Source organism: Nitratireductor indicus C115 (genome assembly GCF_000300515.1).
In the GTDB taxonomy this organism is placed as follows: Bacteria; Pseudomonadota; Alphaproteobacteria; order Rhizobiales; family Rhizobiaceae; genus Nitratireductor; species Nitratireductor indicus.
Genome location: NZ_AMSI01000006.1, coordinates 57,672 through 115,342 on the forward strand (window position 1 = coordinate 57,672; position 57,671 = coordinate 115,342).

Below are 57,671 nucleotides of genomic sequence, written 5' to 3' on the forward strand. Positions count from 1 at the left end.
TCGTGATTGCCCAACACAAAAACCACAGGCTTGCCGCCAGAAAGCTGCGCCAGAAACTGGAATGCACGCCGGCAATCCCCCTGCCATACGTCGCCGGCGACAACCATCACGTCGAAATCTGGCCGCTGCGGCTGAAAGGCATTTGGATAGGGGATGGTTTCAAGATGAAGGTCGGACAAGACCCAAAGCCTAGGCACGTTCATCCCCCCTCCTTGAAGAAAGGCGGCCGATTTTAGGGTAATGCTCGAGGCGTTTGTGCTGGAATTCGCGAGGCATTCTGAAATCGTATGACATGCAACGGGATACTTGAAGCGCTCTTTGCTTAGCTAAGGGATAGGAACGCAGTCGCTTTGCTTTCAGCGCGAGTCCGATTGGATGGAGATCACGTTCATTGCCATCGGCCCGCGGAATGTGAAGGCGATGTTGAAATTGACTTCATCATAGAGCTGTATCGCCTCCCAATGGTCACGGGAGCTGTTGTACTCATGCGCGAAAATATCTCGTCCGTGCTGGTGGCTTGCTATGAACACGTACCCAACTTCCTGCTTGACGACTTGGCCCTTGAAGACCGTTGGAGCCCCACCCGGATCGGTCAAGCAGGCATTCGGCGTCCTTTTTGCCGAAGGGGAAATCGGAGCGTCCTGCAAGCTGTCAAATATGCTGTCGCTGCCAGCATAGTCGCCTGCAAGGAACAATTCTCGGCCATACCAAAGCTGAGCGTCATAGTTGTTATCCCCGTTCGAGAAGCCCGAACGGAAGTGCTGTATTGCGGAACGGCGCTCGGCAACATCGGACGATCGCGCCTGCAGCACGCCTAACTGAAAATGCGCCGTTTTCGCCGTTGGGTGCTCAGTGATGACCTTCTGCAGAATGGTCTTCGCGGAGGCAACATCGTCTCCTTCGAGATAGAGGTTTGCCAACCTGACAGCGATCCACTCTTGCCGCGGATTCGCCCTAAAGGCTTTTTCCAAGGCGATCTTTGCGTTAGGGTTGTCGCTTATGGCAGTCCGGTAGTTCGCCTCGGTGGTCAAGATGTACTCATCGTTCGGGAAGAGCCGCTGGCCAGTCGACAGTTCACTTTCAACTTCCTTCATGCGCTCCAGAAGGACGCGGTCCCGCCCGCTTGCTCCCTGCTCTTCCCGCAGCATGTCCTTCAGTTCGTCTATCAGAACGAGCAGCCTAGTGTTTACCTCGTAGGCATGTCGGCGGGAACCGGACCTAAGTCGGCTGAGTGAACGGCGGCGATACTCAGCCCGGAGAAGCGGGTTGGATTCATCCAGGGCCTTCTTCCGATAGAGAACCGCTATCGAGTGCTGAATGCTTGCATCGTGCCCTGCGATCTCCTCGGCCTTCCCTAGCAATTTCTCGGCGCGCGGCAGGTTGCCTCCGCCGTGGTTGATCTCGAAGATCGCTTCCTGCTGAAGTATATAGGGATCGTCCTGTCCCACCGCTTGCTGAGCGACTCTGTAGAGTGATCGGCCCATTTCCACTGACGGGAACGTGTCCGCCACGACGCGTCCGCGCGTCATTTGGTCAAACGCCTCTTTGTCCACGGAGAAGCTAATGTTCAGACCGCCTAGAATGCGCAGGATCTGGTTCAGCTTGTCTTCGTGGTTTGACAGCGTCTCCGAAAATACAATCTCTGCGACATGCGGGTGCCTAGCGCGGTACACGCGATCGCCGATGTATCGGTCATATTCACTGTAGACGATCTTTTCCAGCGGCTGGAATAGCTCTTTCTCAAACTCCTCAAAGTGGATGCCGGACACCCGGGCGATTAAGCCGGCACGTACCGGAACACCAAACCGGTTGAGGGTGCAAATGTCGAGATAGAGAAGTTTCGCCGCTTCGGGCGTTATGCGAGCATATTCGTCGACCACGATCTCTTCGAACGGTCGGCCGAGGGTGGCTTCGTGAAGTGCTACAAGAATCTGTCGTTGGGCCCGGTCCTTGAAGGCCCTCACCCGATCATCGGGCTTCATCTCCGCGAGCAGGCCGAGAGCTCGGTGCGTCCCCAGCTTCTCGAGGAGCTCGCCAATTTCAAGATCGGTGAGGTAGCGGACGGGGTAGGAATTCACAACGAACTCTTCAAGAGCCTCGCAACGCGTGTTCCATTCGTTATCGCGCTCCGCAGTTATGACGCTCAGCTGCACCTTCCTTGTCTGCATCTGCCTAAGGAAAAGTGATAGTTCCGAGGCACGAAGCGATGGACGATCGACAATCAGGAAGATGCGGCGATTCGTCAGTTCATGGATTTCCTGAAATCGGTCGGCACGGAGGGCACCCATGTCGGAAAGATAGAAGACCAATGCGTCATAGTCGGTCGCTGCGTCCCACGCCGTTCGCTTGAGAGCCGTGGTCTTGCCGTTGCCGGCCGCACCCTTAAGCACGAAGAGCTCGACGGGTTTTCTACTGGCCGTCTCTTCCTCCAGAACGGCGTCTACGAGAACAGTGTCCGAGACCTTGCGGCGGACGTCCAGCTTTGCCAAAACGCCTGCAAATCCACGGTCATAGCCCTTGTAGTAGTCGACCGGTTCAACCTGCTCAATAGGCATACCGGCCCTAACGTGCAGGATGTCAGTAGCAAGATACTGGACTGTCGCCTCACCGTAGGTGCGATCGGCTAGCACACGGAAACGATCGATCGATGGTGCGCCGGATTGTCTGAAGCTGGAAAGTCTGCGGCTGTTGGCGGGAATCTGCCGGTCCAGCTCCCGAAGAAAAGTCTCGAAGGTCGCCTTGATCGGGGTGATCCGGTTAGATTGCCAAAGACGTGCTTCGATATCTTCGAACTTTGGCGACACCACATAGTATTGCGGTCGCCTTTCGTTCGCGTTGAACAGGTCGAAGAGCACGGTCCGTATGTTCGGGTCGTCGATGGAGTAGCCGCAGAAGATTAGGGGAAATTCGTGCGCCATGCCCCGAAGCATGTCGAACAGGCGAGATCGATGCTGCGCAAAGGTGACGTACTGGTCCGAGGTTATGATTAACGGCGCTTCGGCGTCGTTCGAGTGATTCAAGCAACCGTGCAGCTTTAGGAACTTCAGCGGATTTTCGACCTTCTTCGCCTCCCGTTCCACAAGCTGGTCGTTCTTGATGAAAGGCACCAGCGTCTGCAGTGGCTTTTCCGTGGACTGGTATGCTCGGTCAATGATGAGATCGTAGTTGGTGGTCGCGACAGCGTGCCAATGAAACTCCGGAATCAGCAGGTGAAAATCGGCGGGTGAAAAATCGAGCAGGAGTTCCTTGAGATAGGCCTGCAATTGCAGTAGGCCCGCCTCCGAGACACAGAACTGCGCTACAGCCGCAAGCGACCGATCTTTGAGCCTGCCCCCCAGAAATTTGTCTGAAAGTAGGATCTTGAGATCGTCTCCCTTGGGAGCGGATCTTTGCGGATTTGGATGTTTAGCTCCTATGGAGGCGCCTGACCCGAGGAAAAGGATGGCATTGCCTTCGCGCACAGCATCTACGAGTGCGGCCGGTAGTTCTAGCGGCGTCTGAACCAAGATCCCCCCTTTGGTCTGCGCCATCGTAATCGGAACACCTTGTGCGCGACCTGTAGTATCCAACCTGCAGATTATGCCAGCATCGTTGTGCAGCCCTCAAACACACAACCACTTTTTCACAAAATTCAACTACCGAATACTCTGCTACGTACAGGCAGGTCACGCTGATTCAGGACATGGCTGTGAATTTATGCCCGGCCAGAATAGTCGCTGAACAAATCCTGCTGCCCATCATCGGCTGTCGAATAGGCGCCGAGAATCGCATCCAAGGCATTCTTATTAAGCGCTTCGGACAGGATTTCTCCGTTGAATTCGAGCACTCTGAGCACCCGAATATTCTTTGGAGCGTTTGCCTTCCCTTGGTAGGCCCACTGCACCCTGATCGTATCGATGATATGGATACTCAAACGCTCGGCCTTTACAAGCTGCCAGAAATGCTCGTCCTCTATCCGGAAGAACCGCTCCCGACCTTTCACATCCTTCCCTTTCCAGAACCGGTGCCGATCCTCCCGATCCCAGTTTGGCGACGTGACTTTCAGATCGACAATTCCCGTTGTCCACGGTTCATCATCCTCGTCCTCCGCTGGCGGAAGCGCGACCTGGAGGCGGGCAAAATCGGAACGGTCTATCGGAAAAACCGGCTCGTCCTCGAAACCCACAGCGCGAAGATCGCGGGTGTCTGCGCAAGCCTGATAAAACTCGTTTCGGGCTTCATAGACGTCCCGGAAGCGGATCGTGGTGATCCCGGCCTGTTCGAGATCAGATGTACCCCGCTGAAGGATTGATTTCGTTGCCTCCACGACAATCCGGGCGCTGGTCTGGCACTTGATCTCGTCGCTGGGCTGCTTTTCCGATTCCTCTTTATCATCCGGCGCTGAAAAACCGTCCCGGATCGACGCTCCGATGACTTCCGCCCAATGCGCAGGTGTCTGCTCCGTCAGACCCTTTATGAAGCCTTGTCCGACATCACTCTCGGTAAACGTCCAGACGGCAAGCCAGCCGCCAAAGATGTAGATGCCGATTTTGCTCTTGAAGGAACCGGCCTGCGGCGGGAGCACCAGGATTTCATATTTCAGCTTCCCGTCGAATACCTCCCTGTTGAGGGAAGCCACGATCGCAGCTGTCTGCTGTGCCGTGCGAACAAAGGTTGCCAAGGGTATTTCATGGCCGGGCAGATCAAAGTGGATCGGCAGGACCGCAACCGCGCCACCCGTCTCCTGTTCCGATCTTTCTGCCATTCTGCCCCCTTACAGCCCCGTTCAGGCGGCTTTTACCTGCCCCGCAGTCATGAGTTTCCGCCACTTCTCAAATTCATCGGGCAGAATTCCAATGAATGCACTGTCAGCCATGCATTCCGGATCATAGGTCAGGTCCAGCTGGCGGAGGACGAGCCCAAAGCGTCGGGCACTGCCTCGACCGTTGCCCGCAACGCCGGTGCGCGGGCGCGACTTCCCGTTATCAAAATACAGCTTGTTTGCCGCCTTGATGATGGGCCTGCTCCCAAGGACCTGCTGCCGGCCGCCAAACTGTTCGAGTATTTCCCCATGCACACTGAGGGGGTGCGCCGACTTACGCGGCGCAATCAGAAGAAAGCGCGACGCTTCACCGTGGTCTTTTACAAGCTGCCAGGGGGAGCGTACCAGGTGACGGTAATAGTGGCGGTAATCAGAGCTGAGTGCGTACAGATACTCCTGCTTCGGTGACCGGTTTCCACCGGCATCCGGCGGGCAAAGCCTGTCGAACCAATGCAGGGCGAGAGCACTCCACAGCCCTTTATCGCCGCTGATGGCGGCGGCGTCGAATTGCTTAAGCAGCGTATTCAGATAGACGCCGAACATGTACCGGTCATCGAACTGTCCGGTTCCGGGTTCAATATGGAAGTCAAGCGGCGCAGACGTTTCCGGACTCTCAAGAAGGTGATACGGTGGCGGTCCTTCTGCCCCGTCTCTGATGTAATCGGTGAACGCAGCGATCCCGGCTTCGTTAAGCTTTCTGAATTTCCCCGCCATTAATGTTCCTCCGCAGCAGTTCTGATCCTGTCCACCAGTGACAGGTTTTCACAAAACCGCATTGCAACGTCATCAATCCAGTTTTCTTTCGAAATCTCATCGGGAAGTTCGCGCGGATCGTCTGCCGCTCCGAGTTCGTTCCGGCAGTACTCGAGCCATTCTTCCTTCCATCCAGGTTCGTCGTCCTCCTCACCCGTGTCGGACACTCTGACAAGGTCCTTGAGGACGAAACGCAAAGCTGCCGGAAGTAAAAGTCCCTGCATCATAGGACTTTCCAAAAGCTTGTGTGAAAACCCCGGAATTCGCTTGTTCACAACAAGGACGGGGCGGTCTCCCTGCTCGATCTCAACCTTCCAGACATCGTGGCGAAGATCGCTGTAGAGTATCGGAAAGATACTGCGACGACCGTCGCTGTCGTCTTCACTTTTGGGTTTCAGACGTTCTGCCGACCCAAGCAGTTTTCCCGGCTCTGCATCATTATCGACCACCTTCAGCCGGAACAGAACGGAACCGCTCTTGTCCACTTCGCTTAGGACCAGTACATCCGGAACATTCAGCGCGTTTACAGTTCCGCAATCGAACCGCATTCCGGACGAGCGATGATACGCTTCAACAGCAACCGTCGCGTCTCCGGGGAAATTCTGATTGTCGAGTTTCAGTGAAACTTTCGCTTTCAACGGCTCGTCGGGTGCAGTTTCAAGCATACTGATCTCGATACATTCGCGCCCTATGCGCTTGCGGCCCGTTGAGTTAATGCGTCTCTTCGCCGTGCTCATTACAAGGCCCTCGCATCCACGATCAGATCACGCACGACATCAAAGCCGCTGGCTTTCAGATAAAAATCCGGCCCCGTGACATCAAAATAAAGGGTATTGGGCTTGGCAGCTTTGATTTCACCGCCAGTCCTTTCAAAAATAATCTGTTTTGATTTGCTCAGATCAAAATCGAACGGGCTGAATCTCTTGAAGGGATCAGCGCCGATCATGTCATACGCCATCCGAAGGCGTATCCGTCTTGGAAAGCTCCACTGTTGCGCTCCCGGTCCTGCAAGGATTTCAAAACCGCCATTGACCGGATTGATGCGGATTGCCGCTTCTCTTGGCGGAATCTCAGGTTTCGGCTTCTTGACGCGCTTTTTCTTTCCCTTTGAAGCCTGCGCTTTGTCGGCAAGAGAAAAGAAGTCGATCAGCGCATCCTCATCCTGGGTCTCTTTCTGGTCTGCGATCATGTTGTAGAGATCGCGCAATGACTGTCTGATCGCAGAAAGCGTTTTTCGCGGACTGTCCCAACGGGAGGTCAGCTTCTCCGCATTGGAATTCCACGCTGTGTGCGCCGGATTCTCCGCGTCACCAAGAAATTCCGCCACAATGTCATCGTGTGCAATCATGGCACCACGGGCAACGGCGCCGGTAAAATGCCGCTCGCCCGGCAGCGTGATGGGGCCTCTGGCAAACAGGGAGAAAGGCTCTTCACCTTCGGCCAGAGCCTTTATGAAGAGATCGATGTTTCCGGTTTGCGGCGCTTTGCCTTTGGGTTTCAGCACAACCGGCACGCGAAGATGGACGAGATTACCGGCTGAGAATGCGGCCTTCATCGCTTCAATCTGCTCGGGTGACAGATGATCGGGCAACAGCCGGGAGTCGCCAATCGTCCCCGACGCACCTGCCGCTGTTGTGGAACCCAGTGCGTCACTGATTTCCTTTACAAACGGGAACGGAACATGCGCACCCTTTTTCTCGACGCTGGCGGCGACATCCAGAAAAGTGGATGCGCTGATCAGCGTCTCGCCGACCTCAACTTCCAGCTTCCCTGCGAGAATCGGAAAGTAATAGTTGTTCACCACGCCGGAGAGGATGGTGTCCTCGGTGATGCCATCAATAAAATAGGGGATAATAATACTGAGGCCCGGCTGGCTGCTGCGTTCCACACCGAACAGCGTTCGGAAGGCTTCAACCGCATGGGGATCATTCACGGGCAGCTGGAAGTTGAGGCCGTTTCCCGATCGCCCCTCAAACCAGAAACCGTGCGCGGGATAGTAGACATTTCCGATTGAGTGATTTGCCAGCACGGCCTGTCCCATGACGGACGGGCTATTCTCTCCGGCACGAACGGTCGCCCCGAAGAAAGATCGAACGCGCGATGAAGAGGAATAGACAAGCTTACCCAGCCCCCACCTGCCGCCTTTCTGACCGGACTTTTCCGACTCCCCGACAGCGCGCCAGAAATTGTCGAAGTTATCCTTGTCAGGTTCTTCAAAGCTGCCGGTCAGCCCTTTCGTATTATAATCCTCGATTACCAGAACACGTATTGCGCCCTCTTCATAGTCGGGGCGCTTGATTCCGCATGCATCAAGGTGCGGCTGAAGACCGTTGAAGTATTTCGCAAGCTCGGCAGTTTCAATAGAGTTCAGCGTTTTCAGACTGAAGCGGACCTTGACGGAACCGGCTCCGTTACCCGCATCGGAAGAGTTTTGTATGACTTCCCTGACGAGCGCTTCAGCCAGACCGACATCATCGTTGTTGAACTGATCCCTCTGCGTTACGCCAATCCGGACGCTTGAGGGGTCCGCTTTGTTGAATTCCCAGTAACCCGCCATCGTTAGTCTTCCAATCTGAAATCAGTGTCCTTTCCGCCGGAGTCGCCAAGGAACCTGGCTTTTGCGGAATCCACTTCCTTTTGCAGTGCCCGAACGATCTTCCGGGCATCATCTTCGGAATACTCATAGGAGTTCTTGTTTGCCAGGTTGCCGATCAGCCGGATATCCTTGATCGCACGGTTGACGCGCGCCTCGGCCAGATCGATGAACTTTTTTCGTTTGTCGCGCATATACAGACTCCTTTTCGCCTCCATATCGTGCATATTTGCGATATGTGAGTCAATAAGAGGTTTGTACATTTATAAAATGTACGTGATATGTGTGCGATCTATGGGCGACCTTCCGGGCCAAGAAGCTGATTTTTAACGACATTCAGGACCACCTCCGGATCGGACTTGAGCTCACACTCCCACACGATCAGCACCCTCCACCCTGCGCGTTCCAGTTCGATCGTCTTCTGCCTGTCGCGCTCAACAGTGCGCCGGAATTTCTCCTGCCAGAACCCGGCTCGGGTTTTTGGTGTTGTCGCACCGGCACAACCTTCGTGCCGGTGCCAAAAGCAGCCGTGAACAAAGATGACGGTCCGGTGTTTCCGGAGGACGATATCCGGTTTTCCTGGCAGGCCTGATACGTGAAGACGGAACCGAAAACCCGCGCTGTGAAGCAGCCTTCGCAGGAGCAGTTCCGGCTGTGTGTCCTTGCCCCGGATTCGGGACATGTTCCAGCTTCTGTGCTCCTTTGATATCCGGTCGGTCACGCGGCTCCGTCTTTCATAGCGTCCAGGACCTCCGCGATAATCGCCGCAATCTGCCGCGCCAGATAAGGAGGCACGGCGTTACCGACCTGATGATACTGAGCAGTGCGCGGTCCCTGGAATTTGTAGTTATCCGGGAATGTCTGGAGGCGTGCCGCCTCCCTGACCGTTAGACTCCGGCACTGTGCGGGATCGTAATGAATGAAATAGTGCCCGTCCTTGGAAATGTGGGAGGTAATTGTTGTGGAGGGCTGCTCCGGCAACTGAACACGGAACCGGTCCGAAAACATCTTCCCCTCGCGTCCCAGTGCGACGTTGCCGTGTTCAGGCAGCAGGCTTTCCGGAAAATCCACAAGCTTGGGGCTTCTGCCGGTAATCGATGCAAACGATGATGCAAAAGCGTAACGGCGAAGGTCGGAAGCCATGTGGCCGCGCGATTCGTGGCCGTCCAGAAAATCGAGATGCGGATCATGAATGCTGTCGGCAACATCATGTCCCGCAGAAGGTTTGGCCGGATAGCGGGTTGACCGGCGATTAAGTTTTTGAAGCGGCCGCCCCAGATCAATGCTCATCATATCGATAAGATCACCGGCATATTCGTGACCGTTCAACTCCAGCCTGACGGCCGCCGGATCGATGCCGGCGATTTCGTTCCGCCATGCGGTCAGGGAATCCCCGCCCTTTGAAAGGCCGCTCCGGATTGCCGGGAGATTACCGATTGTCTGCCTGAGGGTCGGCGACTTGCGGGGCTTCAGCCTGCCGGGCACCACCCTGATGTCCTTGCGAACGCCGACAATGAACATGCGGTGCCGCGCCTGTGGCACTCCGTAGTCCTCGGCACGGACAAGAAACAGCCGTGGTTCGGCTTCCAGCCCCGGAAGTTCATCCTGGGACAGCGAATAAAGCCGATAGCCAAGACCATTTGACGTACTTCCCAGTGCCGCCTTGGGACTGGTGAGATCGGCAAGAATCCGGTTGATTACCAGTTCGCCCTTCACCTTTGCGGACAGAAGCCCTTTAACGTTCTCCATCACGAAAACCGGCGGTGCATGATCGATGATGATCTGAAGGTACTCCCGGTACAAAAAGTGCCGGATATCCTTCTCGAATTCAGGGTCACCCATCATCCGGGACCGCCCGACAAGCGAATAAGCCTGGCACGGCGGACCGCCGACGAGCGCCCATCTTGTTTCCGATTTCAGACGCTCGGAGATCAGCTTCCGGACGGTTTCGTGATTTTGCGGGCCGAGAGAGATCTGCAAAGCGGACCGGTCGGCATGTGCCCTGTTCTCCGGATAGAGATCGTAAAGTTCCTCAAGTGGGATTTCCCCCCGAAGGTAGCGGTAGTAGTCCTCCGGAAACTCTCCTCTTGGAAAGCTCCTGAGGAAGTGACGCAAATGCAGAGTTTGGAACGAGAAACGGTCCTGTTCAATCGAGGCTGCGCTTCTGAACCGCGGGTTGGCTTTGCCGTCGTCTAGAGAACAAAAACCTTCGCCGAGCCCGCCAGGACCAGCAAAGACATCGACAACCGGGTATGTTGCGGCGGTGTCAGTCATGGTTGTCGCCTGCATTCCGTTCCGGGGCTTCGGTGGACAGACGCTTATAGTCTTCAACACTCATGACTATGACAACCGGACGTCCGTGCTTTTCAATAGAGACCGGCTCCTGCCGAGCGGTATCAATAAGAAATCCGAAGCGGTTTTTCGCTTCGCGAGCCGACATTGACTTCATGCAGGTCTGATCCAAAAGAGCTATTATGGCTATTGTGTACTGGCAGACTGTCCGGCGCAACGTGTTCGAGAGATTCCATCCCCAACAAGATGGCGCGCATCCAACCCGTGCAGCGTCGGCCATGGGAGTATGGGACAGCAGGAATGCTCCCAACGGGCAGCGGAACGCCCTTTGGTCGATGGGGTGCGGGAGCGTTGAAGACTGCCTTGTGAGTGATCAAACGGCGTGCGACGCCGCCCCACTATTGATAGTCTTGTCGCATCATTAAATGTCCTGCAAGAGCTCGAAGTGTGAATTCGCGCTTGCCGAACGAACTTCTAAACAGGTGTCGAACCCGGCCGTTCCCGAGGGCACGAAAACCCTCGATCCGCTCCCCAGAATATCGGCGCGAGTGACTAATCGAGATAGGTCAACTATGCTGTCTCAAGGGCACGATAGTGTCCAAAAAGGCAAAATACCGTGGCAATCGACACCGGGAGGAGCTTCATGGAACATTCGCTCGAACCCTTCGCCGAACCCCGGAAACGCTTTCCGGCATTCGATCCCGCCGGCCGTGCGGGCGCGAGCTTCAAGCCTCAGCACTTCGAGGCGATTGCCAATGCCCCAACCTCAATCGGGTTTCTGGAGGTGCATGCGGAAAATTACATGGGTGCAGGCGGCACTCCGCACGCCCTTCTGGAATCGATGCGTGCGCTTCTGCCGATTTCCCTGCATGGCGTTTGCATGTCCATCGGCGGGCCCGATCCGCTGGACGAGGCTCATCTTTCGCGCTTCGCCGCCCTTGTCGAGCGCTATGAGCCCTTCACTGTGTCCGAACACCTCGCCTGGTCGACGCATGACGACATCTTCTTCAACGACCTTCTGCCCCTTCCCTATACGGGTGAAACGCTGACGCGGGTTTGCGAACATATCGAGCGCATGCAGGCAGCCATCCGCCGCCCGATCCTGCTCGAAAATCCGTCCACCTATGTGCTGTTTCGTGAATCCACCTGGAAGGAGACCGATTTCTTGCGCGAGATCGTGAAACGCACCGGCTGCGGTCTTCTTCTCGACGTCAACAACGTCTTTGTCTCCGCCACCAATCACGGCTACAGCGCCGGCGACTATCTTGCGCAATTTCCCCTCGAACATGTGGGCGAAATTCACCTCGCAGGCCATGACGAGCAGGAGGACGACGAAGGCGCGCCCCTGCTGATCGACAGCCATGATCGCCCCGTCTCCGATCCCGTCTGGCTGCTTTATGAAAAGGTCATTGCCGCGCGTGGCCCCGTAACCACGCTGATTGAGTGGGATGCGGACATTCCCGATTGGCCGGTTCTGCGTGCAGAAGCCGAGGCGGCGACACATATTCTGGATCGCTATCGTGCGCCCGAAGGGAGCGTGAAGCGCCATGTCCTTCAGTCCTGAACCCGGCAAGGCCACTTCAACCGTACCGGTGCCCTATGGCGATGCCTTCAGCGCCGCCGTGCTTTCTCCGGATCGGCCCGAACCCGCATCGGTAAGCGGGCCGCGCGGCAAGAGCGCCGTAAAGCGCTTCAACGTCTACAGGAACAATGTCACCCATGGGCTTGTCACCGCACTTGGCGAGATTTTTCCGGCGACGGCTGCCCTGGTCGGAGGTGAAAATTTCGCCGCCATCGCCCTGGCTTTCCTGCGCACCCATCCGCCCCGCTCTCCCCTGGTCTTCGAGTATGGGCATGACTTCGCGGATTTCCTGCAAAGCCTGGAGCCGCTTCGTCACCTCCCCTATCTCCCGGATGTGGCGCGCCTCGAACGGGCGTGGCTCGATGCCTATCACGCCGCTGACGTCGCTCCGCTGACCGCCGACACCCTTGCCTGCATACCGTCGGACAAACTTGCCGACACCCGTTTCACGCCGCATCCGGCGATGGTTCTTCTGGCCTCGCCCTATGCGATCCATTCCATCTTTATCGCCCACCGCCCCGGCCCGATGCCCGAACGGCTTCAGGCAGGCAGGCCCGAGGCCGTCCTCGTGACCCGTCCGGCCCTGACCGTAGAGCTTCATCTCGTGCAGGCACCGCAATGGTTCTTCTTCGAACAATTGGCGCGCGGCGAGACATTGGGCGACGCAGCAGCGGCAGTGCTCAACAAGCAGTCCGCAACGGACGCTCCCTTCGATCTTGCCTCGGCCATCGGCCTCATGATCACAAGCGGAGCGTTTTCCGGTTGCGCCATCCCATCGACAATAAAGGATTGACGCAGTGACCGGCTTCGTCTCAACACTTGTCAGGCTATACGCAACCGTTTTCGCAAGCCTCGAACGCGCGGTGGAAGGCTGGTTGCCCGGTCTTGCGGCACGCTTCAGCTTCCTTGCCGTCCTCTATTTCTATTTCCTGAATTCTGCGCTGACGAAGGTCGAACCCGGCATTGCCGGTTTTTTCCATATCGCGGACGGGGCCTATTATCAGATCGCGCTCCCGGCAGTCGAAGCGGCCGGCCGGGACGTCTCCCAAGTCGCATTCCTTCCCTGGGGTCTGATCGTCCGGACCGGCACCTATGCGGAATTCATCCTTCCGATCCTCGTGGTGCTCGGCCTGTTCACGCGCCTTGCCGCTCTTGGAATGATAGGCTTCGTTCTCGTCCAATCCTATGTGGACATTACCGTCCATCAGGTCGGCAAGGAGACGGCAGGAGCCTGGTTCGACCGGTTTTCCGACGGCCTCATCTTCGACCAGAGAACCCTTTGGGTATTCCTGCTGCTTTATCTCGCGGTGAAAGGGGCAGGCGCCCTCTCCCTCGACGCGGCACTCGCGCGTATTTGGACCGGTTCGCGCAAAAAGCCCCTTGCCCTGGCCTGAAGCAAAAGCGGCGCCACGAGGGGCGCCGCCATCATTGCAAAGAATCAGGAGGCTTATTGGGCCTTGGCCTCAATTTCCTTCTTGCCGGATTTATCCGTGGCAATCGGGATGCTGCGCGGCTTCATCTCCTCGGGGATGTTGCGCTTCAGATCGATATGCAGAAGGCCGTTTTCGAGATTGGCGCCAGTCACCTCCACATGGTCGGCGAGCTGGAAGCGGCGCTCGAAACTGCGCGCGGCAATGCCGCGATAGAGCAATTCGCCGTCGCCCTTTTCTTCCCCGTTCTTCTCACCCTTGATGGTCAGCACATTGCGATGCGCCTCAATGGAAATGTCGTCCTGGCCAAAGCCGGCGACAGCCATGGAGATGCGATAGGCATCATCGCCCGTGCGCTCAATATTATAAGGGGGATAGGTCTGCGCGTTCTCGGGCTGCCCGAGCGTGTCGAGCATGCTGAAAAGCCGGTCGAAACCAACGGTGGAACGATAGAGAGGCGAAAAATCGACGTGACGCATGGTCTGTTCTCCTTTGAGCAACAATTCGCGTTTGGCTCATTTCAGGAAACCCGCTTCGGGCGTTTCGCTTGAACCAGCAGCCCCGTTCTGGCGGCTGCAGAGTTCATATGGGTGCGTCAAAAATCCGGTTCAAGAGGCAGGGTTGAACGCGCGCGCTTCACCGATGAACGCACGATGAACGAACCGCTCGGGCAACGTTCAGATTGCCCCATCTATGGTGTGATCAACGTTTCGGCGGACCCTGCCCCGCCCCAGCCAACGCACCGGATGTAACGTCCCTTCCTCCGGTGCGCGAAAGCCGGAAGCGGCATGACGCCGCTTCCGGCCTTTCTTTACGGTACCCTGAACAGATGAAGTTGCAGCGTTTGCCTTGCCTTCGCCTCTGCCCCTCACTATCAATCTGCCGACCTTCAACCGACAATGCCGCCGAGGCCGCAGATCCGCGCATGGACGACCTTCTCGTCAACATCCCGGAAAACCCGGTTCCCGCGAACACGATTGCCGGCATGCTGGATGTGGGCGAAGGGTTGCGGCTGCGCTATGCCCGCACGGCTCCGCTCGAAGGCTCGACCAAAGGCACGATTGTCATTCTCCCCGGCCGCAATGAGTTCATCGAAAAATATTTCGAGACCATCGCGGATTTCACCCGCCGCGGATATGGCACCGCCATTCTCGACTGGCGCGGTCAGGGCGGCTCCACGCGGCTCCTGAAAAACCCCGACCGCGGCTATGTGGAGGATTTCCGCGACTACGCAGACGATCTCGATGTCTTTTTCCAGGACGTCGTTCTGCCCGACTGCCGCGGTCCCTATCACATCGTCGCGCATTCCATGGGCGCGCTGATTGCGCTGCGGGCGGCCCATGGCCTGGTCAACCGGGTGCGCCGCATGGTGCTGTGCGCTCCGCTCCTGGGCATCTACGCAAGCCCGGCAACAACCCGCTGGGTAAGGCGCTTTGCCGTCACGCTTCATGCGCTCGGCCTGGGACGCCTCTACATGCCCGGCCGGCGGCGCTCGCAAAAGGCACCACCCTTTTCAGACAACGCGCTGAGCACGGATGAAAAGCGCTTCGAGCGCAACCGCGCAACGGTTCTGGATAGCCCCGGCCTGTCCATAAACGGGCCAACGATTGCCTGGACACGCGCCATGTTCAAGGCAATCGAAGAGGTGGAGGAGCCGGCCTTCATGGCCCAGATCCACATTCCGACCCTGTTCCTTGCCGCAGGTTACGAACGAGTGGTCTCCACCCGAGCCATCGAGCGTTACGTGCGGCGGCTTCGCAGCGCCTCCATGCTCACCATCGATGGCGGGCGCCACGAACTGCTTCAGGAAAAGGACTTCTATCGCGAACAGGCCCTTGCCGCCATCTCCGCCTTCTTCGACGGCGACGGCAGCCAGCACTTCTGAACTTCTCGGCTCGTCCTCCCCCTGCAACGCCAGGAAACCCGCCCGGGCGCAAACCGCTGCCTGTTCAGCGTAGCAGCGCCATAGCCTTTTCATGCAGTCGCGGCGTTGCTGCGGCGATAACATCGCCGCCGCCCTCAGCACGACCGCCAGCCCAGGTGGTAATGACACCGCCCGCCTGCTCGACAATCGGAATGAGCGCCACGATATCATAGGGCTGCAGGCCGGATTCGATGACCAGATCGACCTGCCCGGCAGCCAGCATGGCATAGGCGTAGCAATCGGTACCGTAGCGCGGCAGGCAGACCGCAGCTTCCACCCGGTCATAGGCCGGACGGCGCAGCGGGTCGAAAAGCGACGGCGTCGTGGTGCAGAGCGTGGCGTCGGAAAGTTCGGTCGTATCGCGAGCCGCAAGCCGCCGGTTGCCGCCCGGACCTTCGTAATAGGTGCCCTCGCCCGTGGCAAAAAACAACTCCCCGGTGAAGGGTTGCGACATCATCCCGGCCTGCGCGCGTCCCCCGGCAGTCAGCCCCACCAGCGTGCCCCAGAGCGGAATGCCCGAGATGAAGGCCCGAGTCCCGTCGATGGGATCGATGATCCAGCGCCTTTCACTTGCCTCCCGTTCAAGGCCGAATTCCTCACCATGAATGCCATCGTCGGGATAATCCTCGACGATCAGCGCCCGGATTGCCCGTTCCGCCTCCCGGTCAGCCTCCGTGACGGGATCGAAACCGCCGGCGAGCTTGTTGTCGATCGACACCGGATGGCGGAACCGCGGCAGGGTTTCAGCGGCCGCAGCGGCCGCGACGCGGCGCAGAAAGGCCGGCGAAATCGTCATGTCTGTCTCCTGGAATAGAAGGCACCGGAAAACGGAGCGCGGGCCCCGGTGAAGCAGTGCTTCACATTGTTATGATGAATTGCCCGTTAACGCTTGACAATTGTGCAGCGCAACATAAACTTTCAATCGGGCAGTTTGTTCTGCCTAATGCCCTTTTGGGCGTTTCCTCCCTAGACTTTAGACCGCGTCGCGAAGCGATGCGGTCTTTTTTTATGCATCCGTTAGGTGCGATGCAGCATGCGCTATTCGGCAGCGAGCGGATATTCGGAGAAATACTGGTTCGCAACCAGCATCAGCTCATGGGAGAAGCTCGTCAGGTCTTCCATGAGAGCATAAAAGCCCTCCGTCTTTTCCAGCGTGCGCTCATTCATGTAAAGCCCACGATTGACCTCGATCTGCAGGGCGTGCAGCCCCTGCGCCGGACGGCCGTAATGTTCGGTGATGAAACCGCCCGCATAGGGCTTGTTGTGCACCACGCAATAGCCACGCGAGGCAAGAAGTCCGATGGCGCACTCGGTAAGAATGGGCGCTGCCGAAACCCCGAAGCGATCGCCAATGATGAAATCGGGACGTAACCCGCCCTCGCCCGAGCGGATTCCTGCTGGCATGGAATGGCAATCGATGAGAATGCCCACGCCGAAGGCGCAATGCGTGTCGATCAACAGGCGCTTGAGACAATCGTGATAGGGCATATAGATGCCCTCGATACGCGCCGTGGCTTCCGAAAGGGACAGCCGGCCTGAATAAATGTCGAGCCCCTCGCCCACCAGCTTGGGCACGGTACCCAGCCCCCCCGCCACGCGCGGAGAGCGGATATTCGCGTAAGGCGGTACCGGATCGCGGAACATGCGCGGGTCGAGTTCCCAGGGCTCGCGGTTCACGTCGAGATAGGCGCGCGGAAAATTGGCGATGAGCATGGGCGCACCGCAACCGATGGCGCCTGAAAACAGCTCATCCACATAGCAATCCTCGGAGCGGCGGATGGTGGCCGCATCGAGCCTGCTCATGGCGAGAAAACGTTCGGGATAATGGCGGCCGCTATGCGGCGAATTGAAAACGAATGGAAATTGCCGGTTAGCGGGTAAGACAACCTCAAACGCGGGAATTTGCGCGAAATCCGTCACGGCTTCCATGTCTGTTCGCGCTTCTTCGCTTTTTGTCATTGTCTGAGCCTGCCACCCATGCAATCGCCTGTCCAGCCTGCCTTGGGCCGGCGGGGTGCGGGATTCACTTGATATTTACCACGTGAGAATCATATAGCTAATCACTACGAAGCGGCTCGCGGGACGCCGCATTTGCACGATTCGGAAGACACGATGGCACGGATTCTCCTGGCGGAAGACGACGACGATATGCGGCGCTTTCTTGTGAAAGCGCTTGAGAGGGCGGGATATGACGTTGTCGATTTCGACAATGGCGCCGGCGCTTATGACCGTTTGCGGGAAGAGCCTTTCTCCCTGCTCTTAACCGACATTGTCATGCCTGAGATGGACGGCATCGAACTGGCGCGCCGCGCCACCGAGATCGATCCCGACCTCAAGGTGATGTTCATCACGGGTTTTGCTGCGGTCGCGCTCAACCCTGATTCCAACGCGCCCCGTGACGCCAAGGTTCTTTCCAAGCCGTTTCATCTGCGCGACCTCGTGAACGAGGTGGAAAAACTTCTGCAGGCGGCCTGAAGCGGGCCGAAATCTGCTTCTACGGTGGGGTTTTCCGGCCATGTTCCGGACCTTCGCGGGGGAAGCGAAAAAATCGCTTCCAACTCTATTGACGCCGCCAGCAAATATGTGGTGTATGCGCGCGTCGGATGGGCGTGTAGCTCAGCGGGAGAGCACTACGTTGACATCGTAGGGGTCACAGGTTCAATCCCTGTCACGCCCACCATCCACACCAAGAACTTAACATTGCTTGACATAGTTCCCGACAGGTTCAGTGAACCGGTCGAGGCCCGAAGCAGTCGCATGCTTCCCGGCGTTGCAGTCGCAACACCTTTCCACCTTCAACTACAAGGCCGGAACTATCCGCTTGAGCGACGTATAGCGTAGGCGACCGGCGATGATGAACACAGTCAATCAGATCATCTTCAGAAAATTCTGATCGGCCGCCGCTGCAATACAAGAATCTACGATCATGGAGCGATCAACCATTGCACATGCAACGATGGACCGCTCCAATACCCGTCTATGAGCTCTGAGAGTTACATCATCCCTGCAACCAGCAAGACGAGGCCGATCACCGCGCCGGTGGTGAACAGGGCCAGAGCGCAGAAGCCCATGATGTCCTTGGCACGCAACCCGGCGATGGCCAGGGCCGGCAACGCCCAGAACGGCTGTATCAGGTTGGTCCAGGCATCCCCCCAGGCGAAAGCCACAATCGTGGGGGCGGGATTGGCGCCGAGGGCGCGCGCAGCTTCGATTGCAATCGGCCCCTGAATGGCCCACTGCCCCCCGCCGGACGGCACGAGGATGTTCAGCAATCCCGCCGAGAGAAAGGTCAGGAACGGAAGAGTTGCCTCAGTCGCGATCTCGCTGAAATAGCGGACGAGATCGGCGGACATGCCGGAACTCGCCATCATGCCCATAATCCCGGCGTAGAATGGGAACTGGATCACCACGCCCGTAGCCCCGGAAACACCCTCTTTCAGCGCTTTCAGATAGGCGGAGAGCGACCCATGCAGGATCATCCCCGTGAAAATGAGGATGAAGATCACCGCGTTCAGATCCAGCCCGCCGTTTCGAAGGAAATAGACGCCAATGGTCGCCAGGCCCAGAATGCCGGTAAGGATGCCGAGCAGGCGCGAATTCTCCATCCGCGTTGCCGGCAGCCCGTCATCGGCTTCCACGCCGTCATCCTTTTCCAGAAGCGCCGACTGAGGAATCCCGACCGGCTCCGTGATGGATCGGCTGAGCAGATAGAAGGTCAAGATCAGCGTCAGTCCGACCAGAATGGACAACGTCAAATTCAGTGAAGAGAAGATGGTATCCGAAACCGGGATCAATCCGCCCGCTGCTTCCTGAAGAAAATTCCCCTCGGTCGCCATAAGCAGGGTCGCGGAACCGGACAGTCCGCCATGCCAGGCAATGAACGAGCTATAGGCAGCCGCGATCAGGAGGCGATAGTCCACACCCTTGACGTTGCGGGCCAGTTCTCTTGCAAGAACCGCGCCTGCCACGAGGCCGACGCCCCAGTTGATCCAGCAGGCCACAAGCGTGAAGCCGGTGACAAGCACGATGGCGCGGCCGGGCGTGGTCGCCAGTTTTGCAACTTGATCCACCAGCCGGCCGAAGGCCGGGCTGCGGGCAAGCGCGTAGCCGCCCACAAGAACCAGTATCATCTGCATTGCAAAGGCATGCAGCTTGAAGAAGCCCCCATACCAGACCTCCGTCATGCCGACCGGGCTGACGCCCTTCAGGACCATGCCGGCAATGAAGACCGCAAAGGTCAACACGACGGCAAGGATCAACGGATCCGGCATGTATCTTTCGAACAGCCGGACAAAACCACGATTTACGATGTTCATTTCAGTCCCCTCAATCATTTTTCTGTTGTTACGAAATCGGTTGGCTTCCCCTATCCATCCAGCACCAGATCGCTGGCAGGCACGGTGCTGCATGTCAGGCACAGTTCCGGGTTGGCGGGGAATTCGTCGCTGATCGGCTGGGTCTTGCCCTGAATGATCCTCACGGCACAGCTTTCGCACTGGCCGGCACGACAGCCGCTTGCCATCTCAAGTCCCGCCTTCTCCGCGAAATCAAGCAGCGTTCCAGCCCCCCTGCTCCATGTCAGGGTCTTGCCGCTGCGCCGGAACTCGACGGTGAACGGTCCCTCGGGCAGCTTGGCGGATTGCCCCGGCAACGGTGCTCCGAAGGTCTCACTATGAATAAGCTCTTCGGGATGGCCCGCCTTTTCCAGCATGGCCTCCACGGCGCGCATCATGGGCGGTGGGCCGCAATGATAAACCTCGGGCGTCGCACCCAGATCGTCGGGAAAGAGATCGGCCAGCTCGATACGTCCGATACGGTCGAAATCAGGTCCCTGGCGATCGCTTGGGGCCGGTGCGTCATAGAGCGATACCATGCTGAAACCCTTCAGCAGCTTGCCAAACGCCCTCAACCGGTCGCGATAGGCATGGCTATCGCCATTTCGATTGGCGTAGACCAGATGCACTCGTGCAGGCGAACCGCTGCTGGCAAGCGTCTCAAGATAGCAAAGGAATGGGGTGATCCCAATGCCGCCCGCCACCATGACGATGGGACGTGACGGCTCAAGCGGAAGTGTGAAACGACCTTTCGGTGCCTGCAACTCCACCTTGCTGCCCAAGTGCAGATGATCGTGAATGAGCGTCGAGGCCCGCCCCGGAGAGAGATCGCTGCGCCCGGTGGGTGCAGCCACCCTGCGCACCGTGATGATATAGCTGTTTCGGCTCTTATCGCGGGCGGAACCGACAAGGGAGTAACAGCGCGTCACGGGGACACCGCCTTCGGGCGCGGCGATCCGCAGCACGATATGCTGGCCGGGCGCGTAGTCGGGCAGATTGTCCCGGCCTTCCACCGCGAAGCCGACGCGCATGCAGTCCTCGGCAATCCGTTCGTGCTCGATCACCCGCGCGGGACGGAAACCGCGCCAGGCCTGCGCACCTTCCTCCAGCGGCCGCACCGCACAGCGGGTTGAACGATGCTGAAGCGCTCCGCTGACCGGATCGGCTTCGCTCAGGGAGATCAGTCGATTGAAGTTCGCCCCTTTATTCGAGAAGGGATCGTATCCAGGCAATCGCAGCTTGGAATTTGCCTGCCAGAAGCCGTAATCAGCCACCGCCGTGCCTGGATCAAGGCTCCGGTCGCAGGCAAGTTGCATGCGCACCTCTCCCGCTTCGGTGCAAAGACGCACGGTGTCGCCATGTTCGAGGTCGTACAACGCGGCAGCATCGGGATGCAGCCGCACCTGCGGTTGCGGCGCCCGTTTGCGCAATGACGGAATGGAACGGTATTGGCTATGGCAATAATAGGGGCTCTTGGCCGTCGTCAGAAGCAGCGGAAAATCGCGGTCGGGCCCGGGAATATCGCCCACGATGCGCGGCACTGGCGGTTGACCATGACGGCGCAGGAGATCCGAATAGACTTCGATCAACCCCGTGTCGGTAGCAAAGCCGCAATATCCTCCCTCGGTCTCTTCAGCGTATTTGCGATGTCTTTGCCTCTGCGGCAACGAAATGCCCTCGGGAGCAGCCCGCAATTGCGCGACGTTTAACCCGGCAGGCGCCAGCTGCCAGTTTCGTGCGGCATCCACATCGCCGCCGAAAAACGCATCGGCCATGCCAAGCCTTGTGGCCAGGGCGAAAACGATGTCTGTGTCCGAACGACTTTCCCCCGCCGATGGGACGACCGCCTGGCGCAATTGGACAAGGCTCTCCGCTTCCTGGCTGACCTCGAAGCCGACCCGCAGGGCTTCCCGCTCCCATGGGGTATTCGCCGGCAGGATGTAATCCGCAAATTGCGCTGTGGGCGTCATCAACCGGTCGCAATGTACGTGGAACTCAAGCTTCTCCAGCGCATCCACCGCCAGATCGGTTCCGGCCTGGGAGACCGCGAAGTTTGCGCCGAAAGACACGAGCCCTCGGACCTTGTAGGGGACGGCATCGAGGATCGCGCGATAGACGTCGAGCGCACGCACCCAGCCCATGGCTGCCGGACCGATGGGACGTTCGCCATAGCCGATGGCGCGGGAGGTGAACTCGGGCGTCAGCAACTCAGCCCCATTCGCGGGGTTCGTTGGAACTTTCGTGAAAGCCACATTGCCGCCTGGCGCGTCATGCCGGCCTTTGAGCGCGACCAGAAGAGCAATCGCTCGATCCGTCTGGGTTGCATGCCGATGCTGGCCCACCCCGGTCCAGCAATAATAGGCGACCGAACGCGAAGCGCTCAGAAGCTCCGCAGCCTTGTTCTGCGCCTCGGGCGCAACGCCGGTCATCCGGGCTACATGCTCCGGAGAATAAGCTTGCACCGCCTCGCAAAGATGGTCGAATGCCGGCCGGCATTCGATCCCGGCCACCACGAACCTGCCGCGCAGCAACAAGCCGGCAGCATCAGCATCGAAACTGCGTCGCCCCGCGTCGTAGAATACCGGCGCACCGTTCCAGGCGACATAGGCCCCGGTCCGGCCAGTTTCGCCAATATCCTCGGCCCGCAGGAACGCTCCTGAATCGGCCCTCACGAGAAGGGCCGCATTCGTCCAGCGGCGCACAAAAACCTCATCATAGCCCCGGCGCTCGATCAGCTGGCGCAGGAGCCCCATGGCAAGCGGCAGGTCGCTTCCAGGCCGCAGTTTCAACCAATGATCGGCGCCACGCGCATAGCCCGCAGCACGCGGATCGACTGCGATAATCCTCGCACCCCGCGCCTTGGCTGCGGCAATCTGGGTTGCCTGGTCGAGCCAGACGGCACTTGGGTTGAACCCCCAGAGAAGGATCGTCTCCGTATTCCTGTAGTCGGGATAAAGGATGCCGCTTCCCGTCGTGAAGGCATGGGCGAAATCCTTGTGCCAATTGCACAATTCCGTTCCGTAGATCGTGTTCGGGCTTCCGAAGCCACGGATGAAGCGCTCGACCCAGTCGATGGAATCGCTCATCGGCGTGCCGCTGGGCGTAGTCACCCCGAAGGCGACGGCCTCCGCCCCGGACTGGGCACGGATCGCCCCCAGTCTTCCGGCAATATCATCCAGCGCCTCGTCCCACCCGATGGGCTCCCAACCGGCATCCTCGCTGCCTTTGGGCTTTGTCCGGCGCAACGGGGTCAATATCCGCTCGGGATCGGCAACGATTTCCGGCGCGGCGCGGCCCTTTGTGCAGAGCGCGGAACCCGTGGGGTGCGAAGGCTCCGGATAAGCTGCCACAAGCCGCCCGCCGCTGACCTCGAAGCGTGCCCCGCATCGTGACCGGCACAAGGCACAGAAGCCCGTTTTCAGGAGCGATTGTTCGGAAGTGGACGTTGCTCGGATCATGGCGGGACGCTATGCACCGCCACACGAAATAACTAGTTTAAATACATAAACAGGGTTATTGATAAAATTTATGCTACCAACCGTCCGACAGCTGCAATATTTCATCGCCGCCGCGCGCAGCGGTCAGATATCCCGCGCCGCCAATGACATGAATGTCACGCAGTCCTCGATCACCATCGCGATCCGGGATCTCGAGGGCAGGCTGGGATACCGCTTGTTCCATCGCAAGTCGAAGGGCGTCGAACTGACCGCCGCAGGGCAGTTGTTCCTGCAGAACGCGACCGGAGTGCTGGCCGGGCTCGAAGACCTGATGACGCTGAGCGTGGAAGATGACCGACATATCGGCGGCGAGGTGCGGCTTGGCGTGACCGACACGGTTTCAGGCTACTACCTGCCTCGAATCTGGCGCGAGATTCGGCACAGGGCGCCCAGCCTGACGATGCATGTGACCGAATTACCAAGGCCGGAGGTTGAAACCGGCGTGCTCGAAGGGCGTTTCGACCTGGGCATCATTCTTATCTCCAACATAGGAAACAAGGAGGATTTCGAGCAAGAAACGCTGCTCGTCTCACAAAGGCAGCTCTGGATCGGCGCGGGACATCCGTTCGCGTCCCGGGAGACGCTCGCCTTCACGGATTTGGTGGATCAACCGTATTTCCTGCTTCAGACCGACGATCACGAGCACACGATGACGGCAGCCTGGGAGCAACACAGGTTCCAGCCGAACATCGTCTTCCGCAGCTATTCGATCGAAGCCATAAGAAGCCTCGTCGCAGCCGGCCACGGGATCACCGTTCTCTCCGACATGATATACCGCGCCTGGTCGCTCGAAGGTCAGCGGCTGCTGCGAAAGCCGATCTCCGACCATATCTCGACCATGAACACAGGTGTCATCTGGCCAAAATCACGCGAGATGAGCAAGGCGACAGCGTTGTTCCTGCGCATCCTGACGGGCGAAATAGCGGCACAACGTGATCAGGGCCGCCGCGGATTTCTCGCCGAATAGTTTCTCTCGGAGCAAAATCACCGGGCAGAGCGGCCGGAAACGACGCGGCTCGCATTCACCGGACACGACATCGCCCCATATCCCAGGCGCTTCACTTTGGCGTGGCCCCATGCACGCAAGGGCTTTCCGGCGCAGGACCTTACGATAATTTAATACTAGAGCAGATGAAAACACCGGGCGAAGCTGTCATAAAGATCATGACCTGAAACGTCCGACATACCGGCGAACAGGTACGCCCACAGCCATTGACCGACAGCCGGAGCGTATATGTCTTTCTGGAAGCAGGCGATCATCGCCTTGATCATACTCGCCGCGGCGGCATGCGCCTGGCTGTGGTTCTTTCCTGCCGGACAAGCGGTTCTTGCCCGCGCCGGCATTGTTAAGGAGCCGGCGGCAACCGCACAGAATGCCGCAACTGGCGGTGGCCAGCGCGGCGGCGGAAGGGGTGGTGCATCGTCCGGCCCCGTGGTCACACAGCCGGTAACCCTTGCCACCATCAATGATCGCCTGACTGCCATCGGCACAGGGCGGGCCCTGCGCTCCGTTTCGGTCAATCCGCTTGCCTCGGGCACTTTGACGGAAATCGTGGTCACCTCGGGCAGCGAGGTGAAGGCCGGGGACCTGATCGCAAAACTCGATTCCGATTCCGAGGAGATTGCGCTCGACCGGGCCGTCGTCGCCCTAGACGATGCCAATGCGACCCTGGAAAGGGTCAAGACGCTGCGCTCCTCCAACACGGTGAGCGTCGTTCAGCAAAACGAGGCCGAATTGGCTTTGCGCAATGCCGAGCTCGCCCGACGGGAGGCTCAACTGGCTCTCGAACGCCGTTCCATCGTGGCCCCCATCGACGGTCGCGTCGGCATCCTGCCCATCTCCGCCGGCAGCTATGTCACCACCAGCACCGAGATCGCCACCATAGACGACCGTTCGCGCATTCTGGTCGACTTCTGGATTCCCGAGCGCTATGCCGACCAGATTGAGATCGGCGCACCCTTTACCGCGACCTCGGTTGCCCGCGCTTCCTCCATTCACAAAGGCACGGTCAGCGCGCTCGACAATCGGATCGACCCTGACAGCCGCACATTGCGCGTCGAAGGACAGATCGAAAATCCCGACGACCGTTTGCGCGCCGGAATGGCCTTCAGCATCGACATGCGGTTTCCCGGTGAGACCTTTCCCTCGGTCGATCCCCTGTCCATCCAATGGAGTGCCGATGGCCCCTATGTCTGGATCGTCGAGGGCGGTGTCGCACGGCAGAAACCGGTTCACATCATCCAGCGCAACGCCGATAGCGTCCTTGTCGACGCCGAGTTCCCCACCGGCACCGAGGTGGTCACCCAGGGCATCCACAATGTTCGCGAAGGCGCTCCCGTCAGGGCAGCAGGCGCACCCGCGACATCGAGCGACGCCCGCGTCGTGAAGGTGGAAGGAACGGCCTCTTGACGAACTCCGTGAAAAACGCCGAAGCCGGCCTGACAGCGCTTTTCGTTCGCCGCCCCGTTCTTGCCTTCGTGTTCAACACGCTGATTGCCGTGGCGGGCCTCGCCGCGCTGTTCGGCATCGAAGTGCGCGAGCTTCCCGATGTGGATCGGCCGGTCATCACCATCTCGACCGACTTCACCGGCGCCGCCGCCGAGACGATGGACCGGGAGGTGACAGCGCCCATCGAAGGCGCAATCGCACGCGTCTCCGGCGTCTCGGCCATTTCCTCCACCTCATCCTTCGGGCGCAGCCGCGTCACGGTGGAGTTTTCCGAGGATGTCGATCTTGACACAGCGGCCTCCGATCTGCGCGACGCCGTGAGCCGCATTCAGAATAATCTGCCCGACGATGCCGATGCTCCGCGCATCGTGAAGGCAGATAGCAATGCGCAGGCCGTCATGCGGCTGGCGCTGACCTCGGACCGCATGTCGATCCAGGACATGACCGTGCTGGTCGATGAGGAAATCACCGATGCGCTCGCAGCCGTTCCCGGGGTCGCGGATGTTCAGGTCTATGGCGACCGCGCCAAGATTTTCCGGGTCGACATCGACCAGACCAAGCTCTCCAGCCTCGGCCTGAACGTGGCCGATGTCACACAGGCCCTCTCCTCCGTCGCCTTCGACACGCCGGCAGGCTCCCTGACGAGCAGCACGCAGGACCTCACCGTGCGGGCCACTGCGGCCGTCACGACACCCGCCGAGTTCGAGGCGATCTACCTCAAGAACCATGTGCGCCTCGGCGATGTGGCGACAGTAACGCTCGGCCCGGATATCGGCGAGAGCCAGCTTCGCTCCAACGGTCGCAACGGCATCGGCCTCGGCATCCTGCGCCAGGCCCAGTCGAACACGCTCGACATCTCGACCGGCGTGCGCAAGGCCGTGGAGGAAATCCGCCAGAACCTGCCCGAGGGCATGGATATCGAGGTCACGAGCGACGATGCCACCTTCATCAACGGCGCCATCCATGAGGTGGAGATAGCACTTGGTATCTCGGTGACCGTCGTTCTCCTTGTCATCTACATGTTCCTCGGCGACTTCCGCGCCACCCTCATTCCAGGTCTTGCCATTCCGGTGGCCCTGATCGGAACACTCGCCGCCATCTACCTGACGGGCTTTTCCATCAACATTCTCACCCTCTTGGCGCTCGTGCTCGCAACGGGCCTCGTGGTGGACGACGCCATCGTGGTGTTGGAAAATATCGTGCGCCGACGTAATCAGGGCATGGGCGCGCGCGCCGCCGCAGTGCTTGGCACACAGGAAGTGTTCTTCGCCGTGATCGCCACCACGGCAACGCTCGTTGCCGTCTTCGTCCCGATTTCCTTCCTGCCCGGACAGGCCGGCGGCCTGTTCAAGGAGTTCGGCTTCGTCCTGGCGATCTCCGTCTTTCTGTCTTCCCTCGTTGCCCTTTCGCTGTGTCCCATGCTCGCCTCCCGCATGCTGACGGCCCATGGAGGCGAAGAGCCCCACCGCAGCCACGGGGTTCTGGGCACGATCGGCAGTTTTTTTGCCGGCATCTACAAGCGCATGCTGCACGCCTGCCTCGATGCCCCCGCCATCGTCATCCTGGTGTCCGTGCTGTTCGCCGGTGCGGCATTCGCTTTGTTCGGCACCATCAAGTCGGAGGTCACCCCCACCGAGGACCGCTCGATTGCCTTCATGCGCATCAGCGCGCCGCAGGGTGTGAGCCTCGACTATTTTGCAGACCAGATGCGCCGCATTGAGGAACTGATCGAACCCATGCGCGAAAGCGGCGAGGTGCTCAGCACCTTCTCCATCGCCGGCCAGGGCGCGGTGAACAGCGGCTTCCTCGTGCTGCGCCTTGCCCCATGGGAGGAGCGCACCCGCAGCCAGCAGGAGATTGTGGCCGAACTGTCGCAGCGAACGAGCACGCTGCCGGGCGTGCGCGCCTTTGTGTTCCAGCCCAACAGCCTTGGCATTCGCGGCGCGGGCAACGGCCTTCAGTTCGCCGTCGCCGGAAACAACTATGCAACGTTGAACGATATTGCCGCCAGGATCGTGGCCGAGATGGAAAAGGACAGCCATTTCCGGCAGGCCCGCCTTTCGAGCGACACCACGCAACCCCAACTCGCCATCGCCATCAACCGCGAGCGCGCCTTTGACCTGGGCATCGGCATTGACGGTCTGGGCAATGCGATCCAGGCCATGCTCGACGGCCGCAAGGTCGGCTCTGTCTTCATCGACGACCGCAGCGTGGACGTGAAGCTGCTTTCCACAACCGACCCGGTGAACGATCCGACGGATCTTGAGAACATCTTCATTCGCGCCGGCGACGGGCGCTTTGTGCCGCTGTCATCCATCGCAACGCTCAAGGAGCAGGCAGTGCCGCCCTCGCTGTCGCGCGAACAGCAGCTGCGTTCCGTCGCCATCAGCTCCGCGCTCGCCCCCGGTGTGGCGCTGAGCGAGGCCTATGCACGAGCCCAGGAGATCGCGACGCCGCTGCTTGCGCCCGGGACGCGCATCATACCGCTCGCAGAAGCTGCGACACTGGGCGAAACCGCCAACTCCATGATGACGATCTTCGGCTTCGCCGTGGTGATCATCCTTCTTGTGCTTGCCGCCCAGTTCGAGAGCTTCGTTAGCGCTCTCATAATCATGGCGACGGTGCCTCTTGGCCTGGCCTGCGCGATCTTCGCCATGATCGCCACGGGCACCAGCCTGAACGTGTACAGCCAGATCGGCCTCGTGCTTCTTGTGGGCATCATGGCCAAGAACGGCATCCTGATCGTTGAATTTGCCAACCAGCTGCGCGACCGGGGCCTTGGCGTGCGCGAGGCCATCGAGCAGGCTTCACTCATCCGGTTGCGCCCCGTCGCCATGACCATGATCTGCACCGTGGTGGGCGGCGTGCCGCTGGTTCTGGCAAGCGGTGCGGGTGCGGAAGCGCGCATCGCGCTCGGCTGGATCATCGTCGGGGGCCTCGGGCTCGCCACCCTGTCGACGTTGTTTCTCACCCCCGTCGCCTATTTGCTTCTCGGCCGTTTCATGACGCCGAAAGCCGAAGAGGAGGCACGGCTGGAACGCGAGCTCGATCATGCGGCAGGCATGGAAGCAAAGCCGGAATAGACGAGAGCACAGAGCCTTCTCCAGAGCATTTTGCAGTCAGGTGGAATCACATGACGTCTGCATAAATGCAGAGAAACAAGAAGATAGATCGGTTCTGAGTTTCCGTGAAACGATGAACCGATCTAGGGAACCCAAGAAGGCTCCATCTTTTTGTCTTTCCGCACTTATGCGCACGTCAGCTGGCTGCAAGGCGCGTTAAAGAGAACAATTATCATCTGATAAGCGCGCAATGGGTGACAATGCGCGCTCAAGACGGTATCTCTGCCCGGCGCATCTTGGGGAATTGCCCCTGCCTAACACGCTGCAGCACGGAGTATCATGGTGAGTGCCGGGACGATCAGCATTGAAAAGGCGACCGAGCTCGTTGGCGAGGAAGTCGGCGTCTCAAAGTGGCGCGTCGTCTCGCAGGAAATGATCGATCAGTTTGCCGCGGCGACGGACGATCATCAGTTCATACACACCGATCCCGAGCGCGCTGCGCGCGAAACCCCCTATGGGGGCACGATCGCCCACGGTTTTCTCTCCCTCTCGCTTCTTTCCACCATGGTGTTCGAAGCGGTTCCGCTGCTTGAGGGCACCAGCATGGGCGTCAATTTCGGTTTCGAGCGAATCCGGTTTCTCGCACCGGTTCGTTGCGGCGCGCGCATCCGTGCGCGCTTCGTGCTCGCTGCATTGAATGTCCGCCCCTCGGGCATCGTGGAAGTGAATTACGACGTCAGCGTCGAGATCGAGAATTCACTCAAACCTGCCCTGACTGCTCAATGGCTGACCCTTGCCATGCCGGATCGCTCGCGCGACGGCTGAAGCTCACGCCAGTGCGCGAGCGATGCGAAGGATTGGACCATTCGGGCATCGATCTGGCTCGACAGCGTCTTCGTGAAACGCCCTAAACAATCCCGCAGGCTCTCACCAGCTTCAGAAGCCGCGGCAGCGATGGAGCTGTGTTCATCGCACACCATGTCTCCCTTTGCGTCCCGCCATAGCTCTCCTTGTGCCGGGCAAGCGACTGCGTCGGATAGACGAAGCGCTGGGCAAGCGGGTTGGTATAGATGAACCGAAAGGCCCGCCGTGTCAGCCAGTCCTTGCGGAACTCCTTGTCCTCGATGCGATGAAAGGGCATCAGCCCGAAATAGAGACGGGCAACCCCTTCTGCCTGGAAAGCCTCGATCGCCCTGCGCACGAGAAAATAGGCCGATAAGGGGTCGGCGTCGGGAAGCCAGCGGCGCGTTGCCGAGAGATATCCGACCAGCCTGCCATTTTCATAAAGAGGGTCGAAAAAGGCGAAAGCGATGGGTTTGTCGTGTTCGTCCACGATAAAGAACTTGCGCACCCCCTCCTCATCGGCAAGCTTTACCGGTCGCACGAGAAAGGCGAGTTCCCGGCGCTTGGTTGTGCGCGTCCTGCGCCATCCGACCGAGATTGCCTCAATTTCCGCCGGGTCGAATGCCGAAACCGGGCGCTCCACCACCCGGCACCCCAGGCGGGCAAAACGATTGGCGGCCGTGCGAAAACTGCGCCGCTGCGGCCCTTCGAAATCATAACCTGCAAGGTCAATGAAGCTTTCGACCCCAAGCGCGTTCACCGCAAAATCACGCGAGGCAAGCAGCTCGGCCATAGGCCGCGAAACCTGCCAGAAGGTCACGTCGCGCTTTTTCTCCACAAAGGAATCGAGAAGCGCCGGCCAATGGTCACGGGGCGCAAGCGGATCGGCAAGCGCATAGGCCGTCTTGCCGACCATCGTGTAGGCTATAAAGCCTCGCGCATCGCCAAAACGGCGAAGGCGTGGCTGATAAGCCACCGAATAGGCGAGAACGAAATTTCCGAAATTTTCGAGCAAGGCACTACGCTCGGAAGCGGCAATCACACCGCCTTCGGCAAAACCTTCATCGATAGGCGCACGCATCAGATAGGTCACGGCGATGAATCAATTCCTTGCGCCCCCGCATTCGAGGGATGACATGACCGCACCCGCCTGGCAAGGCATCGATTGACATTAAAGAAACCATATGGTTATTTAATCTCGATTTTGAGATTCACCGGTTTTAAGCATGGACGCGAAAACACCCTCCCCCAGCGCTGAGCCACAGGGCGCTGTCGGCCCTGAAACGGCCGATGAACGCCTGCTTTTCTGCCTGAAAACCAAAGGCGCGATGACAGCCCAGCGCCTCGCCTATTCCCTGGGGATTTCATCCGTGGCCGTGCGCAAGCAGCTGTCCCGTCTCGACGAGGCAGGCCTGGTCCAGTTCCAGGAAGAAATCCGCGGCCCGGGCCGACCGGAGCGCATATGGCGGCTTTCCGCCAAGGGGCACGGCCGCTTTCCCGATACGCACTCCCAGCTCACCCTCGAACTTATATCCTCGATCCGCAATATCTTCGGCGAAGAAGGCCTCAACCGCCTGATCGGCCAGCGCGAAAAGATCATGGAAACCTCCTATGGCAAGGCGCTGGCGCTTCAGGACGATCTGGAAGGCCGGGTCGCTGCGCTTGCTGCGTTGCGCGCCAGCGAGGGGTACATGGCCGAGATCGAAAAACTCGAAGATGGTGCCTTTCTACTGATCGAGAACCATTGCCCGATCTGCGCCGCCGCGCGCGCCTGCCAGGGCTTTTGCCGCTCTGAGCTCAATATTTTCCGCATGGTGCTGGGACCGCAAACGCAAGTGACCCGCACCGACCATATCCTTGCGGGCGCGCGCCGTTGCGCATACCGCATAGAAGCAGCACGGTCGGCCTGACGCCACAGGCGCCCCGCCCAAAGAGGTTCCAAAATGAATGAAACGAACACCGACGCCCGGCTCGGCAATGCCGGCTGGGCGGATATCCTGAAAACAGGCCAACTTGGTCAGTTTGCGCTTTTGAGCCTCGGCATCTGGCTGCATGCCGCCGACACGCTTTTGGTTGCCACCGCCATGCCCGCAGCGGTAGCAGAGATCGGCGGCGACCGGCTGGTAAGCTGGACATTGTCGCTTTACCTGCTGGGGTCGATCCTGTCGGGTGCTGCAGCCTCGCTGGTGGCAGCAAGCATGGGGTTGCGGCGCGCTTTCGTGCTCTCCGCGCTTGTCTACACGCTCGGCTGCGTGATCAGTGCGCTCGCCCCCGACATGATCTGGATGCTTGCCGGCCGCTTCGCCCAGGGCGTCGGCGGCGGCCTGTTGGTGGCCCTCACCTATGTGGCGATCCAGCGGCTCTTCCCCAAGGATATGTGGCCTCGTCTGCTCGCACTGATGTCGGCCATCTGGGGAGCTTCAGCCTTCTGCGGTCCCCTCATCGGCGGTCTCTTCGCCGATCTAGGCCTGTGGCGCTGGGGGTTTTGGGTCTTTGCCATCCAGGCGGTGCTTTTGGCGGTTCTCGTGCCTGCTTTCATGCGCCCCACCGGACGCGCGACCGTTTCGGGGCAGCGCTTCCCCATCGTCCGGCTGGCTCTCCTGTCGCTTGCTGTACTTTGTGTCGCCACTGCCGGCATCTATGTCGCGCCGCAGACGTCGGTGCCCCTGGTCGCCGCCGGAGCCCTTTTCTTCTATTTGTTTCTGCGCCGCGACGGCAGCCGCGCCAACGAGCGCATGTTCCCCTCCCACCCCTTCGACATCCGCACCGTCCTTGGCGCTGGCTTCATCGCCAATCTGGCGCTTGGCACGGCGGCCATGTCCTTCACCGTCTATGGTCCGTTTCTTCTCAACCGTATACATGACGTCTCCGCCCTGACGGCCGGTTACATCATCGCGGCAGAATCGGTCGCCTGGAGCTTTGCCGCCGTCGCCTTTGCCGGTGTCGGTCCGGTCGGCGAAAAGATGGTGATCCGCGCCGGCTCCGCCCTCATCGTCATCACCGTCGCCTGCATGGGCCCGGCCATGGCCATCGGCCCCGTCTGGGCCGTTCTTGTCCTGTCCATACTGCAAGGAACCGGCTTCGGTCTGTTCTGGGGGTTCCTGATTCGCCGCGTGGTAGCCTCCGCCCCCGAAGCGGAGCGCGACAGCGCCTCATCGGCAATGCCCACCACCCAGCAGATCGCCTTCGCCCTAGGTGCCGCGCTTTCAGGAATTGTGGCCAATATCGCGGGATTTGCCGAGACCAGCAGCCCCGAGGTCATGAAAAACGTCGCCCTCTGGTCGTTCGCAAGCTTCATCCCGTCGGCACTCCTCGGCGCTGCGGCAGCGTGGCGCGTGTCGAGCGCAGCGACCGCAAAGGTTTCGTAATAGCGAAACCTGCTCCTGACGGAATGCCGTCAGGAGCCGGGCTTTATGGTGCAGCATCTCAATATGCGGAACGCCATCGTGACCTACAGCGAAAACCTCTGGATTTTCTTCACCCTGCTCTTCGGAATCATCATCGTGCCGGGAATGGACATGGCCCTGGTGCTGGCCAATTCCCTCTCGAACGGGCGCTCCTCGGGCCTGGCCGCAACAGCTGGCGTCATGACAGGAGGGCTCCTTCACTCACTCTATGCGGCGCTGGGTGTTGGTGCCCTGCTGCACTTCTTTCCCGCACTCTTCAACATTCTGCTCATAGCCGGCGCCGTATATGTGGCCTGGATCGGTTACGCGCTCCTGCGCAGCTCGATCGTCATGAAGGATGCGGGTGCGGCCAGCGCAACCTCGCTGACGCGGGTCTTCGGCCAGGGCATTGTAACCTGCCTGCTCAACCCGAAGGCCTATCTCTTCATGCTTGCGATCTATCCGCAATTCGTGAAACCGGAATATGGTTCTGTCTGGATGCAGGCTCTGGTCATGGCCGCCATGATTGCGGCTGTACAAGCCGGTATCTATGGCTCATTGGCGCTTTTCGCCGGCCGCTCGCGTTACTGGCTGCAGAACAATCCGGGCATGACCGTCATCATCGGACGCAGTGCCGGGCTGTTGCTCATCGCAATTGCGGCACTCACCCTCTTTCGTGCTTTCTTCCAGGGATGAGATCGTCGCTCAACCCTTTTCCCTGTCGCTCTTTCGGCCGGGCGCACCTGCATGACTGGAGGAGGTGACGGAAACCGGATCGCTGGCGGGAAAAGTATCCTCCAGCCCTTCTTCCAGTTCCTCTTCCTCGTCCGCGGTCTTTGCAGCCTTCTTCGACGCGAACTCGTCCGGTGCGCCGGTGCGCGTGGTGCGCGTCACCGATACCGGATCACTGGCGGGGAATGTCCCCTCCAGCCCTTCCTCAAGGGCTTCTTCCTTGGACTTGGATGTTTTTGGGTCGGATTGCATGACGGAATTCCTTTTGAGGAGAACGTCGCGACCGCCGGACGGTTCCTTCACACATCACGAGCGGCCGCCTCCAGCAACATGAAAACATAGTCCGCGAACGAGCGCCAGCATTCCACCCGGAATGCATCCCGAGCCGTCCGCCACAAAACGGCCTCCGCTTTCCCGAGAACCGTGCGCGAGGCCGCTCCCACTGGAAACGCAGCAAGCGAAAGATCCTGCGGGCAACCGGCATTGAGCACATCGGCGCAACGCGGCCCCGACACGATCAGCCCCGTGTTGCGGTGCGAGATATCAACGGCGGCATGAAACGCCTTCACACGAGCGCAGGCAGCCGCAAGCGCTGCACCGCTTCCTTCGATCACCAGCCATTCATCCGGCCCGAGCCACAGGGCCGCGCGGCTTCCGACTGTCGCGCTGCTCTTAGGGTTCGTGGGAAGTTCCAGTCCCAGCGCCTTCGAAAGCGAAGCCAGCGATTTTTCAGGAGCGCGCAACGAAAGGCGCGATGCAGGCGCAGCAGGCATCACCGTCACCCCCTCACCTTCCACCATGCGGCCTTCCAGAATTTCATCGCGCGGGAGCATGTCAGCCATGAAGCCGCCCTCCTTCCTCGTCAAAGAAGACGGGCCGGCAAACCTCCACATTCACCGCACCGTCAGGCATCGGCACGAAGAGCCGCTCGCCAATGCGGCTTGCACCATCCTTGAGGAGCGCCAGCGCGATGGACCGCCCGCAATTCTCCGACCAATAGGCCGACGTCACATGCCCGATCATGGTCATGGGCACTGGCTCGTTCGGATCGGCCACGATCTGCGCCCCCTCCTCGAGCACGGTCCGTGGGTCGATGGTCTTCAGACCCACCAGCTGCTTGCGACCGCCGGCTGCGAGATCGGAGCGCATCAGGCCGCGCATGCCGACAAAATCAGTCTTGTTCTTGCCTATCGCCCAGGCGAGCCCCACGTCATGCGGCGTCACCGTACCATCGGTATCCTGGCCGACGATGATATAACCCTTCTCGGCGCGCAGCACGTGCATTGCCTCCGTGCCATAGGCGCAAGCACCCGTTTTCTGTGCTTCGGCAAAGATTTCCTCCCAGACTGCGCGTCCGAAATCTGCTGGCACATTGATCTCGAAGCCACGCTCGCCCGTGAACGACATCCGGAATATCCGGGCCGGCACCCCGCAGACCTTGCCCTCGCGGACCGACATATGCGGCATCGTCGCATCGGAAAGATCGACACCTTCGACCAAGGGCGCGATGATGTCGCGGCTCTTCGGCCCCTGCACGGCGATGACGGCCCATTGCTCGGTTGTCGAGGTGAGATAGACCCGCATTTGCGGGAATTCCGTCTGGAGGTAATCCTCCATGTGATGCAGCACGCGAGGCGCGCCGCCCGTGGTCGTCGTGACATGGAACCGGTCCTCGGCCAGCCGTCCGACCACCCCGTCATCGAAAATGAAACCGTCCTCGCGCAGCATGACGCCATATCGGCACCGCCCCACGGCGAGCTTCGACCACGGGTTGGTGTAGATCATCTCCAGAAAGGCGGCCGCATCCGGCCCCGTCACCTCGATCTTGCCAAGCGTGGAAGCGTCAAAAACGCCGGCGCTTTCGCGCACCGTGCGGCACTCGCGCGCCACCGCGCCATGCATGTCCTCGCCATCCTGCGGGAAATAGCGCGCGCGTTTCCATTGCCCCACATCTTCGAAGACCGCGCCCTGCATCTTGGCCCAGTCGTGGATCGGCGTGCGTCGTACCGGCTCGAACAAAGCACCGCGCGCATGCCCCGCCAGCGCGCCGAAAGTGACCGGCGTGTAGGGTGCTCGAAAGGTCGTGAGCCCCACTTCCGGGATCGGCTTTCGCAATATGCCGGCGGCAATGGCAAGCCCGTGCATGTTGGAGGTCTTGCCCTGGTCCGTCGCCATGCCGGTGGTGGTGAAGCGTTTTACATGCTCGATGGAACGCATGCCCTCGCGCACAGCCTGCGCGATGTCCTTCGCGGTAACGTCGTTCTGGAAGTCGACGAATGCCTTGGCGAAAGCGCCGGTGCCCGCATCCTCGGCCGGGCCGAGCGTCCCCTCCGACCAGGAAGCCCCCTCTGTAACCATCGGGACCGGTTTGCGCCGGCGCTTGCCGCTTGCCGCAGCCCCTGCACGAAATCCCTGCTCCACGGCTTCGGCAAGGCTGAGCGCGCCCGCGCATGCCCCTGCGGAAATACAGTCCTGCGGCCCCTCACCCGGCAGGAAGCGCTGGCTGTCGGCATCGAACACAAGCTTGCCGCGCGATTGCGAAAAGAGATGAACGGAGGGCGTCCAGCCCGAAGAGGTCAGGAGCGCATCGCAGGCAATGTCGCGAATGGCCGTTCCGCCGATACGCCGTGCCTTCAATGAAGAGATCCGCAGGCGCCCACTGGTGCCCGTAACCGCGTGACCCGTCAGGCATTCGATGCCGAGCGCAGTCGCCCGCTCGACAAAGTCCTCCGGCGGAGAAGGGCGGCTGTCGACGATTGCCGAAACATCGATCCCCGCGCCTTTCAGATCGAAGGCGGCCTGCCAGGCGCTGTCTTCTGCCGTATACACCCCGACACGGCGGCCGACGGCAACGCCATAATGATTGAGGTAGCACCGGGCGGCGGACGCCAGCATCACACCCGGCCGGTCGTTTCCGGGAAACACCATTGGCCGCTCGATTGCGCCTGTGGCGAGAACCACCCGCGCCGCCCGCACCTGCCAAAGGCGCTCGCGGGGCATGTCGGTTGGCGGTTCGGCCAGATGATCCGTACGCCGCTCGGAAAGCGCGACCATGTTCTGCGCGTAATAACCGAAAGCGGTGGTGCGTGTGAGAATGCGCACATTGGCGCGTTGCGCCAGTGTCTCCGTTGCCTCCTTTGCCCATTCCCAGGCGGATTTTCCGTCGACCAGCGCCGTCTTCTCGCCACGCAGCGCGCCTCCCGTCTCCGCCTGCTCGTCGGCCAGAATAACGCTCGCGCCTGCATCGCTTGCGGCAAGTGCTGCGGCAAGGCCGGCAGCGCCCCCGCCGACCACGAGCACATCGCAATGGGCGAAACGGTTCGAATAGCAGTCTGCATCTGCCCGGTCAGGCGCAACCCCAAGCCCCGCCGCACGACGGATAAAGGGTTCGTAAAACCGCTCCCACGCCGCTTTCGGCCACATGAAGGTCTTGTAGTAGAAACCTGCTGAGAAAAACGGCGAGGCAAGATCATTCACCGCTCCAACGTCGAAGGCGAGCGACGGCCACCGGTTCTGCGATATGGCGACAAGCCCGTCATAGACCTCCTGAACGGTCGCGCGGACATTGGGGGTCTGGCGCGACCGGTCACGCCTTATGCCCACCAGCGCATTGGGCTCTTCCGCCCCCGCCGAAACGATGCCGCGCGGGCGGTGATATTTGAACGAGCGCCCGACCAGATGCACACCGTTCGCCAGAAGGGCGGAGGCAAGCGTGTCTCCCTCGATGCCGCGATAGGATTGCCCGTCGAAGCTGAAGCGAACGCCCCGGGCGCCCTCGATGCGCCCTGCGCCTCTGATGCGGAAAGCTTCTGCCATCAGCGAACTCCCGCCTTGAAGGATCGGCGCAGGCCAGAGGGGGTATTCCACACCATCATACCCGGCCTCCCTCAATATCCGCCGGCGCCTTGTCGCCTGCCTTGTAGGTCACCAGGAACCTGTCGGACACCGTGTCGCGCGCCGCGTTGAAGAAGCGTCCGCAACCATGAATATGCCGCCAGCGCTCAAACACGATCCCCTTGGGATTGGCACGCAGGAACAGAAAGGCTTCGAAATCCTCATCGCCCACATCGGCGCCGACAGGCCGTGCCACATGCGCTTCACCGGCATGGCGAAATTCCAGCTCGGGCCGGGCCTCGCCGCAATAGGGGCAGTGGATCAAAAGCATGCTCGCCCTTTCCATAGTATTTTGCAGTCAGGTGTTTACACCTGACGTCCGCATAAATGCGGAAAAACAGATGGATAGAGCGTCCTTTGTACATCCGAATGGACACATGGCGCTCTAATGCGCAACGGCAGCCGCCGCTGCCTCATCGATCAGCCGACCGCTGCGAAACCGCTCAAGCGTGAACGGCGCATTGATCGGGTGCGGTTCGTCGCGCGCAATGGTGTGGGCAAAGACATGGGCCGAACCCGGCGTTGCCTTGAAGCCGCCGGTTCCCCATCCACAATTCACGTAGAGCCCCGGTACGGGCGTGCGTGCCAGGATCGGCGAACGGTCGGGCGTCACATCCACTATGCCGCCCCAGGACCGCAGCATCTTCATACGCGTGAACATGGGAAACATCTCACAGATCGCATCGAGCGTGTGCTGAATGACATGCAACCCACCCGTCTGCGAATAGGAGGTGTACTGGTCGGTGCCGGCCCCGATCACCAGCTCCCCCTTGTCCGATTGCGAGATATAGGCATGGACGGTGTTGGACATGACCACACAGGGAAAGACAGGCTTGACCGGCTCCGATACCAGCGCCTGCAACGGGTAGGATTCGAGCGGCATCCGCACCCCGGCCATCTGCATCAGCACGGATGTATGACCGGCGGCGACGACGCCGACCTTCTTCGCGTGAATTGTGCCGCGCGAGGTTTCGACACCGGTCACGGCGCCGTCCGCACCGCGCAGGATACCTGTCACCTCGCAATTCTGGATGATATCGATCCCGCGCGCCGAAGCCGCCCGCGCATAGCCCCAGGCAACCGCATCGTGCCGCGCCGTGCCGCCGCGCCTTTGCAGCGCGGCCCCAACGACCGGATAGCGCGCGGCGCGCGAAATATTGAGCGGCGGGCAATAGGCCTTCGCCTCTTCGGGCGTCAGCCATTCATTGTCGATACCGTTCAGGCGGTTGGCATGAATATGCCGCTTGAAAACCTGCACGTCGTGCACGTTGTGCGCCAGCATCATCACGCCGCGCGGGCTGTACATGACGTTGTAATTGAGATCCTGCGACAGCCCTTCCCAGAGCTTCAGCGCGTGCTCGTAGATGCCAGCACTTTCATCATAAAGGTAGTTCGAGCGAATGATGGTGGTGTTGCGCCCCGTATTGCCGCCGCCGAGCCATCCCTTCTCAAGCACCGCCACATTGGTAATGCCGTGCTCTTTGGCAAGGTAATAGGCCGTGCCCAACCCGTGCCCGCCCGCACCGACGATGATGACGTCATAGCTCTTTTTCGGCTCTGGCGAGGACCATTGTTCCGGCCATCCCCTGTGGCCTCTCATTGCCTCCCGCGCGATGGCGAAAACGGAATATCTGCGCATGAACCTTCCCGAAGACAGAACCCTGTGCAGCCGACACCGGCACCGAAGCCTAACCGATCGATCCGCAAATCAAAATCGATTTTCGACCGTTCCCATATGCGCTTTCGCGCCTTCTCAGCCTTGTCCTGTTTCGGGTGGTTGATAGCCCACGCTTCTGAAAATTTGCCGCAGCACAAACGATCCCAGAAACAGACAAGGGCAATCAATATGTTTTCACTCATCGGCAAGATCGCAATCGTGACCGGAGCAAGTTCGGGGATAGGTCGGGCCTCGGCCAAGCTGTTTGCAGCACAAGGGGCCAGGCTGGTCGTCACGGCCCGTCGCCTGGCCGTCCTGGAAGAACTGGTACAGGAAATTACCGCGGACGGCGGCGAAGCCGTCGCTCTTGCCGGAGACATCCGGGACGAAGCCCACAACGAAGCGCTCGTCGCTATGGCGGAAAGCCATTTTGGAGGCCTCGACATCGGGTTCAACAATGCGGGTCTCGTGGGCCCGCTGATGCCTCTTGAGAAAATATCGGCCACCGATTGGAACATGGTCCTGGAGACGAACCTGACCTCTGCTTTTTTTGCCGCACGCCATCAGATTCCCGCACTACGCCGCCGGGGGAGCGGCTCGCTCATCTTCACGTCGAGCTTCGTCGGTCACACCGCAGGCATGCCCGGAATGGCTGCCTATGCCGCCACCAAGGCAGGGCTTGTCGGAATGATGCAAGCGCTCGCAGCCGAACTCGGGCCTGAGGGCATACGCGTCAATGCACTCCTGCCCGGGGGAACGGACACCCCTGCCGCCACCTTCAGCACGCCGGAAGAACGCGCATTCATAGAGAACTTCCACGCCCTCAAGCGCATCGCCCGGCCTGACGAAATCGCCAATGCAGCACTTTACCTTGCATCCGATGCATCCAGCTTCACCACGGGCATCGCGCTTCTGGCCGATGGCGGCGTCTCCATCAACAAGACATAAGCCAGCCGGCGCACGGAATCTCGCCTCCGTGCGCCGATATTCGCCCGTTTTGCCTAGACAAAGCCCGCAGGCTCTGTTATGAGCCGCCGCTATTCGTGGTAAGAAATTGCTGCGGAAACCTTTGCCGATGCGCAAAGGAAGATGAATTCAACAGTATTGAGACCAACCTTCGACAGGAAGCCCACGTGCAGGTACTCGTCCGCGACAACAATGTTGACCAGGCGCTCCGCGCGCTCAAGAAGAAGATGCAGCGCGAAGGCATTTTTCGTGAGATGAAGATGCGTGGGCACTATGAGAAGCCCTCCGAAAAGCGCGCCCGCGAAAAGGCAGAGGCCGTGCGCCGCGCCCGCAAGCTGGCTCGCAAGCGCGCCCAGCGCGAAGGTCTCGTCGGCGGTCGTCCGGCAGCGCGCTGACCTGCGCCCATCTTTCGACGATTTCCGTCTATACTCAACGCGGCGTGATCGACTGATCGCGCCGCGTTTTGGCGTATCCGGCATTTTCAGCTAAAGGGGCATCAATGGCTTGGTTTGGTGATAAGGCTATGGCATTAGAAGCAATGACTTCGATCCAGACTTCGCCATCCCTTCGTTTCCGACGCGGCCTTGCGGCCTGCGCGCTCCTTGCTCTGGTGCCGCTTGCAGCCTGTCAGTCCAACAGCCCTGCGACGGATTTGAGCCGCATCGACACAGCCCAGGGTTCAGCCGAAAACATCGCTTCGCTGAGCGCCGTCATTCAGCGCACGCCGAACGAGCCGGAAGCCTACAACATGCGCGGCAGCGCCTATGGCCGGGCCGGACGCTATGCCGATGCGCTCAAGGATTTCGACAAGGCGATAGCGCTCAACCCGCGCTCACACAACGCCTATGCGAACCGCGCGCTGATCTATCGCTATATGGGACAGAACGACAAGGCGCTGGCCGACTACAATCAGGCGATCGCGCTCAACTCCAGCTACGACACCGCCTATATCGGCCGCGCGGAGATTTATCGCCTCTCCGGACGCAGCAGCGAGGCGCTGGCCGATCTGGAACGCGCCATCCAGCTCGATACGACAGACCCCCGCGCCTATTACCGCCGTGGCCTGCTTTACCAGGCGAGCGGCCAGCATCAATACGCCATTGAGGACTTCGCTACGGCCATCTCCCTGGCTCCTGAAGCGCCCTATGGCTATAATGGGCGCGGCCTTTCCTACCTCGCCCAGGGCGATGAGGAGAACGCCTTCTCCGATTTTAACACCGCCATTCGCCTCGACGGAAACATAGCGGAGAGCTGGGCAAACCAGGCCCTCGTCTATGAGAAACGCGGCGACAAGGCAAAGGCCGCAAAGTCCTATTCGCGCGCCCTCCAGCTGGACCCGGACTACGGTCCGGCCCGTGACGGCCTGGCACGCACCCGCGTCTGACGGCTTTCCGTCCGATACCTCAGGCTCCGAGAACCTTCGGGGCCGGTTGAATTCGTTTAGTCATCTTCAAGCCATAGCAAGACGCAGGCGGGTTCTTCAGAAAATTCTGGAACCTTGATGGAGCTCGGGGGTTATTGGCCCGAACCAAAAAGGAGTTCGGAAATGAAGAAAGCCATCCTTCTCGCCACCATGCTCGCCGCTTCCGCAGCAAGCCCCGCCTTCGCGGTGGAGCGTGTTGAGGTGGGCGTCCTCGATTGCGTGATCGAGGGCGGCGCCGGCGTGGTGATCGCTTCCTCAAAGGAACTGGCCTGCACCTTCAAGCCGGCTGATGACAGCCGCCCGCCGGAGACCTATGTCGGCGTGGTCAATAAATTCGGCCTTGATGTCGGCGTCACCGACCCCGCGGTGATGCAGTGGGCTGTGCTTGCTCCGACAGTCGACGCCTATGCGCCGGGCGCTTTGGCAGGCGATTTCATCGGCGCCAGTGCCGAAGCTTCCGCCGGAGCGGGCGCCGGGGCAAATCTTCTCGTCAGCAAGGCGAGTGACAGCCTCATGCTGCAGCCCGTAAGTGTGCAGGCTCAGACCGGCATCAACGTGGCGCTCGGCGTTACCGAATTCAGGCTGCGCTCGACGGCTCCCTGACCGTCGAACAGCAGGAAACTGACCTCCCTCCACGAAAAAGCCCGGCCTGGAGCCGGGCTTTTTTGTCTGAAGCGTTTGCGGAGCCCGGTGCGCCCAGACTCCGAGCCGATCAGTGGTCCATCGCCTTGACGATTTCCTCGGTCATCTTCTTGGCATCACCAAGCAGCATCATCGTGCCGTCCTTGTAGAACAGCGTGTTGTCGATGCCGGCATAGCCGGAGCCGAGCGAGCGCTTGACGAACAGGCAGGTGCGCGCCTTGTCCACGTCGAGGATCGGCATGCCGTAGATCGGAGAAGACTTGTCGTCGCGCGCCGAAGGATTGGTCACGTCATTGGCGCCGATCACATAGGCAACGTCGGCCTGAGCGAATTCGGAATTGATATCCTCAAGCTCGAACACTTCGTCGTAAGGCACCTGCGCCTCGGCGAGAAGCACGTTCATGTGGCCAGGCATGCGGCCCGCGACCGGATGGATCGCGTATTTCACCTCGACGCCGGCTTCCTTCAGCTTGTCGGCCATCTCGCGCAGCGCATGCTGCGCCTGGGCGACGGCCATGCCATAGCCCGGCACGATAATGACCTTCTGTGCGTTCATCATCAGATAGGCTGCATCGTCCGCCGAGCCCTGCTTGACGGTCCGCTCGATGCCATCGTCCGTCGCCGCTGCCGTCTCGCCGCCAAAGCCGCCGAGAATGACCGAGATGAAGGAGCGGTTCATGCCCTTGCACATGATGTAGGACAGGATGGCGCCCGAGGAGCCGACCAGAGCACCGGTGATGATGAGCGCCAGGTTGCCGAGCGTGAAGCCGATACCGGCTGCCGCCCAACCCGAATAGGAGTTCAGCATCGACACGACGACGGGCATGTCCGCACCGCCGATGGGCACGATGATGAGCACACCCAGCACCAGCGAGAGAAGCACGATCAGCCAGAAGATCGTGTGGCTCTGGGTTGTTACCAGAAGCACGATCAGCACCACGAGACCGATGGCAAGGCCGGCATTGACCACATGACGCATCGGCAGAAGGATCGGCTTGCCGGACATGCGGCCATCGAGCTTGAGAAACGCGATGACGGAACCGGTAAAGGTAATCGCGCCAATGGCCACGCCGAGCGACATCTCGACCAGCGCCTGCGCATGGATATCGCCGACAACGCCGATGCCGAAGCTCTCGGGCGCGTAAAGTGCTGCAGCCGCCACCATGACCGCCGCCAGGCCGACCAGCGAGTGGAAGGCGGCAACGAGCTGCGGCATGGCCGTCATGGCGATGCGCTTGGCAATGACCGCGCCTGCGCCGCCGCCAATGGCGAGGCCCGCCAGGATCAGCACGAAACCGTTGAACGACGGCGTCGCGTAGATCAGCGTGGTAACGATGGCGATGGCCATGCCGACCATGCCGTACAGATTGCCCTTACGGCTGGTGGTCGGGTGCGAAAGCCCCCGCAGCGCCATGATGAACAGGACGCCGGAAACGAGGTAGAGGAAGGATGCAAGATTGGCGCTCACGTCACTTGTCCTTCTTCTTGTACATGGCAAGCATGCGGCTGGTGACGAGGAAGCCGCCGAAGATGTTCACGGAGGCCAGCACCAGGGCGATGAAGCCAAAGCCGGTTGCAAGTCCCGATGCGGAAATGCCGACTGCCAGCAGCGCACCCACCACGATAACCGAGGAAATCGCGTTGGTGACGGACATCAGCGGCGTGTGCAGCGCAGGCGTCACCGACCACACCACGTAATAGCCGACAAAGATCGCAAGAACGAAAATCGCGAGGCGGAAGACGAAGGGGTCGATCGCACCGCCTGAAGCTCCATGCGCCAGGGCGCCGGCAGCGTCGGCGACTTCAGCCGCCTGCACGTTTTCAATGGCGGCGCGTACGCTCGCCACGGCGCTGTCGAGCTGGTCGAGCGCCTTTTCCATTACGGTTGGTTCCATCAGGATTCTCCCCCGGATTCGGATGCCGCCGGCTTGGCTTCAGAACTCTTGGAACTGGCGCTCGCAGCGGCCGGCTTCTTGGCAGCAGCAGCCGTCTTGGCCGCAGGCTTGCTTGTTGCCGGTTTCTTCGGCGCCGGCTTTTTTGCAGCCGGTTTTTTCGGCGCAGATTTCGCAGTCGCTGCCTTGGCCGCCGGCTTTGCGCTGTCAACGAAGTTCGGATGCACCACCTTTCCCTCATGGGTCAGCATGGTCGCCTTCACCAGCTCGTCATCCATATTGATGGCAAGCACCTTCTTCTCCTTGTCGACCATGGTCTCAAGGAAGGTGTAGAGGTTCTTGGCATAAAGCAGCGAGGCCGAAGCGGCGACGCGGCCCGGCACATTCAGGTGCCCGACGATCTTCACGCCATTTGCGGTCGTAACGACCTCACCGGCCTTCGCGCCTTCAACATTGCCGCCCCGCTCGACTGCCAGATCGATGATAACCGAGCCCGGCTTCATCGACTTGACCATGTCGGCGCTAACCAGCTTGGGTGCCGGACGACCGGGAATGAGCGCGGTGGTGATGACGATGTCCTGCTTGGCGATGTGATCGGCCACGAGAGCTGCCTGAGCCTTCTTCTCGTCATCCGTCAGTTCGCGGGCATAACCGCCTTCGCCGGAAGCATCCTTCAGCGCCTCGGTCATGATGAACTTTGCGCCAAGCGACTGAACCTGCTCGCCGGCTGCCGCACGAACGTCCGTCGCCGTCACGACAGCGCCGAGGCGACGAGCGGTTGCGATTGCCTGCAGACCCGCAACACCAGCGCCCATGACGAATACCTTGGCGGCGGGCACCGTGCCTGCCGCAGTCATCATCATCGGCAGCGCGCGGTCGAACTCCGCAGCCGCATCGATCACCGCCCGGTAACCGGCAAGGTTTGCCTGCGAAGACAGGATATCCATGGACTGCGCGCGGGTGATGCGCGGCATGAATTCCATGGCAAAGGCCGTGACGCCCGCATCGGCCATGGCAGCGACATCGCCCTCATTGCCGTAAGGATCCATCGTGGCAATGACGAGTGTGCCTTTTTTATAGGTTTTCAGCTCGGCTGCCGTAGGGCGGCGCAGCTTCAAGACGACATCAGCCTTGCCGGCATCGGCCGTTTTGCCGATTTTCGCGCCGGCTTTCTCGAATTCGCTGTCCACGATGCGCGAACGCGTGCCTGCTCCCGCTTCGACGACGACATCGAAGCCAAGACCCGCGAGCCGTTTGACCGTATCGGGAGAAGCGGCGACGCGCCCTTCCGTTACGTCAATTTCCTTAGGCACAAATATGCATTGTCCCACCGCGTTATCCTTTCGGTTGGATATTCCTCCCCCCGTTCCGGCATTCGCTGGAACGGCATCAAGCCGTGGGCGCGCCTCTAGCGCAGAAGCCAGGCGCCCACCGCCGAAATGAGAATGAAAAGAATGGTGCTGGAGATGAACCCGGCCGAAGTGAAGAAGCCGAAAGCCATGGCAATCAGAATGGCGATACTCAACAGGCTCACGTATTTCGTAAGGCCCAGGAAGAGGTTGTAGGTACGCTCGTGTTCGGCGTAATCCATCTCCGCGCCCGTTTCGGCCGGACCGGCCGGCAAGTTCTCAGCCATCGCAAAAACCCCATGGGAATGAAACTGGTGTTGGGGAATAGCGAAAAGATGACGCAAGAGCAATGGCAGGAGAGCCTGTTTTGCATGGCTTTCCTGCGATTTGGTCGCTTGGCCGCACCTTTTCCGGCCAAAAATGTAAGCGCTTACAAGGCTTAGGCGACCAACGCTGTGCAAATGATCTGCGGCTGAAAAATCACGACAGCCAGCGCTTGCGCCTCTTGTAGTGCTTCACATTGCGGAAGGAGCGGCGTCCCTCACCGCCGACACCGAGATAGAATTCCTTCACATCCTCGTTCTCGCGAAGCGCGCTCGCCTCGCCATCGAGCACAATACGACCGGATTCCAGAATGTATCCATATTTGGCGTAACGCAGGGCAACATTGGTGTTCTGTTCGGCAAGCAGGAAGGAAACGCCCTGCTCCTCGTTGAGCTTTCGCACGATCTCGAAGATTTCTTCGACAAGCTGCGGCGCCAGCCCCATGGAGGGTTCGTCCAGGAGGATCATTTTCGGACGCGACATCAGGGCCCTGCCGATAGCCGTCATCTGTTGCTCGCCGCCGGATGTGTAGCCCGCCTGCGAATTGCGCCGCACCTTGAGGCGCGGAAAATAATTATAGACCATCTCCAGGTCGTCTCGGATCGCCGCCTGCCCGTCACGCCTTGTAAAGGCACCGGTCAGCAGATTGTCCTCCACCGAAAGATGGCCGAAGCAGTGCCGCCCTTCCATCACCTGGATGCAGCCCCGCCGAACCAGATCGTTGGGCGAGAGGTTCTGGACCTCCGCTCCCTCGAAAACGATAGAGCCCTTCGTCACCTCCCCGCGCTCGGCATGAAGCAGGTTTGAGATCGCCTTCAGGGTCGTGGTCTTGCCGGCACCATTGGCCCCCAGCAGCGCCGTGATGCCGCCTCGCGGGACAGACAGGGAAACGCCCTTGAGAACCAGAATGACCCGGTCATAGATCACCTCGATATTGTTGACCTCAAGGATCGCTTCGGCGGGAGCGGGGGCCGGTGCGGCAGCAGTCATGGTCGAACCTCAGCCTTTTCGTGACGAAAACCCCGCCGCCCCCCGCCAGTGGGAGGGGCGGCGGAAAATCCTACATCTTGCACTCTTCGTTGACGGGCCAGGGAGCGTTGGCGTCGGCATATTCCTTGGCCTTTTCAAGCTCCAGCGGTTCGATCTCAGCCCGGTCGGGCTGCAGGAGATCGGAAGCCTTCACGAATTTCGCCCCATCCCATTCCAGTATCCAGCCGCCGCCATGACCCGTATGGTTGGAGCAGGAGGTGCTGAAGGGAACGAGCATGCCATCTGCACCCAGTTCCTTGAGACGCGCCTCATCGAGCTTGATGTTCTCCAGGCCCCAGCGCAATTGCTCGGGATTGGGAGCACGCACGTCGAAATGATCCTGCGCCACCTTGATGCCTTCCACGAGCATCAGCGAGATCATCAGGCCACGCTGATAGAAGACGGAATCGAATTCGCCCTCGCCCTGGTTGATCTGCGACTTGCCGGCATCGACCACATATTTCTTGATGTCCTGCATCAGGCCCGATTCCGAATTGGGCACGCTCCAGGAGATGGAACGGTAGCCCTTGCCGGCATCGCCGACGAGCTTCATGTCGCCGTCATGCCCGGACCACCATACGCCGACAAACTGGTTCATCGGATATTTGGTCTTCACGGCCTCGGTGATCGCGCCGGCATTCATGGCCCCCCAGCCCCACATGATCACGAAATCCGGCCGCTCGCGGCGGATTTGCAACCACTGCGCGGACTGGTTCTGCATCTCCGTCAACCCGACGGGAATCGGCACCAGCGTGAAACCATGCTTCTTGGCCATGGCCTCCAGAAGCGGCAGCGGCTCCTTGCCGAATGGGTGATCGAGGTGCAGGAAGGCGATCTTCTTGCCCTTGAGGCTGGCGAGATCGCCGCCGGAGATGTTCTGAAGGATCATCGATGCGCCATCCCAGTAGGAAGACGGCGGATTATAGGCCCACTGGAACACCTTTCCGTCCGACATGGGCGAGAAGCCATAGCCCGCTGCCAGGATCGGAATCTTGTCGACATTGGACTTCGGCAGAACCTGCAACGTGATGCCGGTGGACCATGGCTGCGTGACCACGGCCCGCGCCTTGGTCTTCTCGTAGCATTCCATGCCCTTTTCGGTGTTGTAGCCGGTCTCGCACTCGTCATATTGCAGCTTGACGCCGTTGAGGCCGCCATCACGCTCATTGAGCATCATGATGTAATCGCGCTGACCGTTCATCAGCGGCGTTCCGGTCGAGGCGAATGGCCCGGTACGATAGGCGAGGTTTGGAATGTAGATGCTGTCGTCCTGCGCGGCCACCGGCCCGGCGAGCCCAACGCCGAGCGCAAGAGCCGACGAAAGGATCGCAGTCTTGAACAATGCCTTCATGCTGTTTCCTCCACTTGTCCTGTTCTCCGAATGGATGGGGCGAACCGTCCCCGTTTTTCAAGCGCCCCTCCCCGCCGCTAGTGCGGGAAAGGCCACAGAATCAGTTTCTCCCGGATCACCGCCCAGAAACGCGCCAGGCCATGCGGCTCGACGATGAGAAAGGCAATGATCAGCGCTCCGATGATCATGATGTTCAAATGCTCCACGGTCGCCGAGCTCAGCGGCAGCCCGAAGGCTTCCGGCACCGAACTGATGACCACAGGCAACGCCACGATCAGGATCGCGCCCAGAAAATTGCCGAGCACGGATCCCAGTCCGCCGATTATGGCGATGAACAACACACGGAACGACAGCGGGATATCGAAAAGATTGGCCTCCGCCGCCCCCCGCCACAGAAAGACGAAAAGCGCCCCCGCAATCCCCACCACATAGGATGACACGAAAAAGGCGAGCAGCTTCGTCTTCATCAGGTTGATGCCCACCAGCTCGGCTGCGATATCCATATCGCGCACGGCTTTCCACATGCGGCCGATCCGCCCGCGCGTGATGTTGATGATGAAGAAGGTCAACAGACACACGATGCACAGGACGAAGTAGTACTGCACGATGGCCGGAGCCCGCGGACCAGCGACCGTGATGCCGAAGAAGTCGATATTCGGCACCTGGATCGCCCCGGATGCATTGTAGTTGTAGAGCCACGCCCATTTCTGGAAGAGCCAGACCAGGAAGAACTGCGCTGCAAGCGTTGCGATCGCGAGATAGAACCCCTTGATGCGCAAAGACGGCAATCCGAAGATGACGCCGACCGTCGCCGAAAAGAAGCCGGACAGGGCCAGCGCTACCACGATGTTCATCTCGGGAAAGATCGAGATCAGCTTGTAGCAGGCATAGGCGCCTACTCCCATGAACGCGCCGGTTCCGAGCGAAAGCTGCCCGGCATAACCGGTAAGGACGTTCAGTCCGAGCGCCGCCAGCGAATAGATCAGCACGGGGATGAGCAGCGCCCGAAAGGCGAACTCGCTCGCCGTCAGCGGGAAAACGACAAAGGCGAGGATCAGGACGATACCGAGCAGGACCGCATCCTGGCGCACGGGAAAGAGCGCGTGGTCCGCCTGATAGGTGGTCTTGAACTGGCCTGCGGTGCGATAGAACATGGATTACACCCGCTCGATGATTTTTTCGCCGAAGAGCCCCTGCGGGCGGAAAAGCAGCACCAGCAACGCCAGCATATAGGCGAACCAGGCTTCCGTGTTGCCGCCCAAAAGCGGCTGGCCCCAATAGATTTCGAAGACTTTTTCGAGAATGCCGATGGCAAGCCCGCCGATGATGGCGCCCATCACGCTTTCCAGCCCGCCGAGCATCAGAACGGGCAGCGCCTTGAAGGCAATCACCTCAAGGGCGAAGGAAACGCCCGCCCGTGCGCCCCAGACGATCCCCGTGGCAAGGGCGATGACCCCGGCGATGAACCAGACGATCACCCAGATCGTGGACAGCGATATGCCGACCGAAAGTGCAGCCTGATGATCGTCTCCCAACGCGCGAATGGCGCGTCCGATCTTCGACTTGTTGAGGAAATAAAGCAGTGCCGCCACCAGGATCACCGCACCGATCACCGCCGTCAGGTCCTTCTGCTCGATGGAAACGAAACCGCCGAACGGCTCGAACTCGAAACTGCCGGTCGGAATCATCAGCTGCTCGGTGATCATCACCTTGTTCTCGCCGCCGAAAATCAGTTCGCCGAAGCCGATCAGGAACATGGTGATTCCGATCGTGGCCATGAACAGAATGATGTCGGGCTGGTTCACGAGCGGCCGCAGCACCACGCGCTCGATGCTGACCGCGAGCACGAACATCACCGCCAGCGTCAACGGCAGGGCGAGATAGGCGGGGATGCCCCGCTCATGCAGCCCGACCAGCGTCAGCGCGGCAAACACCACCATGATGCCCTGGGCGAAATTGAAGATGCGCGAAGATTTGTAGATAAGCACGAAACCGAGCGCGATGAGCGCATAGAGCACGCCCCCGACCAGCCCTTCCCAGAGAACCTGGATCAGGAAGTCCGGAGCCGCCGCCATGTCGGCAAAGGGCTTCACAAGGACATTGTTCAAGAATTCCATCGTCTACCTGCTCCCTTTGCCGCGTCGGCGGCCGCGCATCTCATCGTGTGGCCTGCCTAAGCCATTCCCCATAGCTTCCAGGTTTCCTTAGTGCGGCACGCCCAGATAGGCGTCGATCACATCCTGGTTGTTCTTCACTTCATCGGGCGGCCCGTCGGCGATCTTCTTGCCGTAATCGAGTACGACCACCCGGTCGGAAAGGTCCATCACCACACCCATGTCGTGCTCGATCAGCGCAATCGTCGTCCCGCGCTGCTGGTTCACGTCGAGGATGAAACGGCTCATATCCTCTTTTTCCTCGAGGTTCATGCCCGCCATCGGCTCGTCGAGGAGCAGCAGGCTCGGCTCCATGGCAAGCGCACGGCCAAGCTCGACCCTTTTTTGCAGACCATAGGGCAGCTTGCCGACCGGTGTGCGGCGAATATGCTGAATCTCCAGAAAGTCGATGATCTCCTCGACCTTCTCGCGATGCTCGATTTCCTCTTTCAGCGCCGGGCCGCGCCACAGCATCTGCCAGCCGATATTGCGCTTCATCATTACCGAGCGCCCGGCCATGATGTTGTCGAGCGTCGACATGCCCTTGAACAGCGCCACATTCTGGAAGGTGCGCGCAATGCCCTGCCCCACCGCCTCGTGCGGTTTCATGGAGCAGCGCTCCTTGCGGCGGAAGATGATGGTGCCCACCTGCGGCGTATAAAAACCATTGATGACATTGAGCATCGAGGTCTTGCCGGCGCCGTTCGGGCCGATGATGGCGCGAATCTCGCCTTTCAGAACATTGAGCGAGATATCGGTAATCGCCTTCACGCCGCCGAACGAAAGAGAAACATTGCGCACGTCGAGCAACACGTCGCCCCGTGCGATACCGTCATCGGGCGCGACCAGCTGGCTGTGATCGGGGCGCGGGTTCATTCGGCTGCCTCCCTGATTGCCTGCGACGGCGCTTCATGCACCACGGCGTCGGCAATCCTGACCGTTGCGCGGATCACCCCTTTGCGCCCATCCTCATAGGTCACCTCAGTCTCCACGAATTTCTCCGCCGATCCGTCGTAAAGCGCCTCGATCAGTTCGCCATAACGCTCGGCGATGAAATTCCGCCGCACCTTCTGGGTGCGCGTCAGCTCACCATCGTCCGCATCGAGTTCCTTGTGCAGGATCAGGAACCGCCTGATCTGCGAGGCGGCCATCAGGGGCTCGCGCGCCAAGCGCCTGTTGGCCTCGTTCACATGCGCGGCAATCGTCTCATAGACACGCGGGTGGCCGGCCAGTTCCTGATAGGACGCGTAGGCGATGTTGTTGCGTTCGGCCCAGTTCCCAACCGCCGCCAGATCGATATTGACGAACGCTCCGCAGAACTCGCGGCCATGGCCGAAGGCCACCGCCTCCTTGATCTCGGGGAAGAATTTGAGTGTGTTCTCGATATATTTGGGAGCGAACAGATCGCCCGAGGCGAGTTTGCCGACATCCTTCGCCCGGTCGATGATCTTGAGCTGCCCATCGGCATCGAAGAAGCCCGCATCGCCCGTATGCACCCAGCCATCGGGCGTCTTGGTGTCGCGCGTGGCCTCCTCGTTCTTGTAATATCCGACAAAAACACCGGGCGAGCGGTACATCACCTCTCCCGTTTCCGCGATGCGGATTTCCACCTCCGGCGAAGGCAAACCGACCGTATCCGGCCGGATCTTTCCATCGGCCTGCGCGGTTATGTAGACGGTCGCTTCCGTCTGGCCGTAGAGCTGCTTCAGGTTAAGGCCCAGCGAGCGGTAGAAACTGAACAGCTCAGGGCCGATCGCCTCGCCCGCCGTATACCCCACACGCATGCGCGAAAAGCCCATGCGGTTCTTGAGCGGACCGTAGACCATGAATTCGCCGAGCGCATATTTCACCCGGTCCCGCAGCCCCACCTGCTCGCGATTCAAAATGCGCTCGCCCACTTTCGCCGCATGCGCCAGAAAATAGTCGAACATGCCCTTCTTGAGCCGTCCCGCATCCTCCATCCGTACCATGATCGAGGTGAGCATGGTCTCGAACACGCGCGGCGGAGCAAAGAAATAGGTCGGCGCGATCTCACGGCGATCTTCATTCACCGTTTCAGCGCTTTCCGGACAGGCCACGCAAAAGCCTGCCGTGTAGGATTGCGCATAGGAGAAAAGGTGATCGCCCACCCAGGCGAGCGGCAGATAGGCAATGGTCGTTTCGTTTTCGTCGAGATTGTCGAAGGCGTTGCCATTGAGCGCCGACCGCACGAAATTGTCATGCGACAGCATCACCCCCTTCGGACGCCCGGTGGTGCCGGATGTGTAGAGGATGACCGATATCTCATCCCCCTTGCCGCGCGCGATCTCCTGATGCCAGGCATCGAGCACACCGTCCTCCACTGCAAGCCGCTGGCGACCAGCCTCACGGACCGCCGAATAGGCATGCAGATGCGTGTGATCGTAGTCCTTCAGGCCACGCGGTTCATCATAGATGATATCGGTAAGGATCGGCACTTCCGGTGAAACCGAAAGCACCTTGTCCACCTGCTCCTGGTCCTCGACCAGCGCAAAGCGCGCTTCGGCGTGATTGAGGACATAGGCCATTTCCTCCGCCACGGCATCGGCATAGAGCGGCACGGGGATTGCGCCCAGCGACTGGATCGCCGCAAACGACCAATAGAGCCTCGGTCGGTTGGCCCCGATGACAGCGACTTTGTCGCCGCGCCTGAGACCGAGTGTCTGAAGACCGAGCGCAAGAGCACGAACTTCCTCGAGCTGTTCTTCCCAGGTCCAGCTCTGCCAGATGCCGTAATCCTTGAAGCGCATCGCGGGCCGGCCGCGGAAACGCTCTGCGTTGAGCAGCAGATATTTGGCAAGTGTATCCGTCGACGCGTGGTTTTGCGCCAAGCCATTTCCTCCCGTGCTCGGCGGTATTCCGCCGTTATCCGTACTTCCTCCCCGAAGTGCGGATTGTTGATTGGATCGAGGTTTTCACGAAAATCAGCCGCAATCAACTCGTCCCTTGACAGACACGCAGGCAGTTTGTCTTTATAGTGGAGCGGTAGAGTATTTTGGCGAGGCTGTTGCGACTAAAGTCGCGTTTGCCCCAAAACATGGCGTCCCAGCCAAGACCAAAGTATCAGCGCGATCTCCCACCAATTCTTCTTCCTGAGCAAAACGCGGCTTCTTGCGCAGCCAGGGCGATGACTGTGAGACCAAAGTCTGAAACGCAGTTCCTTCAATCATCGCATGCTGCATTCAGGCAGGGTCACCAGCCATTCCGGAAATACGATTCGGGGTACGAAGTGGCGCGAGCGTTATGAGCCGTAACGGCTCAGTGCTTCGGCATCGACGATCATGATCCGGCCATGCTCGGCGCGCAGGAGGCCCTTCTCCTCGAGCACCCGCAGGCTGCGATTGACCACCTGCCGCGAGACCCCCGCCAGAAGGCCAAGCTCCTCCTGGCTGATCTCGATCTCATTGCCAGCCAGCGGATAAAGAGCCCGATTGAAGAACCAGGAGAGGTTGCGCGCCACCCGCGCCGTCGGGTCGAGAATCCGGTCATACTCGATGGTGGCGATGAACTGCCCCATGCGTTCATTCAATTGCCTGACGAGAAAGCGATTGAAGCCGGTGCTGTTATCGAACAGCCACATGAAGGTGCTGCGAGACAGCATGACGAGCCGCGTATCGCGAATGGCGACCACGTCATATTTGCGACGCTCGTTCTTCAGAACGGACCCTTCGCCGAACCACCCCCCGTCGGTCACACCGGCAAAGGTCATCGCCTTGCCTGCCGCCGAGATCGCACTGATCTTGATAAGCCCGTCCACAACACCGGTCCAGTAATCGAGCCGGTCGCCGCGATGGCAGATATAGCTTCCCTTGGTGAAAACACGTTCCGCCAGCCCGCGCCGAGCGCGCTCAAGCTCATCAGGCTTGAGTTCGCCAGCCCAGACAATGCTGTCGACAATGTCGTTGCGCGCACTCATGGGAAATGGATACCCCGGCGAAAGACGAGCGACAAGAAGCTATGACCCGTCTCATCGCATAACCGCTGCGGAACGTAGGCAGGTCCAGAGGCGTATCTGGTCGGAGCTAGGCCGCGTTGTTCAGATATTTCGCGGTGGGAAGAACCGTCAGTGACAGTGCCTCCCCCTCTGCGGGCCGTTCAAACAGCAAGCGTTGCTCTGCCCGGGTAGACCGAAAGAACGGGAACCGCTCCACGATAGGCCCGAATTCCTTGGCGCAAACGCCGCCGAACAGCATGAGCGGAATACTGATCGGCGGATAGGCCCGCTCCTCGCTCATCTGCCTTGCGCCGAATATCCTGCGATAGAAGGCCGTATGTTCCTGACGGATCAGGCAGGCGCAATAAGTTGAGTGGAAATACTCGTAAGCAAGGATCACGGGCCGCAGCGTCACATAGGGCAACGCCCTGTATTCACGGGCAAGCTCGGGATCGGCGGCAAGCATGCTGGGATTGATGCAGCTCTCGCCCCGCTCGATCAGCGGCAGCATGACGTCTCCGAACCCTTTTATGACAGGGCCGAAGGGAACTTCCTTGTCGATCTGGTGCAGCCGCACCGTGCTGACCAGACTGCCATCGATATAGACGCCGAAATTATAGCAATTGGGAAGGTCGTCCAGCTCATCCTTGGTGATCTGCCGGGTGGATTCGGGCACAAAGCCATGCGCGCGGTAGGACCTGTAACGCAGGTTGTAGATTTCCTCGCGGTCCTCACCTGTGTCGCAGCGGCGGTATTCCGTGCGTTCGAGCAAGCGCAGAACACCATCCACGAAACTCGTGGACTTCTTGTCCTCATCCGCACCGCCAACAGTATTCCGCTGGCCGGAATCTAATCCAACCGCACCTCGCCGCGCTTCCATTTCCGCATCTGCCCCACCTTACTACCTCGTACAAATGTTAGCCTAGCTAAGCATCTGTCTTTGTAAAGCTGAGATTGCGACGGATCTTGTTTAGATTTTGTTAAGGTTAACGGCGCGCCTTATTTCTCGGCATATTCCCTGACGTAAGCTGAGACAAATTGTCGTCAGAAAGAAGCGCGGCTGCGAGCGCTTTCAATGCTCGTGACCAGCGGCTGTTTCATCTCCGCCATGGTCTCGATACCCGATGCCGTGAGGGCCGGACCGAAGAGGAAGCCTTGCAGAAGATCGGGCTTCACCGCGCTTTCAAGCAGGGTGAGCTGGTCGAAGCGCTCCACACCTTCAACCGTCACGTCGAGGCCGAGCTTGCGCGAAAGATCGACAACGCCCTGGAGAAGGTGCAGCGAGCGCTCCCCTTCCTTGAGATTAGCCACGAAACTGCCGTCGATCTTGATCTTGTCGAGCGGAAGCGTGTGCAGGTAGCTCAGCGAGGAATAGCCCGTACCGAAGTCGTCGAGGGCGATGCTCACGCCCAGTTCCTTGAGCGCCTTGATATAGGTTACGGTCGCTGCCGTATCGTGCAGCAGAGCCGTTTCCGTCACCTCCACTTCGAGGCGGGAAGCGGAGATGCCCGCACCCTCGATAGCCGAGCGCACGCGTGCCACCACATCGATCGAGCGGAAGTCTTTGGCCGACAGATTGACGGACACGCCGATCTGCTCCGGCCACTTGGCGCACTCCTTGCAGGCCGCATCAAGAACGATTGCACTGATTTCCGAGATCAGCCCCATCTCCTCGGCAAGCGGAATGAAGATGGCGGGCGAGACCAGCCCGAGCTCGGGATGATCCCAGCGGCAGAGGGCCTCACAGCTTGCGATCCGCATCGTGCGCGCATCGACGATGGGCTGATAGACCACGCGCAGATTGCGCGCTTCGATGGCGCTGCGCAAATCTGCCTTCATCACCTGCCGATTGCGGAAGGCGACATCCATTTCCTTCTCGAACAGACGCCAGCAGTTCTTGCCGAGTTCCTTTGCCTTGTAGAGTGCGAGATCAGCTTTCACGATCATGGAATCGACATCGCTGCCCCGTGCGCTGACAACGACCGCACCGCCACTTGCCTGCAGGCGCATCGCGTGGCCGGCCACGTCCACCTCACCCTGAAGGGATGCGAATATCTCGTCGAGCAGAACGCTGAACTGGGCTTCGTTATCGACCTGATTGAAGAAAATCATGAACTCATCGCCGCCGAAGCGGCTGATCTGGACATTGCTGCTGGCAAACACCGATAGCCGTTCAGCCATCGCATAGATGAGCCCGTCACCGACGGGATGTCCGAGAGTGTCGTTGACGCTCTTGAAATCGTCGAGGTCGAGAACCGCAAGGCCGCAAAGGCGATCCTGATCGCCTGCGGCCATCGTCTCGCTGACCTTCTCATGGAAATAGGCCCTGTTCGGCAGGCTGGTGAGGCTATCGTATCGGGCCATGAAGCGGATCTTCTCCTCCGCCTCGACCCGGCTCGTCACCTCCTCGAAGGTCAAAACCCCCACCTCGCCATGCCCCTCGCGGGCCGCAAATTCGAAATGGCGGCCATTGGCCATGCTCAGCAGCACCTTGCGGTCGCGTCCCTCGCGCAGGGCCTTCGAGAGATTTTCCTCCGCATAGGCATAGTCGCGCTCGGAAAGAAGCCCGCTTGCCACGCCACGCATCAAGAGCGATTTCAGCGTCCGGCCCAGCATCTGGTCGGAAGACTTGAAGCCCAGCATTTCGGCGGCCTGCCCATTGCTGACCACCACGCGCTCATCCTTGTTCAGCATCAACAGGCCGTGCGGCATGGTGTTGAGGGCCCGGTCGAACCGCTGCGCCAGGCGCGTGGAACGCTTCTCCTCGCTGATCGCGGTGAACAGAACAGTTCGCACCAGCTCGGCCATCTTCATCACCACGAGCATGAACGGCGCGATGAAGGTGCCAAGGATGAAATGATAAATGTCGCCCTTGAGCATAAGCCCGAGCGCGATGGGAAAGACGATGGTCAGCGTGAGCACCGAAATCATCTTGCGCGAGCCGTAATTGCGCCCCGCGATCGTGATCGTGCCGCACAGGATGGAGGAAACGGCTGCAAGCTCGGCAAAGCTGTCTTCGCCAAGCACAATGGTGGCGAAGCCGAACGAGCCGACGATCAACCCGTGCAGGCTCCCCCACCATAAATACCGTCGTTCCCAGACGAGCGCAGATTCCGCATCGTGGATTTCCGCGTGATCGACGCTCATGATCTTGAAATAGCGCCACACGCCGGCCGCGAACATCGCAGGCCCGAGGAAAAGCTGAAAGGTCTGGCCGGTTTTGTAATAAAGCAGGAACGCAATCAGCGCGAAGCAAAGACCGCCCAGCGGCAAAACACCCACGTCCTGAAACAGGGACCGGATGTAGCCGACATAAACGTCTTCGGGAATGCTGTTCCTGTTGTTTTTCACCGCACCAGCC

50 protein-coding genes and 1 tRNA gene (1 of these 51 only partly in view) are annotated in these 57,671 nt (G+C 59.9%); 17 read left to right on the forward strand and 34 right to left on the reverse strand.

All coding sequences use genetic code 11. The annotated features are described in order from the left end of the window. From NA8A_RS10180 to NA8A_RS24645, 10 genes are all read right to left on the reverse strand, one after another. Positions 1-203: the 5' end (the start) of a metallophosphoesterase gene (locus tag NA8A_RS10180; RefSeq protein ID WP_009450361.1), read on the reverse strand. Its footprint begins 568 nt before the window's first position; only the first 203 of its 771 coding nucleotides appear in the window; the start codon lies at positions 201-203; its stop codon lies beyond the left edge, outside the window. 153 nt (positions 204-356) lie between these two features. Continuing rightward, positions 357-3,530, reverse strand: coding sequence for an SIR2 family NAD-dependent protein deacylase (locus NA8A_RS10185; protein WP_009450362.1), 3,174 nt, complete (start codon positions 3,528-3,530; stop codon positions 357-359). Positions 3,531-3,694: 164 nt separating this feature from the next. After that, positions 3,695-4,660 carry a hypothetical protein gene (locus NA8A_RS10190; RefSeq protein ID WP_157174140.1) on the reverse strand — a complete coding sequence of 322 codons (966 nt, stop codon included), beginning with the start codon at positions 4,658-4,660 and terminating at the stop codon, positions 3,695-3,697. Positions 4,661-4,765: 105 nt separating this feature from the next. Next, positions 4,766-5,515: a hypothetical protein gene (locus NA8A_RS10195; protein ID WP_009450364.1), complete on the reverse strand. Its 750-nt coding sequence runs from the start codon at positions 5,513-5,515 to the stop codon at positions 4,766-4,768. Continuing rightward, positions 5,515-6,291 carry a hypothetical protein gene (locus tag NA8A_RS10200; protein WP_009450365.1) on the reverse strand — a complete coding sequence of 259 codons (777 nt, stop codon included), beginning with the start codon at positions 6,289-6,291 and terminating at the stop codon, positions 5,515-5,517. The genes NA8A_RS10195 and NA8A_RS10200 overlap by 1 nt, the downstream gene beginning before the upstream one ends. Beyond that, a complete protein-coding gene (locus tag NA8A_RS10205) occupies positions 6,291-8,111 on the reverse strand; it encodes a hypothetical protein (RefSeq protein WP_009450366.1) in 1,821 nt (606 codons plus the stop codon). Before NA8A_RS10205 ends, NA8A_RS10200 begins: the two co-directional genes overlap by 1 nt. Before the next feature lie 2 nt (positions 8,112-8,113). Continuing rightward, on the reverse strand, positions 8,114-8,341 hold the full coding sequence (locus tag NA8A_RS10210; RefSeq protein WP_009450367.1) for a hypothetical protein: 228 nt from the start codon (positions 8,339-8,341) through the stop codon (positions 8,114-8,116). Positions 8,342-8,439: 98 nt separating this feature from the next. After that, complete coding sequence (locus tag NA8A_RS10215; RefSeq protein WP_009450368.1) at positions 8,440-8,868, reverse strand: very short patch repair endonuclease; 429 nt, start codon at positions 8,866-8,868, stop codon at positions 8,440-8,442. Then, entirely contained in the window at positions 8,865-10,421 is a 1,557-nt protein-coding gene (locus tag NA8A_RS10220) for a DNA cytosine methyltransferase (RefSeq protein WP_040672391.1), read from the reverse strand. Before NA8A_RS10220 ends, NA8A_RS10215 begins: the two co-directional genes overlap by 4 nt. Beyond that, positions 10,414-10,596, reverse strand: a complete 183-nt coding sequence (locus NA8A_RS24645; protein WP_009450370.1) for a type II toxin-antitoxin system Phd/YefM family antitoxin — start codon at positions 10,594-10,596, stop codon at positions 10,414-10,416. Before NA8A_RS24645 ends, NA8A_RS10220 begins: the two co-directional genes overlap by 8 nt. A gap of 486 nt (positions 10,597-11,082) precedes the next feature. Between NA8A_RS24645 and bufB the strand changes: the two genes are divergently transcribed. From bufB to NA8A_RS10235, 3 genes are read left to right on the forward strand one after another with little or no spacing between them, the layout of a single operon-like run. Then, entirely contained in the window at positions 11,083-12,003 is a 921-nt protein-coding gene (gene bufB / locus NA8A_RS10225; protein WP_009450371.1) for an MNIO family bufferin maturase, read from the forward strand. Beyond that, positions 11,987-12,814: an HvfC/BufC N-terminal domain-containing protein gene (locus NA8A_RS10230; protein WP_009450372.1), complete on the forward strand. Its 828-nt coding sequence runs from the start codon at positions 11,987-11,989 to the stop codon at positions 12,812-12,814. The genes bufB and NA8A_RS10230 overlap by 17 nt, the downstream gene beginning before the upstream one ends. A 4-nt stretch (positions 12,815-12,818) precedes the next feature. Next, complete coding sequence (locus tag NA8A_RS10235; RefSeq protein WP_009450373.1) at positions 12,819-13,415, forward strand: DoxX family protein; 597 nt, start codon at positions 12,819-12,821, stop codon at positions 13,413-13,415. A gap of 53 nt (positions 13,416-13,468) precedes the next feature. Here NA8A_RS10235 and NA8A_RS10240 read toward each other — a convergent pair whose 3' ends face one another. Continuing rightward, entirely contained in the window at positions 13,469-13,930 is a 462-nt protein-coding gene (locus tag NA8A_RS10240) for an Hsp20 family protein (RefSeq protein WP_009450374.1), read from the reverse strand. 446 nt (positions 13,931-14,376) lie between these two features. Between NA8A_RS10240 and NA8A_RS10245 the strand changes: the two genes are divergently transcribed. Further along, the gene (locus NA8A_RS10245) at positions 14,377-15,336 is read left to right on the forward strand and encodes an alpha/beta fold hydrolase (RefSeq protein ID WP_009450375.1); all 960 of its coding nucleotides are present in this window, start codon (positions 14,377-14,379) and stop codon (positions 15,334-15,336) included. Positions 15,337-15,400: 64 nt separating this feature from the next. On the opposite strand, the gene hisN is transcribed toward NA8A_RS10245, so the two are convergent. Together hisN and NA8A_RS10255 are read right to left on the reverse strand one after the other, a co-directional pair. After that, the gene (gene hisN, locus NA8A_RS10250) at positions 15,401-16,171 is read right to left on the reverse strand and encodes a histidinol-phosphatase (RefSeq protein ID WP_009450376.1); all 771 of its coding nucleotides are present in this window, start codon (positions 16,169-16,171) and stop codon (positions 15,401-15,403) included. 242 nt (positions 16,172-16,413) lie between these two features. After that, on the reverse strand, positions 16,414-17,304 hold the full coding sequence (locus NA8A_RS10255; RefSeq protein WP_009450377.1) for an N-formylglutamate amidohydrolase: 891 nt from the start codon (positions 17,302-17,304) through the stop codon (positions 16,414-16,416). 183 nt (positions 17,305-17,487) lie between these two features. On the opposite strand from NA8A_RS10255, the gene cpdR reads away from it, so the two are divergent. After that, the gene (gene cpdR / locus NA8A_RS10260) at positions 17,488-17,850 is read left to right on the forward strand and encodes a cell cycle two-component system response regulator CpdR (RefSeq protein ID WP_009450378.1); all 363 of its coding nucleotides are present in this window, start codon (positions 17,488-17,490) and stop codon (positions 17,848-17,850) included. A 130-nt stretch (positions 17,851-17,980) separates the two neighbouring features. Then, positions 17,981-18,055, forward strand: a tRNA-Val gene (locus tag NA8A_RS10265). A 313-nt stretch (positions 18,056-18,368) separates the two neighbouring features. Here NA8A_RS10265 and NA8A_RS10270 read toward each other — a convergent pair. Together NA8A_RS10270 and NA8A_RS10275 are read right to left on the reverse strand one after the other, a co-directional pair. Next, positions 18,369-19,691, reverse strand: a complete 1,323-nt coding sequence (locus NA8A_RS10270) for a short-chain fatty acid transporter (protein WP_009450379.1) — start codon at positions 19,689-19,691, stop codon at positions 18,369-18,371. Positions 19,692-19,741: 50 nt separating this feature from the next. Beyond that, positions 19,742-23,167: a molybdopterin-dependent oxidoreductase gene (locus NA8A_RS10275; RefSeq protein ID WP_009450380.1), complete on the reverse strand. Its 3,426-nt coding sequence runs from the start codon at positions 23,165-23,167 to the stop codon at positions 19,742-19,744. 70 nt (positions 23,168-23,237) lie between these two features. On the opposite strand from NA8A_RS10275, the gene NA8A_RS10280 reads away from it, so the two are divergent. The 4 genes from NA8A_RS10280 (at position 23,238) to NA8A_RS10295 (ending at position 29,542) form a co-directional block, all read left to right on the forward strand. Next, positions 23,238-24,173: a LysR family transcriptional regulator gene (locus tag NA8A_RS10280; RefSeq protein ID WP_009450381.1), complete on the forward strand. Its 936-nt coding sequence runs from the start codon at positions 23,238-23,240 to the stop codon at positions 24,171-24,173. Positions 24,174-24,440: 267 nt separating this feature from the next. Then, positions 24,441-25,616 carry an efflux RND transporter periplasmic adaptor subunit gene (locus NA8A_RS10285; RefSeq protein WP_009450382.1) on the forward strand — a complete coding sequence of 392 codons (1,176 nt, stop codon included), beginning with the start codon at positions 24,441-24,443 and terminating at the stop codon, positions 25,614-25,616. After that, a complete protein-coding gene (locus NA8A_RS10290; protein ID WP_009450383.1) occupies positions 25,613-28,738 on the forward strand; it encodes an efflux RND transporter permease subunit in 3,126 nt (1,041 codons plus the stop codon). Before NA8A_RS10285 ends, NA8A_RS10290 begins: the two co-directional genes overlap by 4 nt. 318 nt (positions 28,739-29,056) lie before the next feature. Next, positions 29,057-29,542, forward strand: coding sequence for a MaoC family dehydratase (locus NA8A_RS10295; RefSeq protein WP_009450384.1), 486 nt, complete (start codon positions 29,057-29,059; stop codon positions 29,540-29,542). Positions 29,543-29,624: 82 nt separating this feature from the next. Here NA8A_RS10295 and NA8A_RS10300 read toward each other — a convergent pair whose 3' ends face one another. Next, on the reverse strand, positions 29,625-30,653 hold the full coding sequence (locus NA8A_RS10300) for a DUF2156 domain-containing protein (RefSeq protein WP_009450385.1): 1,029 nt from the start codon (positions 30,651-30,653) through the stop codon (positions 29,625-29,627). A gap of 133 nt (positions 30,654-30,786) precedes the next feature. Here NA8A_RS10300 and NA8A_RS10305 point away from each other — a divergent pair, with 133 nt between their 5' ends. From NA8A_RS10305 to NA8A_RS10315, 3 genes are all read left to right on the forward strand, one after another. Further along, positions 30,787-31,470 carry a helix-turn-helix transcriptional regulator gene (locus tag NA8A_RS10305; RefSeq protein ID WP_009450386.1) on the forward strand — a complete coding sequence of 228 codons (684 nt, stop codon included), beginning with the start codon at positions 30,787-30,789 and terminating at the stop codon, positions 31,468-31,470. A 33-nt stretch (positions 31,471-31,503) separates the two neighbouring features. Beyond that, positions 31,504-32,928, forward strand: coding sequence for an MFS transporter (locus NA8A_RS10310; protein WP_009450387.1), 1,425 nt, complete (start codon positions 31,504-31,506; stop codon positions 32,926-32,928). Between the two features lie 78 nt (positions 32,929-33,006). Continuing rightward, positions 33,007-33,642: a LysE family translocator gene (locus tag NA8A_RS10315; RefSeq protein ID WP_040672395.1), complete on the forward strand. Its 636-nt coding sequence runs from the start codon at positions 33,007-33,009 to the stop codon at positions 33,640-33,642. Between the two features lie 9 nt (positions 33,643-33,651). Here NA8A_RS10315 and NA8A_RS10320 read toward each other — a convergent pair whose 3' ends face one another. The 5 genes from NA8A_RS10320 to NA8A_RS10340 form a co-directional block, all read right to left on the reverse strand. After that, positions 33,652-33,930: a hypothetical protein gene (locus NA8A_RS10320; RefSeq protein WP_051017992.1), complete on the reverse strand. Its 279-nt coding sequence runs from the start codon at positions 33,928-33,930 to the stop codon at positions 33,652-33,654. A gap of 47 nt (positions 33,931-33,977) precedes the next feature. Then, entirely contained in the window at positions 33,978-34,520 is a 543-nt protein-coding gene (locus NA8A_RS10325) for a sarcosine oxidase subunit gamma (RefSeq protein ID WP_009450390.1), read from the reverse strand. Next, entirely contained in the window at positions 34,513-37,494 is a 2,982-nt protein-coding gene (locus tag NA8A_RS10330) for a sarcosine oxidase subunit alpha (protein WP_009450391.1), read from the reverse strand. Before NA8A_RS10330 ends, NA8A_RS10325 begins: the two co-directional genes overlap by 8 nt. Positions 37,495-37,549: 55 nt before the next feature. Then, entirely contained in the window at positions 37,550-37,843 is a 294-nt protein-coding gene (locus NA8A_RS10335; RefSeq protein WP_009450392.1) for a sarcosine oxidase subunit delta, read from the reverse strand. A gap of 114 nt (positions 37,844-37,957) precedes the next feature. Then, positions 37,958-39,211: a sarcosine oxidase subunit beta gene (locus NA8A_RS10340; protein ID WP_009450394.1), complete on the reverse strand. Its 1,254-nt coding sequence runs from the start codon at positions 39,209-39,211 to the stop codon at positions 37,958-37,960. A 207-nt stretch (positions 39,212-39,418) separates the two neighbouring features. On the opposite strand from NA8A_RS10340, the gene NA8A_RS10345 reads away from it, so the two are divergent. The 4 genes from NA8A_RS10345 (at position 39,419) to NA8A_RS10360 (ending at position 42,221) form a co-directional block, all read left to right on the forward strand. Then, the gene (locus NA8A_RS10345; protein WP_009450395.1) at positions 39,419-40,177 is read left to right on the forward strand and encodes an SDR family oxidoreductase; all 759 of its coding nucleotides are present in this window, start codon (positions 39,419-39,421) and stop codon (positions 40,175-40,177) included. A 185-nt stretch (positions 40,178-40,362) separates the two neighbouring features. Continuing rightward, complete coding sequence (rpsU, locus tag NA8A_RS10350) at positions 40,363-40,590, forward strand: 30S ribosomal protein S21 (protein ID WP_009450397.1); 228 nt, start codon at positions 40,363-40,365, stop codon at positions 40,588-40,590. 128 nt (positions 40,591-40,718) lie between these two features. After that, positions 40,719-41,579, forward strand: coding sequence for a tetratricopeptide repeat protein (locus tag NA8A_RS10355; protein WP_040672337.1), 861 nt, complete (start codon positions 40,719-40,721; stop codon positions 41,577-41,579). A gap of 162 nt (positions 41,580-41,741) precedes the next feature. Beyond that, positions 41,742-42,221 carry a DUF992 domain-containing protein gene (locus tag NA8A_RS10360; RefSeq protein ID WP_009450399.1) on the forward strand — a complete coding sequence of 160 codons (480 nt, stop codon included), beginning with the start codon at positions 41,742-41,744 and terminating at the stop codon, positions 42,219-42,221. Between the two features lie 109 nt (positions 42,222-42,330). Here the strand turns inward: NA8A_RS10360 and NA8A_RS10365 are convergent, their stop codons facing one another. The 13 genes from NA8A_RS10365 to NA8A_RS10425 all read right to left on the reverse strand — a co-directional run bounded on the left by NA8A_RS10365 (position 42,331) and on the right by NA8A_RS10425 (position 57,661). Next, complete coding sequence (locus NA8A_RS10365) at positions 42,331-43,728, reverse strand: NAD(P)(+) transhydrogenase (Re/Si-specific) subunit beta (protein WP_009450400.1); 1,398 nt, start codon at positions 43,726-43,728, stop codon at positions 42,331-42,333. A 1-nt stretch (position 43,729) separates the two neighbouring features. Beyond that, complete coding sequence (locus tag NA8A_RS10370) at positions 43,730-44,155, reverse strand: NAD(P) transhydrogenase subunit alpha part 2 (RefSeq protein ID WP_009756452.1); 426 nt, start codon at positions 44,153-44,155, stop codon at positions 43,730-43,732. Further along, positions 44,155-45,483, reverse strand: a complete 1,329-nt coding sequence (locus NA8A_RS10375; protein ID WP_040672340.1) for a Re/Si-specific NAD(P)(+) transhydrogenase subunit alpha — start codon at positions 45,481-45,483, stop codon at positions 44,155-44,157. The genes NA8A_RS10370 and NA8A_RS10375 overlap by 1 nt, the downstream gene beginning before the upstream one ends. A 77-nt stretch (positions 45,484-45,560) precedes the next feature. Continuing rightward, the gene (locus NA8A_RS10380) at positions 45,561-45,788 is read right to left on the reverse strand and encodes an aa3-type cytochrome c oxidase subunit IV (protein WP_040672342.1); all 228 of its coding nucleotides are present in this window, start codon (positions 45,786-45,788) and stop codon (positions 45,561-45,563) included. A 193-nt stretch (positions 45,789-45,981) separates the two neighbouring features. Then, complete coding sequence (locus NA8A_RS10385) at positions 45,982-46,815, reverse strand: ABC transporter ATP-binding protein (protein WP_009756455.1); 834 nt, start codon at positions 46,813-46,815, stop codon at positions 45,982-45,984. A gap of 70 nt (positions 46,816-46,885) precedes the next feature. Next, the gene (locus NA8A_RS10390; protein ID WP_009756456.1) at positions 46,886-48,205 is read right to left on the reverse strand and encodes an ABC transporter substrate-binding protein; all 1,320 of its coding nucleotides are present in this window, start codon (positions 48,203-48,205) and stop codon (positions 46,886-46,888) included. A gap of 77 nt (positions 48,206-48,282) precedes the next feature. Beyond that, positions 48,283-49,359 carry a branched-chain amino acid ABC transporter permease gene (locus NA8A_RS10395; RefSeq protein ID WP_009756457.1) on the reverse strand — a complete coding sequence of 359 codons (1,077 nt, stop codon included), beginning with the start codon at positions 49,357-49,359 and terminating at the stop codon, positions 48,283-48,285. Positions 49,360-49,362: 3 nt separating this feature from the next. Further along, positions 49,363-50,322 (reverse strand): branched-chain amino acid ABC transporter permease, encoded by a 960-nt coding sequence (locus NA8A_RS10400; protein ID WP_009756458.1) that lies wholly within the window; start codon positions 50,320-50,322, stop codon positions 49,363-49,365. A gap of 87 nt (positions 50,323-50,409) precedes the next feature. Then, complete coding sequence (locus NA8A_RS10405; protein ID WP_009756459.1) at positions 50,410-51,234, reverse strand: ABC transporter ATP-binding protein; 825 nt, start codon at positions 51,232-51,234, stop codon at positions 50,410-50,412. Then, positions 51,231-53,207, reverse strand: a complete 1,977-nt coding sequence (locus NA8A_RS10410; protein ID WP_009756460.1) for an AMP-binding protein — start codon at positions 53,205-53,207, stop codon at positions 51,231-51,233. Before NA8A_RS10410 ends, NA8A_RS10405 begins: the two co-directional genes overlap by 4 nt. 410 nt (positions 53,208-53,617) lie before the next feature. Beyond that, positions 53,618-54,292, reverse strand: coding sequence for a Crp/Fnr family transcriptional regulator (locus NA8A_RS10415; RefSeq protein ID WP_009756461.1), 675 nt, complete (start codon positions 54,290-54,292; stop codon positions 53,618-53,620). A gap of 106 nt (positions 54,293-54,398) precedes the next feature. After that, the gene (locus NA8A_RS10420) at positions 54,399-55,190 is read right to left on the reverse strand and encodes an N-acyl amino acid synthase FeeM domain-containing protein (protein ID WP_009756462.1); all 792 of its coding nucleotides are present in this window, start codon (positions 55,188-55,190) and stop codon (positions 54,399-54,401) included. Between the two features lie 164 nt (positions 55,191-55,354). Further along, on the reverse strand, positions 55,355-57,661 hold the full coding sequence (locus tag NA8A_RS10425) for a putative bifunctional diguanylate cyclase/phosphodiesterase (RefSeq protein WP_009756463.1): 2,307 nt from the start codon (positions 57,659-57,661) through the stop codon (positions 55,355-55,357). Positions 57,662-57,671: the final 10 nt, after the last annotated feature.

Coding starts and splice junctions, on each gene's coding strand:
- NA8A_RS10280 (WP_009450381.1), top strand. CDS start 23,238: ATGCTACCAACCGTCCGACAGCTGCAATATTTCATCGCCGCCGCGCGC.
- NA8A_RS10330 (WP_009450391.1), bottom strand. CDS start 37,494: ATGGCAGAAGCTTTCCGCATCAGAGGCGCAGGGCGCATCGAGGGCGCC.
- NA8A_RS10360 (WP_009450399.1), top strand. CDS start 41,742: ATGAAGAAAGCCATCCTTCTCGCCACCATGCTCGCCGCTTCCGCAGCA.
- hisN (WP_009450376.1), bottom strand. CDS start 16,171: ATGACGATTTCGCCGGCCTTTCTGCGCCGCGTCGCGGCCGCTGCGGCC.
- NA8A_RS10420 (WP_009756462.1), bottom strand. CDS start 55,190: ATGGAAGCGCGGCGAGGTGCGGTTGGATTAGATTCCGGCCAGCGGAAT.
- NA8A_RS10230 (WP_009450372.1), top strand. CDS start 11,987: ATGTCCTTCAGTCCTGAACCCGGCAAGGCCACTTCAACCGTACCGGTG.
- NA8A_RS10240 (WP_009450374.1), bottom strand. CDS start 13,930: ATGCGTCACGTCGATTTTTCGCCTCTCTATCGTTCCACCGTTGGTTTC.
- NA8A_RS10415 (WP_009756461.1), bottom strand. CDS start 54,292: ATGAGTGCGCGCAACGACATTGTCGACAGCATTGTCTGGGCTGGCGAA.
- NA8A_RS10370 (WP_009756452.1), bottom strand. CDS start 44,155: ATGGAACCAACCGTAATGGAAAAGGCGCTCGACCAGCTCGACAGCGCC.
- NA8A_RS10195 (WP_009450364.1), bottom strand. CDS start 5,515: ATGGCGGGGAAATTCAGAAAGCTTAACGAAGCCGGGATCGCTGCGTTC.
- NA8A_RS10210 (WP_009450367.1), bottom strand. CDS start 8,341: ATGCGCGACAAACGAAAAAAGTTCATCGATCTGGCCGAGGCGCGCGTC.
- NA8A_RS10305 (WP_009450386.1), top strand. CDS start 30,787: ATGGACGCGAAAACACCCTCCCCCAGCGCTGAGCCACAGGGCGCTGTC.
- NA8A_RS10380 (WP_040672342.1), bottom strand. CDS start 45,788: ATGGCTGAGAACTTGCCGGCCGGTCCGGCCGAAACGGGCGCGGAGATG.
- NA8A_RS10285 (WP_009450382.1), top strand. CDS start 24,441: ATGTCTTTCTGGAAGCAGGCGATCATCGCCTTGATCATACTCGCCGCG.
- NA8A_RS10340 (WP_009450394.1), bottom strand. CDS start 39,211: ATGCGCAGATATTCCGTTTTCGCCATCGCGCGGGAGGCAATGAGAGGC.
- NA8A_RS10310 (WP_009450387.1), top strand. CDS start 31,504: ATGAATGAAACGAACACCGACGCCCGGCTCGGCAATGCCGGCTGGGCG.
- NA8A_RS10275 (WP_009450380.1), bottom strand. CDS start 23,167: ATGATCCGAGCAACGTCCACTTCCGAACAATCGCTCCTGAAAACGGGC.
- NA8A_RS10320 (WP_051017992.1), bottom strand. CDS start 33,930: ATGCAATCCGACCCAAAAACATCCAAGTCCAAGGAAGAAGCCCTTGAG.
- NA8A_RS10355 (WP_040672337.1), top strand. CDS start 40,719: ATGGCATTAGAAGCAATGACTTCGATCCAGACTTCGCCATCCCTTCGT.
- NA8A_RS10220 (WP_040672391.1), bottom strand. CDS start 10,421: ATGACTGACACCGCCGCAACATACCCGGTTGTCGATGTCTTTGCTGGT.
- NA8A_RS10245 (WP_009450375.1), top strand. CDS start 14,377: ATGGACGACCTTCTCGTCAACATCCCGGAAAACCCGGTTCCCGCGAAC.
- NA8A_RS10390 (WP_009756456.1), bottom strand. CDS start 48,205: ATGAAGGCATTGTTCAAGACTGCGATCCTTTCGTCGGCTCTTGCGCTC.
- NA8A_RS10400 (WP_009756458.1), bottom strand. CDS start 50,322: ATGGAATTCTTGAACAATGTCCTTGTGAAGCCCTTTGCCGACATGGCG.
- NA8A_RS10295 (WP_009450384.1), top strand. CDS start 29,057: ATGGTGAGTGCCGGGACGATCAGCATTGAAAAGGCGACCGAGCTCGTT.
- NA8A_RS10205 (WP_009450366.1), bottom strand. CDS start 8,111: ATGGCGGGTTACTGGGAATTCAACAAAGCGGACCCCTCAAGCGTCCGG.
- bufB (WP_009450371.1), top strand. CDS start 11,083: ATGGAACATTCGCTCGAACCCTTCGCCGAACCCCGGAAACGCTTTCCG.
- NA8A_RS10185 (WP_009450362.1), bottom strand. CDS start 3,530: ATGGCGCAGACCAAAGGGGGGATCTTGGTTCAGACGCCGCTAGAACTA.
- NA8A_RS10385 (WP_009756455.1), bottom strand. CDS start 46,815: ATGACTGCTGCCGCACCGGCCCCCGCTCCCGCCGAAGCGATCCTTGAG.
- NA8A_RS10270 (WP_009450379.1), bottom strand. CDS start 19,691: ATGAACATCGTAAATCGTGGTTTTGTCCGGCTGTTCGAAAGATACATG.
- cpdR (WP_009450378.1), top strand. CDS start 17,488: ATGGCACGGATTCTCCTGGCGGAAGACGACGACGATATGCGGCGCTTT.
- NA8A_RS10345 (WP_009450395.1), top strand. CDS start 39,419: ATGTTTTCACTCATCGGCAAGATCGCAATCGTGACCGGAGCAAGTTCG.
- NA8A_RS10255 (WP_009450377.1), bottom strand. CDS start 17,304: ATGGAAGCCGTGACGGATTTCGCGCAAATTCCCGCGTTTGAGGTTGTC.
- NA8A_RS10200 (WP_009450365.1), bottom strand. CDS start 6,291: ATGAGCACGGCGAAGAGACGCATTAACTCAACGGGCCGCAAGCGCATA.
- NA8A_RS10395 (WP_009756457.1), bottom strand. CDS start 49,359: ATGTTCTATCGCACCGCAGGCCAGTTCAAGACCACCTATCAGGCGGAC.
- NA8A_RS10405 (WP_009756459.1), bottom strand. CDS start 51,234: ATGAACCCGCGCCCCGATCACAGCCAGCTGGTCGCGCCCGATGACGGT.
- NA8A_RS10325 (WP_009450390.1), bottom strand. CDS start 34,520: ATGGCTGACATGCTCCCGCGCGATGAAATTCTGGAAGGCCGCATGGTG.
- NA8A_RS24645 (WP_009450370.1), bottom strand. CDS start 10,596: ATGAAGTCAATGTCGGCTCGCGAAGCGAAAAACCGCTTCGGATTTCTT.
- NA8A_RS10335 (WP_009450392.1), bottom strand. CDS start 37,843: ATGCTTTTGATCCACTGCCCCTATTGCGGCGAGGCCCGGCCCGAGCTG.